This is a genomic window from Campylobacter concisus (assembly GCF_003048775.2).
Taxonomy (GTDB): Bacteria; Campylobacterota; Campylobacteria; order Campylobacterales; family Campylobacteraceae; genus Campylobacter_A; species Campylobacter_A concisus_I.
Window position 1 is genome coordinate 864,000 of the sequence record NZ_CP049272.1, and the last position, 56,849, is coordinate 920,848.

General features: G+C 37.7%; 61 protein-coding genes, 1 tRNA gene and 1 pseudogene (2 of these 63 cut by a window edge). 35 read left to right on the forward strand and 28 right to left on the reverse strand.

Going from position 1 to position 56,849, the window contains the following annotated elements:
• The 3 genes in view from CVT17_RS04345 to CVT17_RS04355 are tightly spaced (each overlapping or abutting the next) and all read right to left on the reverse strand, a layout consistent with a single transcriptional unit that may run on beyond the window.
• A protein-coding gene (locus CVT17_RS04345; RefSeq protein WP_107770415.1) for a lysophospholipid acyltransferase family protein crosses the window boundary here: on the reverse strand, positions 1–670 show its 5' portion. The gene continues 110 nt to the left of window position 1, outside the view; only the first 670 of its 780 coding nucleotides appear in the window; it begins with the start codon at positions 668–670; its stop codon lies off the left edge, out of view.
• The gene (miaB, locus tag CVT17_RS04350) at positions 651–1,952 is read right to left on the reverse strand and encodes a tRNA (N6-isopentenyl adenosine(37)-C2)-methylthiotransferase MiaB (RefSeq protein ID WP_107770414.1); all 1,302 of its coding nucleotides are present in this window, start codon (positions 1,950–1,952) and stop codon (positions 651–653) included. Before miaB ends, CVT17_RS04345 begins: the two co-directional genes overlap by 20 nt.
• Complete coding sequence (locus tag CVT17_RS04355; RefSeq protein WP_002941786.1) at positions 1,952–2,194, reverse strand: HP0268 family nuclease; 243 nt, start codon at positions 2,192–2,194, stop codon at positions 1,952–1,954. Before CVT17_RS04355 ends, miaB begins: the two co-directional genes overlap by 1 nt.
• A gap of 172 nt (positions 2,195–2,366) precedes the next feature.
• Here CVT17_RS04355 and nusA point away from each other — a divergent pair, with 172 nt between their 5' ends.
• On the forward strand, positions 2,367–3,470 hold the full coding sequence (gene nusA, locus CVT17_RS04360; RefSeq protein ID WP_084041401.1) for a transcription termination factor NusA: 1,104 nt from the start codon (positions 2,367–2,369) through the stop codon (positions 3,468–3,470).
• Positions 3,470–3,949, forward strand: a complete 480-nt coding sequence (locus tag CVT17_RS04365) for a GNAT family N-acetyltransferase (RefSeq protein ID WP_107776206.1) — start codon at positions 3,470–3,472, stop codon at positions 3,947–3,949. The genes nusA and CVT17_RS04365 overlap by 1 nt, the downstream gene beginning before the upstream one ends.
• Before the next feature lie 48 nt (positions 3,950–3,997).
• Here CVT17_RS04365 and CVT17_RS04370 read toward each other — a convergent pair whose 3' ends face one another.
• The 3 genes from CVT17_RS04370 to rho all read right to left on the reverse strand — a co-directional run bounded on the left by CVT17_RS04370 (position 3,998) and on the right by rho (position 6,502).
• Complete coding sequence (locus tag CVT17_RS04370; protein WP_223154473.1) at positions 3,998–4,450, reverse strand: outer membrane beta-barrel protein; 453 nt, start codon at positions 4,448–4,450, stop codon at positions 3,998–4,000.
• Between the two features lie 89 nt (positions 4,451–4,539).
• Positions 4,540–4,722 carry a hypothetical protein gene (locus CVT17_RS04375; protein ID WP_141089842.1) on the reverse strand — a complete coding sequence of 61 codons (183 nt, stop codon included), beginning with the start codon at positions 4,720–4,722 and terminating at the stop codon, positions 4,540–4,542.
• A 439-nt stretch (positions 4,723–5,161) separates the two neighbouring features.
• Complete coding sequence (rho, locus tag CVT17_RS04380) at positions 5,162–6,502, reverse strand: transcription termination factor Rho (RefSeq protein WP_021090510.1); 1,341 nt, start codon at positions 6,500–6,502, stop codon at positions 5,162–5,164.
• 288 nt (positions 6,503–6,790) lie between these two features.
• Here rho and CVT17_RS04385 point away from each other — a divergent pair, with 288 nt between their 5' ends.
• Positions 6,791–9,178, forward strand: coding sequence for a heavy metal translocating P-type ATPase (locus CVT17_RS04385; protein ID WP_107858663.1), 2,388 nt, complete (start codon positions 6,791–6,793; stop codon positions 9,176–9,178).
• Entirely contained in the window at positions 9,171–9,401 is a 231-nt protein-coding gene (gene ccoS, locus CVT17_RS04390) for a cbb3-type cytochrome oxidase assembly protein CcoS (RefSeq protein ID WP_087578757.1), read from the forward strand. The genes CVT17_RS04385 and ccoS overlap by 8 nt, the downstream gene beginning before the upstream one ends.
• Here the strand turns inward: ccoS and CVT17_RS04395 are convergent.
• The 3 genes from CVT17_RS04395 to CVT17_RS04405 form a co-directional block, all read right to left on the reverse strand.
• Entirely contained in the window at positions 9,398–11,035 is a 1,638-nt protein-coding gene (locus tag CVT17_RS04395; protein WP_107770411.1) for a DNA polymerase III subunit gamma/tau, read from the reverse strand. The two genes, ccoS and CVT17_RS04395, sit on opposite strands and share 4 nt — an antisense overlap.
• A 314-nt stretch (positions 11,036–11,349) precedes the next feature.
• The gene (gene glnA / locus CVT17_RS04400; RefSeq protein WP_107858662.1) at positions 11,350–12,780 is read right to left on the reverse strand and encodes a type I glutamate--ammonia ligase; all 1,431 of its coding nucleotides are present in this window, start codon (positions 12,778–12,780) and stop codon (positions 11,350–11,352) included.
• An 86-nt stretch (positions 12,781–12,866) separates the two neighbouring features.
• Positions 12,867–13,646, reverse strand: a complete 780-nt coding sequence (locus CVT17_RS04405) for a histidinol-phosphatase (RefSeq protein ID WP_107770409.1) — start codon at positions 13,644–13,646, stop codon at positions 12,867–12,869.
• Between the two features lie 135 nt (positions 13,647–13,781).
• Between CVT17_RS04405 and CVT17_RS04410 the strand changes: the two genes are divergently transcribed.
• The 17 genes and pseudogenes from CVT17_RS04410 to rplS all read left to right on the forward strand — a co-directional run bounded on the left by CVT17_RS04410 (position 13,782) and on the right by rplS (position 26,503).
• Positions 13,782–14,540, forward strand: a complete 759-nt coding sequence (locus CVT17_RS04410) for a chemotaxis protein (RefSeq protein ID WP_103599972.1) — start codon at positions 13,782–13,784, stop codon at positions 14,538–14,540.
• The gene (locus CVT17_RS04415; protein WP_107858661.1) at positions 14,540–15,799 is read left to right on the forward strand and encodes a peptidase U32 family protein; all 1,260 of its coding nucleotides are present in this window, start codon (positions 14,540–14,542) and stop codon (positions 15,797–15,799) included. Before CVT17_RS04410 ends, CVT17_RS04415 begins: the two co-directional genes overlap by 1 nt.
• Entirely contained in the window at positions 15,796–16,290 is a 495-nt protein-coding gene (gene purE, locus CVT17_RS04420; protein ID WP_103582742.1) for a 5-(carboxyamino)imidazole ribonucleotide mutase, read from the forward strand. Before CVT17_RS04415 ends, purE begins: the two co-directional genes overlap by 4 nt.
• 12 nt (positions 16,291–16,302) lie before the next feature.
• Complete coding sequence (locus CVT17_RS04425; RefSeq protein WP_107858660.1) at positions 16,303–16,776, forward strand: DUF3972 domain-containing protein; 474 nt, start codon at positions 16,303–16,305, stop codon at positions 16,774–16,776.
• A 3-nt stretch (positions 16,777–16,779) separates the two neighbouring features.
• Positions 16,780–17,199, forward strand: coding sequence for a GyrI-like domain-containing protein (locus CVT17_RS04430; RefSeq protein WP_107858659.1), 420 nt, complete (start codon positions 16,780–16,782; stop codon positions 17,197–17,199).
• Between the two features lie 5 nt (positions 17,200–17,204).
• Entirely contained in the window at positions 17,205–18,743 is a 1,539-nt protein-coding gene (locus CVT17_RS04435; protein ID WP_107770405.1) for an AbgT family transporter, read from the forward strand.
• An 18-nt stretch (positions 18,744–18,761) separates the two neighbouring features.
• Positions 18,762–19,622 carry a glycine--tRNA ligase subunit alpha gene (gene glyQ / locus CVT17_RS04440; protein WP_107770404.1) on the forward strand — a complete coding sequence of 287 codons (861 nt, stop codon included), beginning with the start codon at positions 18,762–18,764 and terminating at the stop codon, positions 19,620–19,622.
• A gap of 6 nt (positions 19,623–19,628) precedes the next feature.
• Positions 19,629–20,351, forward strand: coding sequence for a Nif3-like dinuclear metal center hexameric protein (locus CVT17_RS04445; protein WP_107770403.1), 723 nt, complete (start codon positions 19,629–19,631; stop codon positions 20,349–20,351).
• Positions 20,352–20,368: 17 nt separating this feature from the next.
• Positions 20,369–21,076, forward strand: a complete 708-nt coding sequence (locus CVT17_RS04450) for a zinc ribbon domain-containing protein (RefSeq protein WP_107770402.1) — start codon at positions 20,369–20,371, stop codon at positions 21,074–21,076.
• 8 nt (positions 21,077–21,084) lie between these two features.
• Positions 21,085–22,221: a lipid IV(A) 3-deoxy-D-manno-octulosonic acid transferase gene (gene waaA, locus CVT17_RS04455; protein WP_107858658.1), complete on the forward strand. Its 1,137-nt coding sequence runs from the start codon at positions 21,085–21,087 to the stop codon at positions 22,219–22,221.
• On the forward strand, positions 22,218–22,976 hold the full coding sequence (locus tag CVT17_RS04460; protein ID WP_107776215.1) for an RluA family pseudouridine synthase: 759 nt from the start codon (positions 22,218–22,220) through the stop codon (positions 22,974–22,976). Before waaA ends, CVT17_RS04460 begins: the two co-directional genes overlap by 4 nt.
• Before the next feature lie 62 nt (positions 22,977–23,038).
• Entirely contained in the window at positions 23,039–24,379 is a 1,341-nt protein-coding gene (gene ffh, locus CVT17_RS04465; protein WP_107858657.1) for a signal recognition particle protein, read from the forward strand.
• 71 nt (positions 24,380–24,450) lie between these two features.
• Positions 24,451–24,678: a 30S ribosomal protein S16 gene (rpsP, locus tag CVT17_RS04470; protein ID WP_009293992.1), complete on the forward strand. Its 228-nt coding sequence runs from the start codon at positions 24,451–24,453 to the stop codon at positions 24,676–24,678.
• Entirely contained in the window at positions 24,678–24,920 is a 243-nt protein-coding gene (locus tag CVT17_RS04475) for a KH domain-containing protein (protein WP_107858656.1), read from the forward strand. Before rpsP ends, CVT17_RS04475 begins: the two co-directional genes overlap by 1 nt.
• Positions 24,913–25,439, forward strand: a pseudogene (gene rimM / locus CVT17_RS04480) (ribosome maturation factor RimM); the annotation flags it as partial. The gene CVT17_RS04475 and the pseudogene rimM, both read left to right, overlap by 8 nt.
• 6 nt (positions 25,440–25,445) lie before the next feature.
• Positions 25,446–26,138 (forward strand): tRNA (guanosine(37)-N1)-methyltransferase TrmD, encoded by a 693-nt coding sequence (gene trmD, locus CVT17_RS04485; RefSeq protein ID WP_085657399.1) that lies wholly within the window; start codon positions 25,446–25,448, stop codon positions 26,136–26,138.
• A gap of 8 nt (positions 26,139–26,146) precedes the next feature.
• A complete protein-coding gene (gene rplS, locus CVT17_RS04490; protein ID WP_107770396.1) occupies positions 26,147–26,503 on the forward strand; it encodes a 50S ribosomal protein L19 in 357 nt (118 codons plus the stop codon).
• A 202-nt stretch (positions 26,504–26,705) separates the two neighbouring features.
• Here rplS and CVT17_RS04495 read toward each other — a convergent pair whose 3' ends face one another.
• Together CVT17_RS04495 and tgt are read right to left on the reverse strand one after the other, a co-directional pair.
• Positions 26,706–27,404: a CorA family divalent cation transporter gene (locus CVT17_RS04495; protein WP_103651231.1), complete on the reverse strand. Its 699-nt coding sequence runs from the start codon at positions 27,402–27,404 to the stop codon at positions 26,706–26,708.
• Complete coding sequence (gene tgt, locus CVT17_RS04500; protein WP_107858779.1) at positions 27,394–28,524, reverse strand: tRNA guanosine(34) transglycosylase Tgt; 1,131 nt, start codon at positions 28,522–28,524, stop codon at positions 27,394–27,396. Before tgt ends, CVT17_RS04495 begins: the two co-directional genes overlap by 11 nt.
• Positions 28,525–28,603: 79 nt before the next feature.
• Between tgt and CVT17_RS04505 the strand changes: the two genes are divergently transcribed.
• The 11 genes from CVT17_RS04505 (at position 28,604) to CVT17_RS04555 (ending at position 40,072) form a co-directional block, all read left to right on the forward strand.
• Positions 28,604–29,710 (forward strand): MlaE family ABC transporter permease, encoded by a 1,107-nt coding sequence (locus CVT17_RS04505; RefSeq protein WP_107858778.1) that lies wholly within the window; start codon positions 28,604–28,606, stop codon positions 29,708–29,710.
• Positions 29,707–30,447, forward strand: a complete 741-nt coding sequence (locus CVT17_RS04510; protein ID WP_107770392.1) for an ABC transporter ATP-binding protein — start codon at positions 29,707–29,709, stop codon at positions 30,445–30,447. The genes CVT17_RS04505 and CVT17_RS04510 overlap by 4 nt, the downstream gene beginning before the upstream one ends.
• The gene (locus tag CVT17_RS04515) at positions 30,448–31,380 is read left to right on the forward strand and encodes an MlaD family protein (RefSeq protein ID WP_107770391.1); all 933 of its coding nucleotides are present in this window, start codon (positions 30,448–30,450) and stop codon (positions 31,378–31,380) included. It abuts the gene before it with no gap.
• The gene (locus tag CVT17_RS04520) at positions 31,377–31,937 is read left to right on the forward strand and encodes an ABC-type transport auxiliary lipoprotein family protein (RefSeq protein ID WP_107770390.1); all 561 of its coding nucleotides are present in this window, start codon (positions 31,377–31,379) and stop codon (positions 31,935–31,937) included. Before CVT17_RS04515 ends, CVT17_RS04520 begins: the two co-directional genes overlap by 4 nt.
• 93 nt (positions 31,938–32,030) lie before the next feature.
• Positions 32,031–33,449, forward strand: coding sequence for a COG3400 family protein (locus tag CVT17_RS04525; RefSeq protein WP_107858777.1), 1,419 nt, complete (start codon positions 32,031–32,033; stop codon positions 33,447–33,449).
• A gap of 2 nt (positions 33,450–33,451) precedes the next feature.
• A complete protein-coding gene (gene aroB / locus CVT17_RS04530) occupies positions 33,452–34,489 on the forward strand; it encodes a 3-dehydroquinate synthase (RefSeq protein ID WP_107770388.1) in 1,038 nt (345 codons plus the stop codon).
• Positions 34,486–36,075 (forward strand): mechanosensitive ion channel domain-containing protein, encoded by a 1,590-nt coding sequence (locus CVT17_RS04535; protein ID WP_107770387.1) that lies wholly within the window; start codon positions 34,486–34,488, stop codon positions 36,073–36,075. Before aroB ends, CVT17_RS04535 begins: the two co-directional genes overlap by 4 nt.
• Positions 36,075–37,313 carry a tRNA (N(6)-L-threonylcarbamoyladenosine(37)-C(2))-methylthiotransferase MtaB gene (gene mtaB, locus CVT17_RS04540; RefSeq protein ID WP_107770386.1) on the forward strand — a complete coding sequence of 413 codons (1,239 nt, stop codon included), beginning with the start codon at positions 36,075–36,077 and terminating at the stop codon, positions 37,311–37,313. The genes CVT17_RS04535 and mtaB overlap by 1 nt, the downstream gene beginning before the upstream one ends.
• A complete protein-coding gene (locus CVT17_RS04545) occupies positions 37,276–38,952 on the forward strand; it encodes an ATP-dependent metallopeptidase FtsH/Yme1/Tma family protein (RefSeq protein ID WP_431188775.1) in 1,677 nt (558 codons plus the stop codon). Before mtaB ends, CVT17_RS04545 begins: the two co-directional genes overlap by 38 nt.
• Positions 38,953–38,962: 10 nt before the next feature.
• The gene (mog, locus tag CVT17_RS04550) at positions 38,963–39,502 is read left to right on the forward strand and encodes a molybdopterin adenylyltransferase (protein WP_107858776.1); all 540 of its coding nucleotides are present in this window, start codon (positions 38,963–38,965) and stop codon (positions 39,500–39,502) included.
• Positions 39,503–40,072 (forward strand): nitrogen fixation protein NifR, encoded by a 570-nt coding sequence (locus tag CVT17_RS04555; RefSeq protein WP_107770385.1) that lies wholly within the window; start codon positions 39,503–39,505, stop codon positions 40,070–40,072. It begins immediately after the preceding gene.
• Between the two features lie 25 nt (positions 40,073–40,097).
• Here the strand turns inward: CVT17_RS04555 and CVT17_RS04560 are convergent, their stop codons facing one another.
• The 15 genes from CVT17_RS04560 to murA form a co-directional block, all read right to left on the reverse strand.
• Positions 40,098–40,712, reverse strand: a complete 615-nt coding sequence (locus tag CVT17_RS04560) for a thiamine phosphate synthase (protein ID WP_230853317.1) — start codon at positions 40,710–40,712, stop codon at positions 40,098–40,100.
• Positions 40,699–41,853, reverse strand: coding sequence for a 2-iminoacetate synthase ThiH (gene thiH, locus CVT17_RS04565; RefSeq protein WP_107776224.1), 1,155 nt, complete (start codon positions 41,851–41,853; stop codon positions 40,699–40,701). Before thiH ends, CVT17_RS04560 begins: the two co-directional genes overlap by 14 nt.
• A complete protein-coding gene (locus CVT17_RS04570; RefSeq protein ID WP_107770383.1) occupies positions 41,853–42,617 on the reverse strand; it encodes a thiazole synthase in 765 nt (254 codons plus the stop codon). The genes thiH and CVT17_RS04570 overlap by 1 nt, the downstream gene beginning before the upstream one ends.
• Complete coding sequence (gene thiF / locus CVT17_RS04575; protein ID WP_107686379.1) at positions 42,618–43,469, reverse strand: sulfur carrier protein ThiS adenylyltransferase ThiF; 852 nt, start codon at positions 43,467–43,469, stop codon at positions 42,618–42,620.
• 7 nt (positions 43,470–43,476) lie between these two features.
• Complete coding sequence (gene thiS / locus CVT17_RS04580; protein WP_107770382.1) at positions 43,477–43,680, reverse strand: sulfur carrier protein ThiS; 204 nt, start codon at positions 43,678–43,680, stop codon at positions 43,477–43,479.
• Positions 43,680–44,858, reverse strand: coding sequence for a pyridoxal phosphate-dependent aminotransferase (locus CVT17_RS04585; RefSeq protein WP_107858775.1), 1,179 nt, complete (start codon positions 44,856–44,858; stop codon positions 43,680–43,682). The genes thiS and CVT17_RS04585 overlap by 1 nt, the downstream gene beginning before the upstream one ends.
• An 11-nt stretch (positions 44,859–44,869) precedes the next feature.
• A complete protein-coding gene (gene speA, locus CVT17_RS04590) occupies positions 44,870–46,705 on the reverse strand; it encodes a biosynthetic arginine decarboxylase (RefSeq protein ID WP_084041350.1) in 1,836 nt (611 codons plus the stop codon).
• Positions 46,702–47,928: a histidine--tRNA ligase gene (gene hisS, locus CVT17_RS04595; protein ID WP_107770380.1), complete on the reverse strand. Its 1,227-nt coding sequence runs from the start codon at positions 47,926–47,928 to the stop codon at positions 46,702–46,704. The genes speA and hisS overlap by 4 nt, the downstream gene beginning before the upstream one ends.
• Positions 47,929–47,956: 28 nt before the next feature.
• On the reverse strand, positions 47,957–48,544 hold the full coding sequence (gene tmk / locus CVT17_RS04600; protein WP_107770379.1) for a dTMP kinase: 588 nt from the start codon (positions 48,542–48,544) through the stop codon (positions 47,957–47,959).
• A gap of 1 nt (position 48,545) precedes the next feature.
• A complete protein-coding gene (gene coaD / locus CVT17_RS04605; protein WP_012001782.1) occupies positions 48,546–49,016 on the reverse strand; it encodes a pantetheine-phosphate adenylyltransferase in 471 nt (156 codons plus the stop codon).
• Positions 49,013–49,564 carry a UbiX family flavin prenyltransferase gene (locus tag CVT17_RS04610; protein ID WP_107770378.1) on the reverse strand — a complete coding sequence of 184 codons (552 nt, stop codon included), beginning with the start codon at positions 49,562–49,564 and terminating at the stop codon, positions 49,013–49,015. The genes coaD and CVT17_RS04610 overlap by 4 nt, the downstream gene beginning before the upstream one ends.
• On the reverse strand, positions 49,561–50,367 hold the full coding sequence (gene flgA, locus CVT17_RS04615; RefSeq protein ID WP_107770377.1) for a flagellar basal body P-ring formation chaperone FlgA: 807 nt from the start codon (positions 50,365–50,367) through the stop codon (positions 49,561–49,563). The genes CVT17_RS04610 and flgA overlap by 4 nt, the downstream gene beginning before the upstream one ends.
• A 65-nt stretch (positions 50,368–50,432) precedes the next feature.
• Positions 50,433–50,507 (reverse strand) — tRNA-Gly (locus CVT17_RS04620).
• A gap of 51 nt (positions 50,508–50,558) precedes the next feature.
• Entirely contained in the window at positions 50,559–51,719 is a 1,161-nt protein-coding gene (locus tag CVT17_RS04625) for a molybdopterin molybdotransferase MoeA (RefSeq protein WP_107858774.1), read from the reverse strand.
• A gap of 2 nt (positions 51,720–51,721) precedes the next feature.
• Positions 51,722–52,990, reverse strand: coding sequence for a UDP-N-acetylglucosamine 1-carboxyvinyltransferase (murA, locus tag CVT17_RS04630; RefSeq protein WP_107770375.1), 1,269 nt, complete (start codon positions 52,988–52,990; stop codon positions 51,722–51,724).
• Positions 52,991–53,129: 139 nt separating this feature from the next.
• On the opposite strand from murA, the gene CVT17_RS04635 reads away from it, so the two are divergent.
• The 3 genes from CVT17_RS04635 to CVT17_RS04645 all read left to right on the forward strand — a co-directional run bounded on the left by CVT17_RS04635 (position 53,130) and on the right by CVT17_RS04645 (position 55,222).
• Positions 53,130–53,810 carry an NlpC/P60 family protein gene (locus tag CVT17_RS04635; protein ID WP_107770374.1) on the forward strand — a complete coding sequence of 227 codons (681 nt, stop codon included), beginning with the start codon at positions 53,130–53,132 and terminating at the stop codon, positions 53,808–53,810.
• A gap of 108 nt (positions 53,811–53,918) precedes the next feature.
• A complete protein-coding gene (locus CVT17_RS04640; RefSeq protein ID WP_107858773.1) occupies positions 53,919–54,728 on the forward strand; it encodes a ferritin-like domain-containing protein in 810 nt (269 codons plus the stop codon).
• Entirely contained in the window at positions 54,728–55,222 is a 495-nt protein-coding gene (locus CVT17_RS04645; protein WP_107858772.1) for a SixA phosphatase family protein, read from the forward strand. Before CVT17_RS04640 ends, CVT17_RS04645 begins: the two co-directional genes overlap by 1 nt.
• Before the next feature lie 9 nt (positions 55,223–55,231).
• On the opposite strand, the gene CVT17_RS04650 is transcribed toward CVT17_RS04645, so the two are convergent.
• On the reverse strand, positions 55,232–56,491 hold the full coding sequence (locus CVT17_RS04650) for a methyl-accepting chemotaxis protein (protein ID WP_103641093.1): 1,260 nt from the start codon (positions 56,489–56,491) through the stop codon (positions 55,232–55,234).
• Positions 56,492–56,493: 2 nt separating this feature from the next.
• Positions 56,494–56,849: the 3' portion of a PAS domain-containing protein gene (locus CVT17_RS04655; RefSeq protein ID WP_072594212.1), read on the reverse strand. 145 nt of this gene lie beyond the right edge of the window; only the last 356 of its 501 coding nucleotides appear in the window; its start codon lies beyond the right edge, outside the window — the gene reads right to left on this strand; it ends in the stop codon at positions 56,494–56,496.

Sequence of the window (56,849 nt, forward strand, 5' to 3'; positions counted from 1 at the left end):
GGTTTTGCTCCACGCTCTTACCACCGTCGTTTTGCGAGGCCTGCCAAAGCTCGTTTTGTATCTTCTCTTTTGCCTCTTTTTGATCTAAATTTGCCACGCTAAAAGGGGCTGAGAGGCTAAAATTTATAGTTGAAAATGGCTTTGGAAGTATCATCTTATCCCAGCTTTTAAACTCCCAAAACGAGCTTGTTTCAAAATTTAGAGCATAAATTTCACAAGATGACTTTTGTGCGATCACAGCAGCTCCGTCTGCCACGCTGTGCCTTGGTCCTCTTGGACCATCTGGCGTGATGATGACGTCGTGGCCTTGCTTTATCTCTCTTAGAGCTTCTATCAGTGCTCTTGCGCCACCTTTTGAGCTGCTGCCTCTAATGGTGCCGATGCCAAAAAATTTGATTATTCTAGTGATTAGCTCGCCATCCTTGTGGTCGCTGATTATCACCTTACCTTGTTTTCTATTTTGTCTGCTCCACCAGCGTCTATAGGCAAAGCTCATAAAGCTAAGTCTGCCATGCCAAAAGACTACGACGCAGCCATTTTGTGGTAAGAAATTTGGAGTGTAGCTCTTTTTGCAGGTTAGAAAAATGAGCCACATCAAAATGTAGATGAAAAAGACGCCAATGCTTAGGGCGACCTTTTCAAAGACGTTTTTAAATTTGCAGCTCGCCATACAAAACCATTCGTTTTGGGTTTGTGATCTTGATTTTTTGTGTAGTGCCAAGAAGCTCTTCGCTTCCATCAACTTGAATTAAAAAGTTATTAAAGCTTCGCCCAGCAACGCCGCCGTTTGCTCTTAGCTCTTCAAAATATACATCAAAAATTTTATCTTTTTGTGCCGCCACGATCTCGTCTAAAATTTTATTGTGGCGATTTTGTAGGCGAGTAAGCCTTTCTGAAGCGGTTTTATCATCTATTTGATTTGTGAAAGTAGCTGCCTTTGTGAGCGGACGTGGCGAATACTTAAAACTAAAAATTTGCTCAAATCTAACTTGCTCAAGCACGTCCATCGTATCTTCAAACTCGCTATCACTCTCGCCTGGAAATGCAACAATGATATCAGTTGAGATGCTTACATCTGGGCACATCTTTCTAAGTCTTAATGCGCGGTCTAAAAACCACTCTTTTGTATATCCGCGCTTCATTTCGCGTAAGACTTTGGTGTTTCCGCTTTGAAGTGGCATGTGCATTGACTTGCAAATTTTTGGGTTATTAGTGAAAATTTCAAGAAATTTATCATCCATATGAAGTGGGTGTGGGCTTGTAAATCTTATCCTTTCAACGCCCTCTATCTCGCTTATCTTTACTAGCAGGTCGCTAAAATCAATATTTTCTTGCATGCCAGAAAATCTTTTGCCGTAGTTATTGACATTTTGCCCTAGTAAAAATATCTCTTTTGCACCGCTTTTTGCGGCCTTTTCTACCTCTTTTAAGATAAGGCTTGAAGGAATAGAAATTTCATCTCCTCTGGTGTGCGGGACGATGCAGTAGGTGCACTTTTTATCACAGCCGATCGAGATGTTTATGTGGCTTTTGTATGGCGAGCCTCTAAATTCGCCAAATGCGTATTCACTCTCGTCGTGGTTGATATCGGTTGAGATAAATTTAGGTGTATTTACAGCTTTTGTGATCTTGCTAACATTTCTTGCGCCAAGGACAAAGTCAACGTAAGGTGCGCGCTTAAAAATTTCGCTACCCAAATGGCTTGCAGTGCAACCGCAAACGCCTATTTTAGCTCCTCTTTTTTTGGCTTTTTCAAATGCGCCGACTTCACTAAAGAGCTTATGAACCGGTTTTTCACGAACCGAGCAAGTATTTATAAGGATTAAATCAGCTTCTTCGATATTTTGTGTTAAGGAGTAGTCTTCTTTTTGTGATAGCTCGGCTATGATATGCTCGCTGTCACGAACATTCATAGCACAGCCTAAAGTTTGGATAAAGAGTTTTTTACTCATTAAAGTATATGCACTTCATACATGTAGTCGCTATCATCAAGTCCGTATTTTACGGTTCTGTGATAGACGCTTAGCCCTTTTTCTTCAAAATGCTCTACTAGGGCGATTAGTTGTTTGTGTGTGTTTTCTTTATCAAAATAGAAAATTTTCTGACCCTCTTTTTCGACAGCTGCCTCTATTTTTTCTAGTGAAATCGTTTTTGGCTTTGCGTCTAATTCGGCTCTTGCAAGTTTTAGCTCCATTTTTAATCCTTTCAAAATCTTAAATTTTAATCGGTCAATATATCCAAAACATCATAAAAAAAGGATTAAATAAAAGTTGATAATAAGCTTAAAGTTATTAAAAGTATGGCTTATGTATAATTTCAAAACCTCACGAAAAATCCCCGAAATTTATCGTTACAATGGAGAAAAAATGGAAAGAATTTCAGATATCATCGAGTCAATTGCAAATGAGAAAAATTTAGAGATAGAAGATGTAAAAGAGCGTGTCATAAGAGCTTTGATAAACACTGCAAAAAGAGTTTATGGCGAAAATTATGAGTATGACGTGAGTATCGATGCAAATAAAAATTTAAAGCTTTATCAAAAAATTTCAATCGTAGCAAACGACGATGAGAGACTTGCTGAAGACAATGAACACTTTTTAAGCTTAAAAGAGGCTAAAAAGATAGATAGCGGCGTAGAGATCGGCGATGAGCTCACTTACGAACTAAGCCTTGATAACCTTGGCAGAACCGCCGCCCAAACGCTTCACAAGGAGCTTGAGTATCACATCCAGCGTCTAGTCGAAGAGAAAATTTTACAAAAATATAATGAGATGAGTGGTCACATGGTCTTTGGTCCGGTTGTTAGAGTCGATAACGATGAAAACACTTTTATCGAGATAGATGAGCTTCGTGCCATCTTACCACGCAAAAACCGCATAAAAGGCGAGAAATTTAAAGTGGGCGACGTGGTAAAAGCAGTCATTAGAAAAGTTTTTACAGATAAAAATTTAGGTATAAAGGTCGAGCTTTCAAGGACTTCACCTAAATTTCTTGAAGCGCTGCTAAATTCAGAAGTGCCAGAGATAAAAGACGGTGGTATCATCATACAAGGAAGCGCTAGGATCCCTGGTGAAAGGGCTAAAGTAGCGCTCATCTCAACTACTCCAAACATCGATCCAGTTGGCGCAACGGTCGGTACAAAGGGTGTTAGGATAAATGCCGTAAGCAAAGAGCTTCATGGTGAGAGTATCGACGCAATCGAATACACCACAGAGCCAGCGATCTTGGTGGCTCGCGCTATGGCGCCTGCGATCATCACATCTGTAAAGATCGAAGAAAATAAGGCAATCGTAACGCTTGCAAGCGAGCAAAAGAGCAAAGCTATCGGCAAAAACGGCATAAATATCCGCCTGGCAAGCATGCTAACTGGCTATGAGATCGAGCTAAATGAACTTGGCTCAAAAACTAGTAGCAATGCAGAAAATAATGAGCCAATCAAAGACTTAAAAGCACTTTTTGGCGATAACTAATGAAATTTCAAATAAGAAAAGCGACTAGAGCCGATATAGATGTAATTTGCGAGCTTGTAAGAGAGCTTGCTAGTTATGAGAATTTGAGCGATCAAGTCACTTTTACAAATGAAATTTTTGCAGACTCCATCTTTAATAAAAAACACGCAAAAGCCCTTATCTGCGAGAGTGAGGGCAGGGTGATAGGATATGCTATCTATTTTTATACATTTTCTACATTTTTGGGGCTTGGTGGGATCTATCTTGAGGACATTTATGTCAAAAAAGAGTTTAGAAATCAAGGTATCGGCAAGGCATTTTTTAAATTTTTAGCTCAAATTTGCAAGGATGAAAATTTAAAAAGGCTTGAGTGGTGCTGCCTAAACTGGAATGAGCCAAGTATTAAATTTTATGAAAGCTTGGGTGCTAAAAATCAATCTCTTGAGTGGAGAAACTACCGCTTGGACGGTGAAAATTTAGAAAAACTTTTAAATTTATAGTTTTTAATAAAAGCTCAAATTTGCTTTGAAATTTGAGCTTGTGGGTGATTAAAATTTATATGTATATCCCATGTAAATACCAACGTTTGTCTCTTTTATTTTTGCATTATCATATTTTGCTATAGAGCAACATTTTGTTCTATCGGCTTTTAAACCAAATTCAACTGCATTGTTTTCGTTGATAGAGTATTCAGCACCAATTCTTGCACCTAGCATCCAGCCATTTGTATTAGCTTTTTCCGAGCCATCATGAGTGTCAAATACATCCATTTTAAGCTTTGAGTAGCCAGTGTAGCCACCAAGAATTAATTTAAGATCTTTTGCTACGCTTGGAGTGTAGTCTGCTCCAACTATAAATTTGTGTGTTTTCCATTTTACTACTGTGCCGCCTTCATCGCCAAGTGACTTTTTGGCTTGAAAGTCGTAAATGTAAGCTCCATAAACTCTAAAACTATCAAAATCATAGCCAGCTTTTAGTCCAAAATTTGATGAGCTTATCAAACAGAGCGAGATGCTTGTAGGCGGGATATGTTATATAAAATTTAAAGCGAGATGATATAAGTTTTTAAAAGGTGGTTAACCACCTTTTGTTATTTTATTGCAATTATTTTTGTATCTTTTTGTTTAAGTTCTAGACTACCATCTACATTACATCTTGGATTTAAAGTTTCTAGAGTTGCCAAAACTTCTGTTTTATTACCTTCGCTTATGTCATCATATTTTTTTAAGATATACATATGTAGTATATTTTTAGGTATACTACCTTTTGGCATACTAAAAGCCACGGCTTTTACGTTAAATTTTCTAGATCAACCTTCGTATCTTTATCGACTATCAGATAACCTTTAATACCATCTTCTTTTAATTCATTTTTCTTGGTCTCTATATTATATTCCTAGTCAAAATTTACCCTTTTATAAACCCTTACTTCGCCTTTAAAATGTTTGATACTACCCATATCAGCTTTACAAATTTTAGCCAAAGTAGTTGGCTCACCACATCCAGTTAGAGCAAAAGTAAGTGTTGCTGTAATGACTGAAAAAAACGACTTTTGTTTTCATATTTTTCCTTTTTGTAAAAGTTAGAAATTCGGATTTTACAAAAAAATAAAACTGAAAAAATTAAACTAATAAATTTATGAAATATTTTTTGATAAATTTGGTGTAAAAAAGAAATTTGAGCTCAAAGCAAGTGCTTCAAGCTCAGTTAATTTTACTCGTTTAGGATAGAGAGAAGCTCTTTGTTATCTTTTGTTTTTAGCATTTTTGCGTATAAGAATTTAAGCGCTTCGACATCGTCCATTGTCGCGATCGCAGAGCGAATAGCCCAAATTTTTTGAAGCTCATCAGGTTTTTGAAGTAGCTCTTCTTTTCTGGTGCCTGATTTTAGCACGTTGATAGCTGGGTAAATTCTGCGGTCTGAGATGTTACGGTCAAGCACGATCTCGCTGTTTCCAGTGCCTTTAAACTCTTCAAATATAACTTCGTCCATACGTGAGCCAGTGTCGATAAGAGCGGTTGCGATGATGGTTAGAGAGCCGCCGTGCTCTATGTTTCTAGCTGCACCAAAGAAGCGTTTTGGTTTGTGAAGCGCGTTTGCATCCACGCCGCCTGTTAGCACCTTGCCACTTGGCGGGGTTACTGTGTTGTAGGCGCGTGCTAGACGGGTTATACTATCAAGCAAGATGATGACATCTTTACCCATCTCAACTAGACGTTTTGCCTTTTCGATGACTAGCTCTGCTACGCGGACGTGGTTAAGCGCTGGCAGGTCAAATGTCGAGCTAAATACCTCGCCTTTTACGCAGCGCTGCATGTCTGTAACTTCTTCTGGTCTCTCATCTACCAAAAGCACCATTAGTTGGGCTTCTGGGTGATTTTTAGCGATGCCGTGAGCTAGCTCTTTCATAAGCTCAGTTTTACCACTTCTTGGAGGTGCGACGATGAGGCCACGCTGACCCTTGCCAATAGGCGTGAAAAGATCAAGCACACGGCCAGTTAGCTTCATCGGATCATACTCTAAATTTAGCTTTTCAGTTGGAAAAAGCGGGGTTAGGTTGTCAAATAGTGGCCTCTCTTTTGCGTCTGCTAGAGGCATATAATTTACCGCTTCGATCTTTAAAAGAGCGTAGTATTTTTCTTGATCTTTTGGCTCTCTCACTTGGCCGGTGATGATGTCGCCCACGCGAAGTGCAAATTTACGGATCTGTGAGTTTGAGACGTATGCATCGTTTGAACTGTCGCTTAAATTCGCATCAACAGCTCTTAAAAAGCCGTAGCCCTCGTTTGTGATCTCTAAAATTCCAGTAAATAGTATAAAGCCGCCTTGTTTTGTCTGGGTTTTTAGTATCTCAAATATCAAATCCTGCCTACGAAATTCTCGTGGATTTTCGACACCAACGCTATTTGCGATCTGCACTAGCTCATCTAAACTAAGCGTTCTTAGCTCTTCGATCTTATGTCCGTCTACTGGTATGTGTGTTCTTGATGCTTGATGTTTTTTTGTAGTTTTTGTGTTTTGAGCAGCACTTTGCTCGGTTTGGTTATTTTCCATTTTTCCTCTTTAAATGCGGGGATAATTTTGCAGAATTTCTAGGTTTCAAAAAGAAGTTTTTGAAAGTTTTGGCATTTTATAAAAATAAAACTTTGTTGTCAAGAAATGGTATAAAATAAAATTTTTGCTCAAAAATGGTTGATTTGCTATAATCTCGCCATTTTATAACGATAACAAAAGAAGAATTTGTGCCTATTTTTGCAGTTTGCCTACCATAAATTTATATGGTGTGTAATAGGCATGTGATGCAATAATATTGGTAAAAATTTTAGATAAAAGAAAGTAAAAATGCCACAAAGTAGATGTGCTCATTGCAGATTAAAATTTGATGAAAGCGTGATGATCTCAAATGAAGGCGGACTTAAATTTTGCTGTGTTGGTTGCAAAGGCGTTTATGAAATTTTAAATGAAAATGGGCTTAGCGAGTTTTATGAACGTCTTGGTAAAAATACACTTACACCGGCAAGCAACGGTGCAAATATCAAAAATTTAGCAGCAAATTTTAGCGAGCTTGTGACAAAAGAGGGCGACTTTAGTCAAATTTCATTTTTAATCGATGGCATCACTTGCTCAGCTTGCATCTGGCTACTTGAAAAGGCACTTTTTAGCTTGCCTGGCGTCTTGGAGGTAAATATCAACTCGCTTAATCAAAAAGCGGTTATTGTCTTTGATGAGCAAGAGCTTTTGGTAGAGCAAATAATTGAAAAAATTTATGCCGTTGGCTACGTCCCAAAGCCCTATGCTACGAGTTCGAAAGAGGACGAGCTAGCTAAGAAAAGAAGAAAATTTTACACAAAAGCGCTAGTTGGTATCTTTGCTACGATGAACATTATGTGGCTAGCCATTGCTCAGTATAGTGGGTATTTTAGTGGCATAAGAGGCGATATAAAAGACATTTTAAGCTTTGCGCAGTTTGTATTAGCAACGCCTGTACTTTTTTATACTGGTAGCGAGTTTTTTAAAGGAGCAAAGATAGCCATAAAAAACGCTTCGCCAAATATGGATTTGCTCGTTATCACCGGAGCTAGCATAACCTATATCTACTCTATTTTTGCGATGTTTACGAGGAGTGGCGAGAGCTATTTCGACTCGGTTGCGATGATCATCACCTTTGTTTTTATCGGTAAATTTTTAGAAATTTTGGGCAAGAAAAAGGCACTTGAGACTTCAAATTTCTTAAATGATATGCTGCTTGCAAAGGTGTGCGTTTTAGAAGATGGTAAGGATATTTTAAAAGAGCCAAGAGATGTAAATTTGGGCGAAAAGATCGTGCTTAGATCAGGCGAGAGGGCGCTGCTTGATGGAGTAGTGCTTAGTGGCGAGGCAAGCGTGGATAGCTCAAGCCTAACTGGAGAGAGCCTGCCTGTGATCTTGGGAGTGGGACAAGAGGTAAAAAGTGGCGTCATTTGCCAAAATGGACAAATCATCTATGAAGCAAAGGAAATTTTTAAAAATTCTTATCTAAATCAGCTTATAAATTTGCTCCAAAATGCAGAGCTAAAAAAGCCAAATATCGAGCTAGTAGTCAATAAAATCGCTTCTAAATTTTCTCTTAGTGTGCTGACTTTAGCATTTTTTACATTTTGGTTTTGGTACTTTAAATTTGGCTTTTCAGAAGCTATTGTCACGGCTGTTAGCGTCATTGTGATCGCTTGCCCTTGTGCGCTTGCCCTTGCCACGCCAGTTAGCAGTGTTTGCGCTCTTGGTGTGGCTTTTAAAAATAGAGTGCTTTTTAAAGAGGCTAAATTTTTTGAAAGCCTTGCAAAGTGCGATGTAGCGGTCTTTGATAAGACTGGTACGCTCACAAAGGCAGAATTTGAAGTTAGTGATTTTTTCATAAAAGAGAGCATAAGCTTAGATGAAATTTATTCGCTGGCTCTTATATCAAATCATCAAATAAGCGTGGCAGTGGCTAAATTTTTAAAGCAAAAAGACGCAAGGAAAATAGAGCTTAAAAATACAAATTTAAGTGTGGCAAAGGGTGTTGAGGCTGAAATTTCAGGTAAGAAATTTTATGCAGGAAGCAAGCGATTTTTAGTTGAAAATGGTATTGGCTTTGATGAAGCTGAAGAAAATGTGAGCTTTTTTGTGGGGCTTAATGGTGAGTTAGTGGCGAAATTTTACCTAAAAGATAGTGTAAAGCCCGAGGCAAAGACCTTGATAGACGAGCTAAAGAGCGCTGGCATGAAAGTGTGTATCTTAAGTGGCGACGTGCAAAAAGTGGTAAAAAATGTGGCAGATGAGCTTGGCGTGAGTGAGTTTAGAGCAGAGATGTTGCCTGAAACGAAAGCTAAATTTATAAGCGAACTAAAAGAGCAGGGCAAAAAGGTTCTAATGGTAGGAGATGGCATAAATGACGCAGCAGCGCTTAGCCTTGCTCATGTTGCCATTTGTATGGGAAGCGGGGCGGCAATAAGCTTAGAAAGAAGCGATGTAGTGCTACTTGATGATAGTTTAAAAAGTCTAGCAAAGGCCATAAAAATCTCAAAATTTACTTACAAAACGATAAAGCAAAATTTGCTCTTTTGCCTTCTTTATAATGTTCTTGCTCTGCCATTTGCTGTGTTTGGCTATGTCATTCCGCTATTTGCTGCGCTTTTTATGTCGCTTAGCTCGCTAAGTGTTATCTTAAACTCGCTTTATATTGTTAGAAAATTTAAGGAAAAAAATGGATAGCGCGACACTTGCGATGCTAGTTTTTATCTCGGTTTTGATGGGAGCATTTTTGCTTTTTGGCGTGCTTTGGGGGATAAAAAATAAGCAATTTGAGGACTACCGAAAATTTTTAGACGGAGCAAATTTAGACGATGAAGATGCACTAAATGAAGCTTATGAACTAGAGCTTCGCAAAAAAGAAGCTCTCAAAAAAAGAGCAAAATCTAATAAAGATAAAATTTAGCTCTCAATCGTTGGCTCGCCAAAAAGTCTATTGGCCTCTTTTAAGACCCCTTGTTCTCTTTGTCTTTGAAGCTCTTCTGGCGTTTTTGGCTCTTTATTTAGCATCAAAGCAAAGTTATTTTTCTCATTTTGCAGCTCGCTTTTTATCTCGGTTTTTGACTCATTTTTAGTTTCAATGTTATTTGCATTTAGTCTTAAAATTTCCTCATCAAGCTCGTCTAGTTCGCTTTTTTCATTATTTTCTAAAGAGGCTTTAGGCGTCTTAGTTTGTGCTTTTTGCTCATCACTCTTTGCATTTACTATCTTCGCATTTTGTCCAAAAAGCGTACGCAATATCTCGTTTAAGATTTTCCAATTTTTCTTAAAGTATTCAAGATTTTCATCTTTTGCATTTACTATCAGTCCAAGCTCATTGTTATTAAAGAAGCTAAATTCTACAAATTCTTTAAAAAACTCGCCAAGATCGTAATTTCTATCATAAATTTTTGTTAAAAAGAGTTCATATGGACCTTGCATTTTAGCAGGAGCTGCTTGGCTTTTTTGAGTGATGACTTCTGTGATTTGAGTGGAATTTTCGCTATTTTTTGAGATCACTTCATTTATAGCGTCATCGATATCTTGTAAATTTAGTGCTTCTATCATCATAAAAAGCATTAGCATTAGTACAAAGCCATTGTCGCTACTTACATTTAGCATACCTTTAGCTTGTGCCAAAATCCTAAAAAATCTTTCATAAACAAGTAGAGAAATTTTTGAGTCGTTTTCTATAAATTTTTGCTTTAAATTTGCCAAAATTTCATCTATTATCATCTCAGGATCATAGCTTTCAAGTTCGCTTACGAGCACTCTAATGGCATTCTTATCGTGATTTAAAACATGAGTTATTATCTCTTCGATCTTTTCTGGATCAAGAAGCCCTAGCATCGATGCTACGCCATTTGCCGTTACATTATTTGCACCGTAAATGATAGCTTGATCAAGAAGTGTTAAAGTATCTCTTAGCGATCCTCCGCCACTTCTTGCTAAAATTTCAAGTGCCTCTTTTTCGTAGCTAATGCCTTCTTTGCTTAAAATAAACTCAAGATGTTTAATGATGCTGTATCTGCTTATTTGCTTAAACCTAAAATGCTGCGTTCTTGAAAGTACCGTTGTTGGGAGTTTTAATGGATCGGTCGTCGCTAGGATAAATTTTACATAGCTTGGTGGCTCTTCAAGCGTTTTTAAAAGGGCGTTAAATGCCTCTTTGGTTAGCATATGCACTTCGTCAATTATAAAAATTTTATATCTTGCCATTGCTGGAGCATATTTTGTTTGCTCTATTAGCTCTCTTATGTCATCTATCTTTCTGTGGCTAGCAGCGTCCATTTCGATGATGTCCATATGCCTTGACTCATTTGCCATGATGCATTGCGGACATACTTCACATGGTTTTGAGGTAGGTCCTTTTTCGCACACTAAAGCTTTTGAAAATATCCTGGCACTTGAAGTTTTACCACTGCCTCTAAGCCCAGAAAATAGATATGCGTGGCTTATACGACCCTCGTCAAGTGCGTGTATTAGGCTTTTGCTAACTGCTTCTTGACCGATAAGTTCATCAAAATTTTTAGGGCGATATTTTAAAGCTAGTGCTTGCAATGCGGTATCCTTTTTATAAAGTTCAAGGATTTTATAAAAAAAGGCATAAATTTATGATTATTTATATATTTAATTGGCTTTAAATTTTTTTATTTTAGTTTAATGAAGGCGGATAAATTTTTATATGTTTGCATAAAATTCATAGTGTATTTGCAAAAAATAAAAAATATCCCTTTTTATAATGATCCATAGTTGTATAGATTTAAAATTTATAATAAAAATACATAAAATTTTATGTTAAATATTTTGTATTTTTATATGTATTGTGTTTGGTATAAAAAGCCTTGGCGTGTGTGCCAAGGCAAAATTTTAGATTAGCAAGAGAAGCAGGTTTTAAACTCATAAGCGGTTGGGCGCGCTTCGTAAGGCCAAACTTGAGTTTCAAATTTGAAGTGTTGATAGGTATCTATGAAAAGATCGGTCATTATTGGTTTTAAGTATTCATTATCGCGAATTAGTGCTTCTAAGCTGCCACGAAGTGTGTGTGGAAGCTGCTCTATGCCACGCTCTCTAATCTCATCAAGGTGAAGTTTAAATAAATTTTCATCCATCGGACCAACTGGCTCGTATTTATTTTTAACGCCGTCAAGTCCCGCCATTAGCATCGCTGAAAAGGCTAGATAAGGGTTTGCTGTGCTATCTGGAAATCTCATCTCGGCTCTAACTGACTTTTCGCCTGAACCATAAGGTATGCGGATACTTGCTGAGCGGTTTTGGCTAGAGTATGTTAGGATAGATGGTGCTTCAAAGCCTGGGATTAGGCGTTTGTAGCTATTTGTGCTTGGGTTAGTAAAGGCGGCAACGCTTCTTGCATGTTTTAAAACGCCACCGATATAGTATCTTGCGAAATCACTTAAATTTGCGTAGTTGCCCTCTTTGTAGAATAAATTTTTACCATCTTTCCAAACTGATTGATGCACGTGCATGCCGCTTCCGTTATCGCCATAAAGTGGTTTTGGCATAAATGTAACTGTCTTGCCGTTTAGGTGAGCCACCATGCGAACGACATATTTATAAATTTGAACATTATCGGCAGCTTCGACTAAGTTGCCAAATTTCACGCCGATCTCACCTTGTCCTTGAGCGACTTCGTGATGGCCCAAAAATACTTCAAGGCCAACTTGCTCTAAAACTTGCATCATCTCGGCTCTTAGATCGACCATGCTGTCGATTGGCTGAGTCATCAAGTAGCCGCCTTTTCTGCGTGGGCGATGACCTGTATTGTAGCTGTCTTTGAAGTCAGTAGCATCGTTCCATTCGCCTTCTTCGCTATCTACTTGATACATCGCACAGTTTGGGCTATCGATGATTTTGACGTTATCAAAGACAAAAAATTCATTCTCAGGGCCAAAGTAAGCCTCATCACCAAGACCACTATCTTTTACATATTGCATTGCTCTTTTAGCAATTGAGCGAGGGCATTTTTCATAAATTTGACCCTTGTAAATGTCGTAAATATCGCAAAAAACAACAACTGTAATATCAGAAGTAAATGGGTCTAAAAATGCAGTTGTAGCTTCTGGCTTCATTATCATGTCGCTCTTATCGATTGGTTGCCAGCCATGCATAGAGCTAGCGTCCATAGGGATACCATTTATAAAATTTTCTTTTGTAACAGCTTTTATGTTGTAGCTAATGCTATGCCAAGCACCACCTAAATCAGTAAATCTAAAATCTACAAATTTGACTTCATTTTCTTTACAAAAATCAAAAAAATGATCTACGTTTTGGACAAATTTTCCCATTCTTTTCTCCTTCTGGTTTTTAATTTTCGTATTCTATCATAAAACCTAATATTTAAGATTAAATTTATATTTTATTTTAACCCGATCTAAAATTTTACTAATTCTCTATCTCTGTTTTTGAAAATAGCACATTTTGAATAGCCTAAATCTCTAGCTATTTGTTCGCAAATTTCGCCATTTTTACCAATATCTTCTTTTGCGTGAGCGTCTGAGCCAAAGGTGATGGTTATATCTTTTTCGGCTATTAGTTCAAGTAAATTCAGGCTTGGATATTGCTCGCCGATAGGTTTTCTAAAGCCAGCAGCATTTATCTCAACAACTAAATCTGCTTCTTTTATCGCATTTACTGCATTTTTAGCCAAAATTCTAACATCCTTTTTTGGCAAAAATTTAAAAAGTTTTAAAAGATCAATATGCCCCATAATGTCAAATTTACCAAGCTTAGCAGATCTTTCTACATGATCAAAATACTCTTGCCAAATTTGATCCAAGTCTTTGCCCTCGTAGCCACCGATAAATTCTGGATTGTCAAATGCCCAGCCGTTAAAAAAATGCACAGAGCCTATTAGATAATCGACCTTTCTAGCAAAAACTCGCTCATCCATAAATCCATCTAAAAAATCCATCTCATAGCCAAGTAAAATTTCTATCTCGCCACTAAATTCCTCTTTTAAGCGCCTAACCTCGTCTTCGTAGCTTTGCATCTCCTCAAATTTCATCCTATAAGCTTCATCGTAGTTCATCGGTGCGTGATCACTAAAACCAAAGTATTTTGTGCCAGCTTTTATTGCGTTTTGTACATACTCTCTTGGCTCGCCAACTGCGTGTTTGCAAAGTGGCGTGTGGTTGTGAAGATCGACGGTCATTTTTAGCCTTTTAAGGTCGTTTATTTTTAAAAATGCTATCTAAAAATTTATAAATTTAAAGATAAAAGCATTGCCTTTAAACTTACTTTTTATTTAAATCCTATATAATCAAGCCAAATTTTATTAGGAGCTTTTATGACCCAAGAGGAACTTGACGCACTTATGGCAGGTGGGCTAGATGATGAGTTAGATAATGCTAAAGAAGATACTGGCCAAGAGGTTGCGGACGTCAAAGAGGATACGGACGAGGTAACAGAAGTTGCAGAAGCAATCGATACTAAAGATGAGCCACAGTCAAAATCAGAAAGTAATTCAAAGAATGCAGAAAATTATAGAGTGAGTGCAGATGGCGTTTGGCCACCACCACCACCAACGGAAGATCACAAAATGGTTCATCAGCTTGATGACGTAACAAGAGATAGCGAAGAAAAAGCTACTCAGATGTTTGATAAGCTTGAAACGATAAATAACTTTTTTATGGACGCTGAGAGCGACTCAAATAGCCTAAAAGACACAATAAACTCAAATATCGAGCTATTTACGACACTAAGTGAGAAATTTCCAAATATCGCTGCATTTAGTGAGGCTTTAGAGAAAAACAACTCGCTTCTTGGCACGATCGATAATATCATCGGAAATTTACAAATGGGACAAGATGAGATCATGATGGCTATGGATATGATGCAGTATCAAGACATCCACAGACAAAAGATAGAGCGTGTTATCAACGTTATGAGAGCGCTAAGTAAATATATGAATACCTTATTTGAAGGTAAAATCGACGATGATAAGCGTGTTAGCTCTGCTGTTCACATCGCTGGTGATACAACGACTGAAAATCTTGTCAGCAACGATGATATCGAAGCCTTGATAGAAAGTTTGGGTAAAAAATAGTGCTAAAAAGGCCTGAGCTTTTATCTCCAGCTGGAAATTTAACAAAACTTAAAATCGCCCTTGAGTATGGAGCTGACGCTGTTTATGGCTCGGTGGCTAGCTTTTCACTAAGGACTAGATCAGCAAGGGAATTTAACCTTGAAACATTCAAAGAGGCGATAGACTACACACATGCAAAAGGAAAGAAATTTTATGCGACCATAAATGCCTTTCCTTTTAATTCGCAGATCGAGCCACTAAAAAGGCACTTGCAGACTATCTCGGCTATGAAGCCAGATGCCTTTATTATTGCAACTCCAGGAGTCATGAGTCTAGCAAAAGCTATTGCCCCTGATATCGAGATACATCTCTCAACTCAGGCAAATGTTATGAATGTGCTTGATGCAAAAATTTATCACGATATGGGTGCAAAACGTATCGTCGTAGCACGCGAGATGAACTTAAAAGATGTCATAAAGATAAAAGAAGAAATTCCAACTCTTGATATCGAAATTTTCGTCCATGGCTCGATGTGCTTTGCCTACTCTGGCAGGTGCTTAGTGAGCTCAGTGCAAAGCGGACGTATGTCAAATCGCGGAAGCTGTGCGAACGACTGCAGGTTTAAGTATGAACTCTATGCCAAAAACGAAGAGAGTGGTGTGCTTTTCCGTTTAGAAGAGGATGAAAAAGGCACTCACATCATGAACTCAAAAGATCTTTGCCTCATCTCGCACATCAAAGAGATCGTTGATAGTGGCGTAATAGATAGCCTAAAAATAGAAGGTCGCACAAAGAGTGAGTACTACGCAGCTTGCACAGCAAGAGCTTATAAAATGGCGATAGATGATGCCATGAATAATAAATTTGACGCACAAATTTATGAGAATGAGATAAATACACTAAAAAATCGTGGCTTTACGGATGGATATTTGGTGCATAGACCTTATGAGCGAACCGATACACAAAATCATGTTAGCAGCCTAGAAGAGGGTACTCATCAGGTAAATGCAATAAGCGAAGATGGCGAGTTTTTTAAGTGCAAATATAAAATTTTTCCAGGCAATAGCTACGAGATCGTGGCTCCTACTGGATCGGTTATAGAAGACAGTGAAAATGAAATTTCAAAGGTCTATTCACAAGATGGCAAGAAATTTATCAAATTTAAGCAGCTCATCACCAAAAAAGGCAAGGTTATGAGCGAAATTCATAGCGGCAATGAAAATGGAATAAGTCTTGGTGTTAAGCTACCAAAATTTAGCTTTTTAAGGGAGAAAATATGAAATTTGTTTCTATTATAATGGGAAGTAAAAGTGACTATGAGATCGTTAGCGAGGTGGCAAAAACTCTTGAAAAATTTGGCGTAAAATATGAACTGATAATCAGCTCAGCTCACAGAAGCCCAAAAAGAACGAGCGAGTACGTCGCAAATGCTGAGAAAAAGGGTGCAAAAGTCTTTATTGCAGCTGCTGGTATGGCGGCTCACCTAGCTGGTGCGATCGCTGCAAATACTACAAAACCAGTGATTGGCATACCAATGGCAGGTTCGGCTCTAAGTGGCGTTGATGCACTTTACTCAACTGTGCAAATGCCAAGCGGCATGCCAGTAGCAACCTTGGCTATTGGCAAGGCTGGCGCGATAAATGCAGCCTATTTGGCGGTGCAAATTTTAGCTCTTGAAGATGATAGTCTGGCAAGTGCTCTAAAAGCCGATAGAGAGGCGAAGATAAAGGCTTTAGAGGAAGACTCTTCAAAGGTTGAAGTGATACTGTAAAAAGGAGAAGCGGTGCAGACCTATCTTGGAGTTGATGAATTTTGCAAACTTGTGCACTTGGAGCGTGAAGTTATCGAAGATATGATAAATCGTGGCGTTTTGAAAACCAAAGAGGAAAATGGAGAAATTTTGATAGAAGCGAGCGAGGGAACGATGAGCGTGGTGCCTAGTGTTTCGCAAAATTTATCCTTGCAGCCGCAAAGCCAAGATGGTATCAGCTTTGTTGAAAAGACGATTGGAACGATATTAAATTTACACGAAAAGGTACTTGACGCAAAGGATGAGACGCTTGAAACCCTAAGAAATGAGAATAAATTTTTAAAAGAGGCGCTTATTTCTATGCAAGAGCTCTATGACGAAGATAGAAAAATGGTCGAGACGCTTACAAAACAGCTTAAAATTTCACAAGATGAAGTTGAATTTTTAAAACGAAAATACAAGCTAATGTGGAACCAAGCGGTTGAAAATTTTAACGGACAAAAGTAGTTTATGAAGATTATAAATTTAGAGGATAGCTTTGAAATTTACGGAGTAAAAACTCGCACTAAAAATGAAGATGAGATGGGCGGCAAGGGTAAAATTCCAGCTTTATGGTCTAAATTTATGAGTGAGCACTACGATGGCAAGAGTGAAATTTATAGCGTTTACTGCAACTATGAAAGCGATTTTGATGGACATTACGATAACTTCATCGGCACAAGATCACGCCAAAAGGGTGATGGAAATTTAAAGATACAAAGCGGAAAGTACGCTCTTTTTAGTTTTGCAAATGAGCCACAAAATGTTTCAAAATTTTGGGATGAAATTTGGAGATATTTTGAAAGTAGCGAGCTAAAAAGAGCCTATGAAACAGATTTTGAGCTTTACAGCAGCGACGAGATAAAAATTTTTATATCTATTTTAGGTTAGGAAAAATGAATAAAAAAAATAATAGTTCAATCTTAAGTTTTATCGAAAATTTTGGTAACAAATTGCCAAATCCAACTATGCTTTTTATATATCTTTCGATTATTACGATAATAATATCGTTTGTATTAGAAAAGATGGGCGTTGGCGTAAGCTATCAGGCTATCAAAGATGGACAAATATCACAGCTTAATGCAAATGTTATAAATCTGCTTTCTGCTGATAGTCTTAGATCTTTTGTTTCATCTGTGCTTAAAAATTTTACTAATTTTTATCCTTTGGGAGTAGTTTTTGCGATTATTCTAGGTATTGGTATTGCAGACAAGTCTGGACTTTTATCAGCACTTATGACAAAGATTGCCTTAAAATCTTCCAAAATATGGGTAACCCCAATCGTTATTTTTCTTGGTGTAATGTCAAATGTTGCTTCCTCGGTTGGCTATGTCGTGCTAATCCCGCTTGGAGCTATTTTATTTGCTGGATTTGGTCGCCATCCAATTGCTGGATTAGCTGCTGCTTTTGCTGGTGTTAGCGGTGGCTGGTCGGCAAATTTATTAATCGGCACAAATGACCCGATGTTTGCGGCATTTTCTATGCAAGCAGCTAGCGTGTTAAATCCAGATTATGTAGTATTAGCAACTGCAAATTGGTACTTTATGATCGCTTCGACATTTTTGATCGTATTTGTTGGCTGGTTTGTAACGGATAAAATCGTAGAGCCTAGGCTTGGCAAATTTGATTTTTTAGGTGATTTTAGCCTAAAAGAGCATAGCGAGATAAGTGCAGAGCAAAAACGTGGCTTAAAATTTTCACTAATAGCGTTGATCGTTTTTGTGATTTTACTGCTTGTGGCTATTTTGCCTTCTGGTTCTTTATTTGGAGCAAAAGGCAATGAAAGCTTTATGAAATCTACTTTTATGCATTCTATTGTTGTTTTTATGATGTTACTTTTTATAGTGGTAGGTGTCGCTTACGGCGTAGGTGCTAGGAGTATAAAAAGTAGTAATGACGCCATAAAATTTATGGAACAATCTATTTCTGAGCTATCAGGATTTTTGGTTTTGATATTTTTTGCAGCTCAGTTTACATATCTTTTTAATACCTCAAATATTGGGCTAGTACTTTCTATTAAAGGTTCTATTTTTCTAAAAGAAGTCGGATTAACTGGACTTAGCCTTATTATAGTTTTTATTTTCTTGATCGCTTTTATAAATTTATTTATAGCTGTTGATTCTGCAAAGTGGGCGATGATGGCTCCGATTTTTATACCAATGTTTATGAATCTTGGACTTTCACCAGAGCTTACACAGGCTGCTTTTAGAATAGGCGACTCTACTACAAATATCATAACGCCTTTGATGCCGTTTTTTGTTTTGATAGTAGCTTTTATGCAAAAATACAATAAAGAGTTAAAAATCGGATCAGTGGTTTCTATTATGCTTCCTTATACGGTTGCATTTTTAATTTCTTGGACAGCGCTAATGTCGTTTTGGTACATTTTTGATCTACCGCTAGGACCTGGTGCAGTTATACACTATGTAAAGTAAAATTTTAAAAGGAAAGCAATGACATTTTCACAAATAATACTAACGCTTCAAAACTATTGGCAAGAGCAAGGTTGCGTTATACTTCAGCCATACGACATGCCTGCTGGTGCTGGTACTTATCATCAAGCGACTTTTTTAAGAAGCCTCGGACCAAAGCCGTGGGCGACTGCATATGTAGCTCCAAGCCGCCGTCCGACTGATGGCAGATACGGCGAAAATCCAAACCGCCTAGGCGCTTATTATCAGTTTCAAGTACTCATAAAACCAAGCCCAGAAAATATCCAAGAGCTTTATCTAAAAAGCCTTGAAAAGCTTGGGTTAAATTTGAAAAATCACGACATCCGCTTCGTCGAGGATAACTGGGAGAGCCCGACGCTAGGTGCTTGGGGACTAGGCTGGGAGGTCTGGCTAGATGGCATGGAAGTGACGCAGTTTACTTATTTTCAACAAGTGGGCGGCATCGCATGCGAGCTGATCTCTGGTGAGATAACATACGGCCTTGAGCGTTTGGCCATGTATCTACAAGATGTAAATAGTGTCTACGACATCGTTTGGGATGACAGGGATGGAAACATCGTAACCTATGCCGACGTTCACAAACAAGGTGAGTACGAGTGGAGTAAATATAACTTTGAAGTAGCAAACGTAGATATGCTTTTTAACCAGTTTGAAAACGCATTTAACGAGTGCAAACGCTGCTTAGAGGCTAAAATTTCACTGCCAGCATATGATTATTGCATGCTTGCGGCTCACACATTTAACGTCCTTGATGCGCGTGGGGCGATAAGTGTGACGCAAAGGCAAGACTACATCTTAAAAATTCGCGAGCTGGCCAAAGAGTGCGCGCTAACTTACAAAGAGAGTCTAGAGCAAAAGTAAAATTTTATGAAAATAGCTGAAATTTATAAAATTTTAGATGAAATTTGCCCATTTGCGAGCCAAGAGTCCTGGGACAATAGTGGCCTACAAGTTGGCTCATTTGATAGCGAATTTGAGCGAATTTATATGAGTCTTGATTTAGATAGCGAACTTTTGCAAAATGTCTTGCCAAATTCGCTTATTATCACTCACCATCCGCTCATTTTTAAGGGGCTAAAAAGCCTAGACTACAGCTTTTATCCAAGCTCACTCATAAGAGAGATGATGATAAAAAATATCTCGCTTATTTCGCTTCATACAAACGCTGACCTTGCATTTTTAAATGAAAAATTTGTGATGCAGGTTTTGGGGCTTGAAATTTCAAGCAAAGAGGGCTTTTTGATCTATGCTGATGTGAAGATAAAATTTATTGAGCTTTGCAAATTTGTAAAAGAAAAACTTAGGATAGAAAATTTAAGAGTGGTTCATGCAAAAGATGAAATTTCTAAAATTTGTATCTGCACTGGAAGTGGCGGAGATCTCATCCAAGATGTAAAAGCAGACGTCTTTTTAACGGGTGATCTAAAATATCACCAAGCCCTTTATGCAAAGGAAAATGGGCTAAATTTAATCGATATAAATCACTATGAAAGTGAACGTTATTTTGGTGATTTTTTAGCAAAATATTTGCAAAATCTGAAAATTGAAGTTATAATACGCAATTCTAAAAATCCATTTACATATTGCTAACAAAAAAAGGAAACATTATGAATAAATACTTACAACAATTAGTTGAATTATCTGATCTTGATAAACAAATAGATGGCTTTATACCACGCATTCAAGACATAGAAAAGGCTTATAAAAATATAGAAGAAGAGTGCGAAACCATAACGGTTAATATAGAAAGACTAGATGAAGAGGTAAATGACCTAAAATCTCAAAAATCAGGCACAAATGCTCATATTGCCGAGTTTAGCGCAAAGATAAAAGATGTAGCCAAAAAAAGCTCAAGTGCAAAAAGCGAAAAGGAGATAAAAGCTCTAAGTCTTGAAGAGGATATTGCAAAAGAGCAACTTGAGGCTGCAAATGAGGAGATCGCTAGACTTGAGAAGCTAATAGATAGTAAAAATAGTCAAAAAGATGAGCTTGGTGCAAAAAAAGCTGAACTTAAAGAGAATTTAAAAAATATAAAAAGTAAAACTTCATCTGAGCTTGAAAATATTGGGAAAGAACGTGAAGAAGTTTATGCCAAAAAAGACAAGCTTATCGCCACTATGAATCAAAAAATTCTCGCATTTTATGAAAAAATTAGAAAATGGGCTCATAACACAGCTGTTGTTCCTGTAAAAAAACAAGCTTGTTATGGTTGTTTTATGCAGATAAACGACAAAACTTTCTCTGCTGTTATCAAGGGCGAAGATATCGTTACATGTCCTCATTGTGGCAGAATTTTATATAAACAAGAGCAATAACACATTTCGTGATAATAATATATTACTTTCTAGCCTCAATACTCTATCTCTTTGGGGCTATCTTTTTATTTTTTTTAAGTTTTAAAAAAAAGTATCATAAGTCGATTCCAGCACGTTTTTTCCTCTTTAATAATCCTAAATTTCAAGATGCAGATGTGCATTTTCACGCTTGTTCGTTTGGCGAGGTGCAAGCGCTTAAACCTTTGATACAAAAATTTGACAGTAAAGCCATAAGCGTGGTGACAAATACGGGCTTTGAAGCGGCAAGTAAAATTTGCTCTAACGCGAGATTTTTACCGTTTGAAATTTTCTTGCCATTTTGGCTAAAAAAGAGCAAAATTTTAGTAATTTTTGAGGCTGAGCTTTGGCTTATGCTAGTTTTCATGGCAAAGCTAAAAGGCAGCCGCGTGATACTGATAAACGCTAGAATTTCAGATAGAAGCTACAAAAGCTACTTAAAATTTGGCTTTTTTTACAGATATCTTTTTAAATTCATAGATAAAATTTACGCTCAAAGTGAGCTTGATAAAGAGAGGCTAAAGTCGCTTGGTGCAGGTGAAATAGAGGTCGTTGGCAACATAAAGGCTGCGTTTTTGCCAAGCGTGAGTAAAATTTATGAAAAGCCAAAAGCTAGAGTGATCGTGCTGGCAAGTACGCATTTGGGCGAAGAAGAGATGATTTTGCAAAATTTAAATTTAAAAGAAAATGATCTTTTAATCATCGCACCACGCCATCCTGAGAGGTTCGCAGAGGTTGAGAAGATAGCAGGCGACTACGCTAAAAAGCATGACTTTAGCTTTGCGAAATTTAGTCAAACGTATAAATTTGAAGCTAAAGTAAATTTGCTTGACACTTTAGGTGAGCTTGTAAATGTCTATGCTATTAGCGATATAGTCGTGCTTGGAGGCAGTTTTGCGCCAAATATCGGTGGGCATAATCCAATCGAGTGCGCACAATTTAACCCAGTGATAATAAGTGGCGAGTTTATATTTAACCAAAAGGCGTTATTTAGCCTAGTTGAAAACATCTATATCGCAAAAGCAAGCGAGATCAGTGGCATAATAGATAGTGATGCTAAAAAGAGCAAGATCGCCGTGCAAGCAAGTGCTGATGCGATCATAGAAGATATAAGGAGCACTTTATGAGCGAAGAAAAAGCGTATAAAATTTTAGCCAAACAAAAAAATATCTCAAACAACGAGGCAAAGGAGCTAATCGACAGCGGACTAGTCTATGCCAAGGGGCAAAAGGTGATGATCGCTCGTGCGCTAATGAGTGAAAATACTAAATTTAGCATCGAAGAGATGCCAAAGCCAAGCGTTATCTTTGAAGATGAAAATTTAATAGCAATCAGTAAGCCAGCTGCCATAACTAGTGAAAAAATTAGTCAAATTTATAAATTTCCACTCCTTCACAGGCTCGATAAGGACACAAGCGGCGTGTTGCTTCTTGTAAAAAATGATGAATTCGCAGCACTTGCCATAAATGAATTTAAAAAGATGAAGGTTGAGAAAATTTATGTGGCCGTAGTTAGGGGCATCATGAGCGAAGAAGTGGTCGTAAATGAGCCAATCTTAACGATAAAAAATAAAAATGGCGCCATTTCAAAGATCTCAAAAGATGGCAAAGAGGCGATCAGTGAAATTTTACCTCTCATGGTTGTTGGCAAAAAAACGCTGGTAAAAGTTGCCATAAAAACAGGCAGGACACACCAGATAAGAGTGCATTTGGCTAGCTTAAATTTACCTATCGTTGGCGATGAGAAATACGGCAAAAATAGGGCAAATAGAATGTTTTTGCATGCCTATTCTATTGCTCTTTTAAACTATAAATTTAAAGCGCCGATCCCAAAAGAATTTAATTCTCTTGGGTTTGAGCTATTTAATAAATTTGAAATTTAAAGAGCAATAAAGAAATTATTTAGTAATATACGCCCTTTAATAACAACTTGGAAAGGTGATTAGTGTTTGAACAAATTAGCGAGTCTTTTAGATTAGCCGTTAGCAAGATACGTTTTGTAGATGACGAAAAAGCTCTAAAAAACGCACTTGATGTGCTTAAAAAAGCTCTTTTAAAAGCTGATGTTCACCACAAAGTCACTAAAGATCTACTTACATCTATCGAAAGCGAGCTAAAGCAAACTGGCGTTGGTCAAAAGAATTTCCTAGATTCGATCAAATCAAATTTAACGACTATATTAACAGCTCCTGGCAACCAAGGCTTTGTCTATGCGCCAGTTGCACCAACTATTGTTTTGATGGCTGGCTTACAAGGTAGCGGTAAAACAACGACAACTATTAAGCTTGCAAACTATCTAAAGCTAAGAAAGAAAAAAGTTTTAGTTGCGGCTTGTGACTTGCAAAGATTGGCGGCGGTTGAGCAACTAAGACAGCTCTGCGTTGCAAATGAGATCGATCTTTTTTATATAGAAAATGAAAATAACCCTATAAAAGTAGCAAAAGAAGCGCTAGAAAAAGCAAAAAGCGGTCTTTATGATGTGCTTTTAGTGGATACCGCAGGTCGTCTTGCGATCGATGAGAAGTTGATGCAAGAGATAAAAGATGTAAAAAATGCGATAAATCCACATGAAATTTTCTACGTAGCTGATGCTATGAGTGGACAAGATGCCGTAAAAACAGCTACAAGTTTTAATGAAATTTTGGGAATTTCTGGAGTTATCCTTTCTAAATTTGACTCTGACTCAAAGGGTGGTGTAGCTATTAGTATTGCAAAACAGCTAAATATTCCACTTAGATTTGTCGGTACTGGCGAGAAAGTAGCTGATATCGAGAGTTTTATACCAGACCGCATTGTAAGCCGTATAATGGGTGAGGGTGACTTGGCCACTTTGGTAGAGAAAACATCGACTATTATAGATGAAAAAGAGGCAAAACGCCTAAATCAAAAGATAAAAAAAGGCCAGTTTAATTTTAATGACTTTTTAGAACAAATGGAAAGTGTTAAAAAGCTTGGTAGTATGAAGTCTTTGATGGGGATGATACCTGGACTTTCAAATATTGCAAATCAGATAAAAGATATAGACCTTGATAATTCAAAAGAAATTTTGCATATTAAGGCTATGATAAACTCTATGACGCAAAAAGAGCGTGAGAATCCAGACCTTTTAAACAATAGTAGAAAAAGGCGTTTAGCAGCTGGTTCTGGACTATCTCAAGTAGAGGTAAATCGTTTTTTAAAGCAGTTTGAAAATGCTTCAAAGCTTGCTAAGAAATTTTCAGGAAAAGGTGGAGCAAAGGGACTTGCAAATATGCTTTCTCAAGCAAATTTAAAAAGACCTGTTTGATAAAAGGGTTTAAATTTGGATATTTGTTATCTAAATTTAAGCTTTATTTAAAAACAAGAGGAGAATATAATATGGCAACAGTAGTAAGACTAACAAGAATGGGACGTAAAAAAAGACCTTTTTATCGTATAGTTGTTACAGATAGTAGAAAAAGACGCGATAGTGGCTGGATAGAAAGTATTGGCTATTACAACCCTATGGTTGAACCAAATGTTATAAATTTTAATAAAGAGAGATTAGATTACTGGAAAAGCGTTGGTGCTAAACTTAGCGACAGAGTTGCACAAATTACAAAATAATGGTTAAAAATTTTTTATACGAATACGCCAAGTTAATAGCTGACTTTCCTGAAAAGGTAACTATAGAGCGTCAAGAGCTTGGTGAAAATTTTGTTGAAATTATCATAAATGCTGACAAGATTGATACTGGAAAACTTATCGGTAAAGACGGCAAAATGATAAACGCTATAAAGACTGTTATTATTGGTTGTAAAGCCAAAGATAATACAAGCTATAGAGTAACGGTAAAAGCTATTGAATAGTGATATTGTTGAAGTCGCTACCATCGGAAGATGTGTTGGTTTAAAGGGCTACTTAAAGCTTCACAATAAGAGCGACTTCCCAGAACAGTTTAAAAAAGGTGCAACCTTTTTTGACAAAAACAATGATCAGCTGACTATAAAAGACTACAATAGACAAAAAGAACTGGTTTTGTTTGAAAATTTTGATGACTTAGATCTTGCTAAAGCGCTTGTAAATAGAACTATATACACCACAAAAGAGCTCACTAGAAAAAACTGCAAATTAAAAAAAAATGAATTTTTTCAGTTTGATATTATTGGCTTAAAAGTTATAGAAAATGGTGAAATTTTGGGTATTGTAGAAGATATCCAAGATAATTTTTCAAATTCACTTTTTATACATAAAAAAACAGATGAAAAGCTTATTATGGACGGCAATCCAAAGAATTTTTTTACATTCCATATTTAGAGCATTTTATTATAAGTGTAAATTTAGACAATGAAGAGATTTTGGTAAAAGGTGCTAGAGCCATTTTAGAAAAATTCATGAAATTTACGTTTATTACACTTTTTGAAAATTTAGTTAAACCTTATTTTTGTGATTCTATTTTAAAACGTGCAATTGGTAATAAATTTATTGAAATTGATTTTATAAATCCAAGAAATTTTACTAAAGATAAGCATAATAAAGTTGATGATTATATGATCGGAGGCGGAGCAGGGCTTTTGATGTTTCCACAGCCTTTGGATAAATCGATCAAATTTTTAAAAGAAAAAGATAAAAACGCCCATGTGATTTTTTTGACACCAGCTGGTAAAAAATTTAGTCAAAATGATGCAAAAAGGCTTTCAAAGAAAGATCATATTTGCTTTGTTTGTAGTAGATATGAAGGGCTGGATGAGAGAGTTGTTGAGCTTTGGGCGGACGAAGTTTTTTGTATAGGTGATTTTATTTTAACTGGTGGAGAACTGCCTGCACTTTGTATGAGTGATGCAATATCAAGAAATATACCTGGAGTTTTAGGAAACGATATGAGCCTTGAAGTTGAGAGTTTTGAGGATAATTTGCTTGAAGCCCCATCTTTTACAAAGCCTGATAATTTTAGATCAATCTTTGTGGTTTCAGAGTTTTTAAAGGGTAACCATGCTAAAATCCACACTTTAAAAAATAAGATGGCTCACTGCAAAACAAGGTTCTTTCGCCCTGATTTATATCAAAAGCTTAAGCCACATAAATAAGGAAAAACATGAGAAATAAATACATTGAAGCATTTGAAAATGCTCAAATTGTTAGTAAAAATATTCCTGACTTCCGTGCAGGAGATACATTGCGTGTTGCTACTCGTATTCACGAAGGCGATAAAACTAGAATTCAAAATTTTGAAGGTATTTGTATAGCTAGACGTGGTAGCGGTACTGGCGAAACATTTATCATTAGAAAAATTGGCGCTAATAGTGTTGGCGTTGAGAGAATTTTCCCAATTTTTAGTGACTCAATTGAAGAGATAAAAGTTCTTAGAAAAGGTCGTGTTAGAAGAGCTAAATTATTCTATCTACGTGACCTTCGTGGTAAAGCTGCTAAGATTCGCGAACTTAGAAAATAATTCTACTATCTGTCCTGAAGTCTATTCAGGACTTTTAATATTCTTTATTAAATTTAATTTTTTTAAATATTTTTATCGTTTTAATATTAATAAAGATCTATTTATTTTTATTGTTTTTACCGCTAGGCTATAAAAATTTAAAATATATAAAAAATTTCTATATAAAGTTTCAGATACCTTATATACTAAATTTATTTATTTTCTACTTCTTCTTATTTGTATACCAAAATAAAAAAATAACACAACAAAGAATTACTCCAAACATTATTGATACAACTATCATGGTGGCATTTTTAGTTTCATTAAATGGCAAGCCTTGTGTATTCATGCCAAAAAAACCAGTTATCAGATTTAGTGGTAGCATTACAGCTGATATCATTGTCAAAATGTAAATGTTTTGATTGATTTTGTCATTTTTTATACTTTGTATAAATGTATAAATATCATCGATTCTGCAGGCATACTCATTGGCCATTGTTCTAAAAACATTTGCCTCATGAGTACTATTTTTAAGCTCTTTTTTTAAATTTTGTTGCTCGCTTTGACAAATCGAAAGGGTTTCATAAAAATGAGATATCTTGTTTTGAAATTTTCTAATCTCATATTTTAAAAAGTGGTGTCTTTTGATAAATTGATTAAAGTTTTTTCGACTAGCATAAATTTTTTCATACTCATTTAGCTCATCTTGATGCTCTAAAATTTTATTTGCATATTCATTACATAGTTTTTTAAGAGCCGCTTCAAACTCGTTTTTATCGCATTCGTGATTAAAGTCTTCTTTATAAATTTTGCCATTTTTAAATAAAAATTTATAGCTTTGCTTTTGCGTGAAAGAAACAAGCAAAATGTAGTCGTATTCATCGCCATAAAAATACCCACAGACTGAACTTTTATAGCTCATTTTTTACCCTTTTAGCATAAAAATTTTTCTTAAATTTAGTAAATTCGCCTCTTTCTATTGCCTCTCTCATCTCTTTCATCAAATTTAGATAGTAGTGCAGGTTGTGAAGGCTTGCTAGCCTAAAAAATGTGAGCTCTCTTGCCTTAAAAAGGTGGTTTAGATAGCCTCTGGAGTAGCGTTTGCAGGTATAGCACTGACACTGCGGGTCGATTGGCGTGTGGTCGTTTATAAATTTGGCTGATTTTATATTGATCTTGCCAAAGCTAGTAAAGAGCGTGCCGTTTCTTGCATTTCTTGTTGGCATGACGCAGTCAAACATATCAATGCCTCGCTCCACGTTTTCCACGAGATCTTCAGGCGTACCAACGCCCATTAGGTAACGCGGCCTTAGCTCATCCATAAATGGCATAACTGCCTCAACAGTGTCATACATCGCCTCGTTGCTCTCGCCAACGCTTAGCCCTCCTATCGCAAGGCCATCAAATGGCAGCTCATTTAAAGCTTCGGCGCAAAATTTACGTGCCTCATAATCAGTACCTCCTTGAACAATGCCAAAGATATTTTGCTCTAAGCCAACGCCTTTACTTTGCATAAATTTATGATAGTCAATCGCCTCTTTTGCCCATTTTATCGTTCGCTTTATGCTTAGATCGATCCTTTTTGGCTCGGCAGGTAAGGCGACTAGATCATCAAGTATCATCATAATGTCGCTACCTAGATCGTACTGTGTGTCAAGGACGGATCTTGGCGTGAAGTAGTGCATACTGCCGTCGATATGGCTTTTAAATTTTATCCCTCCATCGTCGTTTTTGGTATTTGATCTAAGCGAGAATGCCTGAAAACCACCGCTATCTGTTAAAAAAGAGCGCTCAAACTTAGAAAATCCATGAAGCCCGCCAAAATCGCGCACGACCTTGCTTCCGGGGCGTAGATACATGTGGTAGGTGTTTGCTAAGATTATCTTTGCGTCTAAAATTTCACTCATATCAAAGGCATCAAGGCTCTTTACCGCGCCAACCGTACCAACTGGCATGAAAACTGGCGTTTGTATCACGCTGTGGGCAGTTGTTAGGATACCACGCCTTGCATTTCCATCTTTTTTTATAACTTCAAATTTCATCTAAATCCTTAAAATTTTTGATTTTTTATTTTAACAAAATTTATAATATAATCCAGAAATTTTAAGGCAAAGGAACTTTTTGCAAAAGAAAAATGATGTCATTTTTGTAGTGGCAAATGGTGCTCAGACTATAAAATTTATAGGTGAGTTTAGCTATAAAGACGCAAAAAATTTACAAAGCATTTTTAAAAAAATCCAAAAACTTAGCGGTAATGTTAAATTTGACTTTAGCGAGCTAAAGAGCATTGATTATGCTGTTTTGATCCTTTTAAAAAACACGCTAAATGGCAAGAAATTTGAGATCATCACAAATGACGAGAAGATAAAGGCAATGGGCGATCTTTTAAATGATGAAAAGATTGACTTTAACTACATGCCGCCGCACAATAGTCTAAATTTCTTTTCACGTCTTGGTGAAAAAATTTGTGAAGGTTTTGTGAATTTAGCTGAGTTTGGCACATTCTTGGGCGAATTTTTAATAAAAAGCGTAAAAATTTTATTTAATCCAGCCAGTCTTAGATTTAGGGAATTTAGTAACTACATAAAAGATGGCGGCGTAAATGCCGTTTTTATCGTATCCCTCACCGCTTTTTTGATAGGTGTCGTGCTTGCGTATCTTGGTAGTGCGATGCTTGCAAGCTTTGGGGCAAGTATATTTATAGTAGAGATCATGGGTATGCTAACGCTTAGAGAGGTGGCCCCACTCATCGCTGCTATCGTCATCGCGGGTAGATCAGCCTCTAGTTTTACTGCTCAAATTGGCGCTATGAAGCTAACTGAGGAAATAGATGCGATGAAGACAATGGGCTTTGAGCCATTTAACTTCTTGGTCTTGCCGCGCATCATCGCGATGGTGCTTTGCGTGCCTGTCATTATCTTTATAGCTGACGCGATAAGCATCTTAGGACAGATGATCATTTGCCAAACGATACTTGATATCAGCTTTAGCGACTATCTAAATAGATTTCGCGAGATGGTCGAGCTTAGGCATTTTGCTGTTGGTATGATAAAAGCTCCATTTTTTGGCGCAGTAATAGCAATAATTGGCTGCATGAGAGGATTTGGCGTGAGCCAAAACGCCCAAAGCCTTGGAGCAATGACAACAGTTAGCGTCGTAAATGCGATATTTTGGGTCATCGCGCTTGATGCATTTTTTGCGATAATTTTTATGTGGCTAAAGATATGAACGAGATAATAGTTGGAAAAAACATAACGACAAGTTATGGCGATAAGATAATGCACGATAATGTGAGCTGGAGCGTCAAAGAGGCTGAAATTTACGGCTTTTTAGGCGGCAGTGGTGCTGGAAAAACGACGCTTATGAAGACGATGATATATCTAAAAAAGCCAAGCGAGGGCGATATATTTTTTGATGGCGTCAATATGTGGAAAAGTAGTCAAGAGGAGCAGCAAGAGATAAAGCTAAAAAGCGGGACGATGTTTCAGTTTGGCGCACTTTATAGCTCGATGACGATCCTTGACAATGTGGGTGTTTTGCTCTATGAGTACTCTAAATTTAACAAACGTCAGATCGATGAGATAGCGATGTTTTGGATACAAAAAGTGGGGCTTAAAAAAGAGGTATCTATGCTTTATCCAAGTGAGCTAAGTGGCGGTATGAAAAAGCGTGCTGCGCTAGCAAGAGCCTTGGTGCTAAGCCCTAGAGTGCTATTTTTAGATGAGCCAAATAGTGGCCTCGATCCAGTTAGCTCACGCCAAATGGACGCGCTCATAAAAGAGCTTCGTGATAGCATCGGTGTGACTGTTGTCATGGTGACTCATGATGCTGATAGTATTTTTGATATTTTGGATAGATTTTTGATAATAGATAACAAAAAAATAGTCTTTGAGGGAAATATAAAAGAGCTTGAATATCTTAAAAACAACCCACTTGAAGAGCTATTTAAAATGAGGAAAAAGTAGATGGAAAATAGAAATTCTTATACCATTGTTGGCATGTTTTTTATGGCTTGCCTTACAGCATTTGCGATATTTATTTGGTGGATGACTAGTAAAAATAATACAAAGGTTGATTTTAAAGAGTACTACATCCACACGACTGAGCTGCCAAGTGGATTAAAGGTCGATTCTACGGTTAAATTTATCGGTGTGCCAGCCGGAAGTGTTAGTGATATAAATTTTGTCGATGATAAAAACGCTCTTATAAACATCACAATGAAAATTAGAGAAGATCTGCCGATAAAGGCCGATAGCGTGGCAAGTATAGAAGTTCAGGCTATTAGCGGCGTTGCTAGTATAAACATAAGCCGTGGTACAAAAGACTTTGCATCAGGTCAAAAGCCTATCTTACAGCTTGAAGAGAGCCTCTTTTCAAAGCTTGGAAATAACGCTGAAAACATCACCTTAAAGATAAATCAAACACTTGATAAAGTCGATAACTTTTTTTCGCCTGAAAATATCGCTCACGTAGAGTCAGTCCTTAAAAATATCGATAAATTTACACAAGTTTTAACAGACGAAGAGGGATTAAGCGAGGTTGATAGTATCGTTAAAAATGTAAAAAATTTTACAGATACTTTAAACAAAACCGATACAAAAGAATTGGCTAAAAATTTAAACAGACTAATTTCAAATGCAAACCAAGTTTTTGTATCGGCAAATTCGGCTATTACCGGATATAATTTGCTGCAAGAGCTCATCACAAAAAAAGCTAAAGATGGTGAATACGACCTTAGAAATACGGTTGGACCGTTATTAAGAGAAGCGAGTGATTTCTTAAATGGATTTGACAAGACGCTTCGCGAATTTAGAGGCGCACTTCAAAGGCTTGAAGATAATCCTTACGAGTTTTTCTTCACAAATCCAGTGCCAAATGACAAAGGAGATAAAAAATGAGAAATTTAATCTTTCTAACGGCTATGCTTTTATTTCTTGGCTGCTCGCTAAAGACAGATGTGCCAGTTGCAACGATGTATGAAATTCACTATTCAAATAAGGCTTGCTCAGCTGAAAATAAACAAAAAGAGCTAAAAAATGTCTTCATCGAAAATGTAAGCGCTCTTGATATGGTCGATACTAGAAAAATTTTGATCGTAGCTGAGAATAATAAAATCAGATACCTAAGCGATGCTAAATTTGTATCTGAGCCAAGCGAAATGGTCTATAAATCTCTTGTAAAAGGGCTTTATTTAAACTGCGCTGCAAAGCCGATATTTTCGCCAAATGCAAAAGATCTTAGGCTAAAAGTGAGCATTATATCTCTTCAGATAAGAGGTGACAAAGCCGAAGTCTCGCTAGCTTATGAGCTATTTAATGCAAACACTTCGCTAAAATCTGGCATGATCACGAAAGAAATTTTTTGTCCAGATCGAAGCTCAAGTACTATTTTTGATACGATAAATAAGGCTACAAATTTAGCAATCGATACGCTAATCTCTGAAATAATCTCTTAAATTTTCTTGGCTGTAAATTTTTAAATTTATAGCCAAAATAGCTTATTTTAAAGACCTTTTGTTATAATGTGAGCTTTAAAATACGGAGAATTGATGAAGAAAATTTTAATAATCGCAGATGGAACTTTCGCAAGAAATTTTTTAAACAGACTGCTTGAAACAAAATCAAATTTGCATCACTATATCGTTGTTTCAAGTGAGGATTACAGTCAAAAATCAAATTATGAAAATTTTACATTTTACCAGTTTGACCCAACTAGCCTCTCAAAGCTAAAAAGCGTGAGCGATGGCTATTTTAGTCAGTTTTGTATAGTTTGTGATGATAAAAATGAGGCGATTGCTGTTTATGAAAATTTAAGACAGATCAGCACAAAGACCGAGACTGTTTTTATGAGCTCATGGGAGCTTGATGAAAAATGTAAAGAAATATTTGCTAGTGATAAACACTTAAGTGTGGTTGATATCAGAGATATTGCAGCATCAAGGCTTATGGACTATTTACCAGATTTGCCGGTTTTAGCTGATAATATCGGACTTAGTGAGGGTGAGATCATGGAAGTTAAGGTGCCAATAGGTAGCTCTTATATGTATCGTCATATCAGCTCGGTAGCTCAGAAAAAATGGCGAATAGCTCTCATATATCGAGGCAGCGAGATCATCTTGCCAAAGCCAAATGTAATGATACAGCCAAGCGATATATTACTAATCGTTGGTGATCCAAATGTGCTTCAAAATGTTTACCGCTCGATTAAGCGTGAAAGTGGGCAGTTTCCAAGTCCATTTGGTAGCAATATCTATGTGCTGATCGATATGATCTCAATGGATAAAGAACGTGTTAACAAGCTCATAAAGGATAGCTTGTATTTGCATTCAAAGCTAAATAATAAACGCCTTTTTTTTAGAGTGATAAATCCAACTTTAGGTGAAAATTTAGATACTTTAAAAGCGATAAAAGAGAAAAACATCATCGTTTTGATGGATTATTTTAATAGTAATAACAAATCTATAAAATATGATGTTTTAAAGCACGACATCGGCCTAATCTTAAGCGATGATAAGTACTTTTTTAAATTTAAAAAGCTATTTTATGAGCTAAAACTTCCAGTGCTAAAAACAGGCAAAATTTTGCTCTCAAATATAAAAGAGGGCGTGATACTAGGCGATCAAAGTCAAGAAGTGGAGAATCAATCAGCCGTGATAACAGACTGCTGTGCACAGCTTGATTTGGAGATGAAATTTTACTATTTTGATAATAAGCATAGCGATGATGAGGCGTTAAGAGAGCATTTTGAGAGCATTAGCGCGCTATTTTCTAAGCGTATAAAGATAGAAAATCACAATCTTAAAAATCCGCTTGTAAAACTAAAAAATACAAAAGATTTGCTTCATTTTGTAATGTTTACTAAAAGCGTGGCAAATGGTGGGGCATTTGCCTTTTTATCGACAAATTTAAATAGGCTTTATAAAAAACTGAGCCAAAACGCACAGCTTTTTGTGCCAGTAAGTGAGTAAAAATGCAGATAAATTTAAATCTTAAAGAAAAAGCATCAAGCTATAAAATTTATATAAACGAGCTTGAGAGATTAGAAATAAAAGGCAAGGTTGGCATCGTTACAAACGCTAAAGTAGCGGGGCTTCATCTTGAAAAGCTACTTAGTGTTTTGAAGTGTGATGAGAAATTTATCATAAGTGTGCCTGACGGTGAAGAGTATAAAAATTTAAAGACGTTAGAGCAAATTTTAGAGCAGCTTTTTGTGAGCAAATTTGATCGCTCATCTACGCTAATCGCCTTTGGTGGTGGTGTCATAAGCGATATGACCGGCTTTGCGGCAAGCATCTATGAAAGAGGGATAAATTTCATAAATATCCCAACTACGCTTCTAGCGCAAGTCGATGCGAGTGTGGGCGGAAAGACCGGTGTAAATAATAAATTTGGTAAAAATTTAATAGGCTCTTTTTATCAGCCAAAGGCGGTTTTTTGTGAGATAAATTTCTTAAGGACATTGCCAAAGAGAGAATTTGCAGCTGGCGTGGCTGAGGCTTTAAAAATGGCGATAACTTTTGATAAAGAGATGTTTGATTGGCTAAAAAGCGTAAATTTAGATGATGAAAACTTAGCTAAGCTGGTTGAAAAGTCGGTAATTTTAAAAGCAAAAGTGGTTGAACAAGATGAGAAAGAAAAAGGGCTAAGAGCCATCCTAAACTACGGCCATACCTTTGCTCACGTTATAGAAAATGAGACAAATTATAAAGAATTTTTACACGGCGAAGCAGTAGCAATAGGTATGAATATGGCAAATCGCTTAAGTGTAAAACTAGGGCTCATGAGCGAGGTAGATGCCGAAGAGATCAGACAGGTTTTGGTAAAATTTGGCCTTCCAGTAAACTACAAAATAGAAAATGAATATGCATTTTACGAGGCATTTTTTATGGATAAAAAGACAAAAGATGATAAGATAAATTTCATCATTGCAGATAAAATCGGCAGTGCGATCATAAAAAATGACGTCAAAAAAGAAGATGTTTTAAAAATTTTAAGAGAATTTAAATGAAAAAGATCATAGCTTTACTACTTTTTTGCTTTTCCCTTTATGCTGAAGAAAACGTTACTCTTGAGCAAAATGGCTCACAAAATTTACAAAATAACGAGCTTATTAAAGATATTTCAAATCTAGATAACTCCTTAAAAAACAATATCTGGATCACAAGGTATGCTAACTATAACACTTATCAAAGGCTTATTGATGAGCTTGAAAAAAATGAAAATGAACTAAAGAAACTGGACAAAAGCTCAAGAAGAGGCAGCGATATCATAAAGAGAATCCAAACTCTAAAAGAGCAGATAAATTTACTAAAAGAGTATGAAAAAACGCCATTTTCAAATATGCTAGCAGCCCCTGAAATGGATACTCCACCAAGGATAACAAGTCCTGTTGCACTTATATCTGGCTTTTCGTATATCAAAAAGATAAAGAGTGATAAGATCGAGTATCAAAGGCATATAAAAGAGCTTGATACGCTTTTGGAAAAGCTTGAAACAAAAGAAAATTTACTAAATAGACTAAATTTGATCGAAGAAAATGAGCAAAATAGGGAAAGCCTAAACTTGGTAAAACAAGAAATAGGCGACTTTAAAGCGGCAAAACAGATCGCTGATACAACTTATAATGTCTATGAAAAAAGGGCTGATGAGGCTATAAATTTAACAACCTCTGACATAAAAGCTCAGTTTTTAAGCATGGGCTATACAGCCATCATCATCCTTTTAACGATCGGACTAACATTTATCGCTAAATTTATCGTTAAAAGAACAATTACCGATAATGAGAGATTTTACACGGTCAATAAATTTTTAAACGTTTTAAATATCACCGTTATCATCATAATCTTACTCTTTTCGTATATCGAAAACGTCACATATCTAGTAACCGTGCTAGGTTTTGCTTCAGCTGGTATCGCCATTGCGATGAAAGATATGTTTATGAGCATGCTTGGCTGGATGGTGATCATGTTTGGCGGCTCTATACATGTGGGTGATAGGATCAGAGTGCTTCATGATGGTAGTGAATTTGTAGGTGATGTGATCGACATCTCTTTACTTAGGCTGACTGTTTTTGAGGATGTTAGCTACTCGACTTATAAGACAAACCGCCGTGCAGGTAGAATTATCTTTGTGCCAAATAACTATATTTTTACAGACCTAATCGCAAACTATGCTCACTATGGCATGAAGACTGTTTGGGACGGTATAGATATCATGATAAGTTTTGATAGTAACCATAAAAAAGCCGTCTATCTAGCAAGAAATGTCGTTAAAAAATACTCAAAAGGCTACACTGATATCGCTAAACGCCAGATGAATAAACTAAGAAGCCAATACAGCATCAAAAATCCAAACGTCGAGCCAAGAATTTATACATTTTTTGAGCCTTATGGTATAAATGTCTCATGCTGGTATATGGCAAATTCTTATGCGACTTTGGCTCTTAGAAGCACTATTAGCGCTGAGATTATAGAAGCATTTTTAGCTCAAGATGATATAAAGATCGCTTATCCAACACAAACCATGTTTATAGGCAAAAAAGAAAATCCAAGCGATCACACCGCTCACAGCGAGCAAGAGAGTGAAAATTCTTAATGCAAAAGATATTTTTTAAAACATTTGGATGTCGCACAAATATCTATGATACTGAGCTTTTAAAGAGCTATATCAAGGACTACGAGATCACAAACGATGAAGAGAGCGCTGATATCGTGGTCATAAACTCATGCACAGTTACAAATTCTGCTGATAGCGGTGTCAGAAACTACATAAACGGCGTAAAAAGGCGCGGGGCAAAGGTGGTGCTGACTGGGTGTGGCGCGGTTAGTAAGGGCAAAGAGCTATTTAATAGCGGTATATTTGGTGTGCTTGGAGCTAGCAAAAAGAGTGATCTAAATGAGCTTTTAAAGCAGGAGAAACCATTTTTTGAGCTTGGAAATTTAAACTCAGTCGATAAAAATATAGTTACAAATTACGAAAATCACACAAAGGCTTTTATAAAAATTCAGGAAGGTTGCAACTTTAACTGCAGCTACTGCATCATCCCTTCGGTTCGTGGTAAGGCTAGAAGCATGGATGAGGCTATGATATTAAAAGAGGCAAGAATTTTAGCCCAAAACGGCTATAATGAGCTTGTCTTAACGGGTACAAATATAGGCAGTTACGGCAAAGACACAAATAGCTCTCTTGGTAAGCTTTTGGCAAACTTAGGTAAAATTTCTGGCATTAGACGCATTAGGCTTGGAAGCATTGAGCCAAGCCAGATAGATGAGAGCTTTAGAGAAATTTTAAAAGAAGAGTGGCTGGAGCGTCATCTTCACATCGCACTTCAGCACACAAGCCAAGCGATGCTAAAGATCATGCGAAGACGAAATAACGCATTTAGTGATCTGGAGCTTTTTAATGAGCTAAGTTCTCTTGGCTTTGCGCTTGGTACGGACTACATCGTGGGTCATCCAGGCGAGAGTGAGGAAATTTGGGCAGAGGCGGTGGAAAATTTTAAAAAATTTCCTATCACACATCTGCATGCTTTTGTCTATTCGCCAAGGCGTGATACGCACTCAGCTACGCTAAAAAGCGATGTTGGCGGTGATGTGGCAAAAAGTAGGCTAAAAATTTTACAAGGCATAGCTTTGCAAAATAATGAAAATTTTAGAAAAAAGCATAACGGAGCTTTGAAAATTTTAGTCGAGCAAAAAAATGGTGAGTTTTACGAAGGTTTTGATCAGTTTTACAACAAAGCTAAAATTTTAAGCCAAAAAGATATAACAAAAGAGTGGGTGGAGGTAAGCGAATATGAAGTTAAGCCAGATGCCAATTATGCAAAAATTTAAATTTAATAAGAAAAATATCCTAATAATCGCAGCTATCGCATTAATCAGCGTGTTGCTATTTGCCGTTAGCAAAGAGCCACGAAATATCACATATTCGCAATATATGCAGCTAATGGATGGAAATTTTATAGACCGCGCTGTAATCGATGACGATGAAGTCGTGCTTTATGCACAAAACAATCGTTTTTCAATTATAAAAGAGGGCATCGATCTAAAAGAGCTTATAAAAAAGGTGCCTGTTGAAAAGACTAAGCAATATATCACTCCAGGCATGATCTGGGGATTTATCATCTTTGTCTGCTTTGTGCTTTGGTATGCTTATATCTTTAGAAGTATCAGGAAAAAAGAGGAGAGCTTGCTTAGCAAAAAAGATGGCGCATTTGAGATAGAAAGCGTGCTAAATCAAAACACTATGCCAGTCATTTCAAACGTGAGATTTAGCGATGTAGCTGGTATTAGTGAGGTCAAAAGCGAGCTTAGCGAGATAGTTGATTTTCTAAAAAATCCACAAAAATATAGAAATTTTGGTATCAAAATGCCAAAAGGTGTACTAATGATCGGCCCTCCAGGCGTTGGTAAGACGCTTGTGGCAAAGGCAGTTGCTGGTGAGGCAAATGTGCCATTTTTTTATCAAAATGGTGCAAGCTTTGTTCAAATTTATGTCGGCATGGGCGCAAAGAGAGTACGAGAGCTTTTTAGTAGAGCCAAGTCCTATGCGCCCTCAATCATCTTTATCGATGAGATAGATGCTGTTGGTAAGAGCAGGGGTGGGACTAGAAACGACGAGCGAGAAGCTACGCTAAATCAGCTACTAACTGAGATGGATGGCTTTGAAGATAACTCAGGTGTCATCGTCATAGCTGCTACAAATAGGATCGAAATGATCGATGAGGCGCTGCTTAGATCAGGGCGTTTTGATAGGAGAATTTTTCTTTCGATGCCTGATTTCAACGACAGAGTGGCTATTTTAAATACCTATTTAAAAGATAAAAAGTGCGATGTTTCAGCCGAAGATATCGCTAGGATGAGCGTTGGCTTTTCAGGTGCTGCACTTAGCACACTTGTAAATGAAGCTGCGATAAATGCTCTAAGAAATAATGAGAGCGTACTAAAAATAAGAGACTTTGAAGCTGTTTTAAATAAGGTCTTGCTCGGCAAAAAAAAGGTTTTAAGCTACAGCGAGAGTGAGAAAAAAATCCAAGCCGTCTATCAAGGCGCGAAGGCACTTAGTGCTTACTGGTTTGATGTGAAATTTGAAAAAATTTCACTCATTGAAGACCGCTTTATGGCAACTGAGCAAGAGATCGAGTCAAAGTCGCAGATGATATCTCGAATTAAAGTATTAATCTCTGGCATGTGTAAGCTTGAAATAGACGAAAATGATATTTTTTCAAACTCGAGCAGTGATCTAAATTTAGCAAAAGAGATCGCATCAAAGATGGTTTATGAATACGGCATGGGAAGTTCATTTGTCCCTAATCCAAATGATGTAGAAGAAATTTTAAAACAAGCAAAAGAAGAGATAATGTCCTTTTTAAAGGGTACAAACGAGCAGATCGCAAAGATCAGCTCATATCTGCTAGCGTACGAGAGTGTAGACAAAGAGACGCTGGCAAAAATTTTAAACGAAAACTATTAAAGGAGAAAAAGTGAAAGCAAAAATAGGCATATTAACCCTTTCTGACCGTGCAAGCGAAGGCACATACGAGGACAAATCAGGCCCAGCGATCAAAGAGGTGCTTGACAGCTGGATAGTGAGCGAGCGTGAGTACTTTTACGAGGTTATACCAGATGAGTTTGAGCTGATAAAAGAGAGGCTTATGCACATGGTGGACGTGCTTGGCTGCGATCTTGTGCTAACTACCGGTGGTACAGGACCGGCAGTGAGAGACGTTACGCCAGAGGCTACTGAGGCGGTTTGCGAGAAGATGATGCCAGGCTTTGGCGAGCTAATGAGAGCTGCAAGCCTGCAATACGTCCCAACAGCGATCCTGTCACGCCAAACAGCAGGCATCAGAGGCCATGCGCTCATCATAAATTTACCAGGTCAGCCAAAGGCTATAAAAGAGTGCTTGGAGCCGGTATTTCCATCAGTTCCGTACTGCATTGACTTGATAGAGGGAGCATTTATTGAAACTGACGAAAATGTCATGAAAGTATTTCGTCCAAAACAAAAGAAAATCTCGTAAATGGGTTTGACAGATAGCCTAAATTTAAAAGCCACTGCCTTTGCAAATAGGTGGCGACTTGTTATTAAAATTTGGCTTGTTTTTTCTTTTTTATCCTATGCGCTGGCCTACTATCTTGGGTTAGAGGTTTTTGGCTTTATCTCTGCCATTTCTATCTTTGGCTGTGTTTGCCTGCTAGCCTTTAGCTCACTTCTTTGGTTTATCGCTAGCCTTGTATTTTTGCAACCTTTGGTATTTTTACTACTTGAAAAATTTGATGAAAGCATTACTGTTTATGCTTTAGCCTGCTCAATTTGGCTGCTTGGCTGGATCACTTTGTCGCTTGTGGTCGATGATAAATTTGCAAGACTGGGAAATGACATCTTGCTAAAGATCTCTCGCATAGTTCTTGTTGGCGAGTTTGCCTTGCTATATTTTTTTAACTACAACAGCAGCCTTGACATAGAGACTTTAATAAAGTCAAATTTGACAAAGTCGCTGCTTTTAGTGCTAAACTCCTATATGTTGCCATCGCTTGTGACGCTACTTATATTTGATATAAAAACATATATCGCTAGCAAAAATGAGTAAAATTTTACGTATTATTATACTAAATTTAGCCGTTTTTGCTCTCTACTATCTTTTTTATAAGCTCCATATCGCCGTTCATTGCTAAACTCATGAAGCAAATGCCGTTTGCGCCAGCTTTTATAGCCTCTTTGTAGTTCCCGCTATCTAGTCCGCCAAGTGCGTAAATTTCTTTATCAAAGCTTTTTAGCTCGCTTATAAAATTTAGCCCTTTTGGCTCCAAACCCGCCTTGCAAGAGGTGGCAAATATATGAGAAGCAACGAGCACGTCAGCGATAGAGGCTGAAATTTTAGCCTGCTCTAGGTCGTGAGCTGGGGCGTAAATTTTGGCTATTTTTCTAAATTCATCTAAAAAAACGCCGTGATTTTTAAAAAATTCAAGCTGCGCCGAAGTGAGCCAAAAGTCGCTCTTTAGCTTGCAAGCTACGTCAAAAAATTGATTAATGATAAATTTCTTGCGGTAGTTTTCACAAATTTGAGCCACAACCCTAGCAAGATCATAAAAATCAGCCTCGTTTAGCCCCTTTGCACGAAGTAAAATTTCATCCACGCCAGCCTTGCAAAGTAGCTGGATTCTCTTTAAAAAGTCATCACCATTATAGCTTTCAAAGTCGGCAATGCAGAGAATTTTAAACATAGACATACTCGCTCATTAATGGCTCTAGGCCGTTTGCTTTTAGCATAGCCTTGATCTCGTTCACGCTTCTGTCGTCGCTTATCTCAAACTGCTCGTCGCCCTTTTTCTCTTCGCCGTGAGCGCCGATGCTTACTTTTACGCCAGCACTTATCTTGTTTGCAGCGATCTTTACGGCGTTGTCGCGAAATTTTGCCTTTTCTCTGGTTGAAATGGTTATGCTGGCTGTTGGCATGAAAATCCTATAAGCGCAGATCACTTGTAAAAGCTCGCGCTCACCCACGTCACGTGGATTGATGCGGTCATTATTTATGATAGGACGAAGCCTTGGGCATGAAAATGCGATCTCGGCGTGCGGATACTTCTTTTGAACTAAGCTTGCGTGAAGTGCGGTCGCAAAGGCATCAAGCCTAAAGTCATCTATGCCAAGAAGTGCCGCAAAGCCAACCCCTCTCATGCCTCCAAGAAGTGCTCGCTCTTGCGCATTTATGCGGTATGGGAAGATCCTTTTATTGCCGCCAAGGTGGATTTTTTCGTATTTTGTAGGATTGTAGGTCTCTTGAAAGACGGTCACGTAGTCTGCGCCGCTTTTGTGAAGCAGAGCGTAGCCGTCAGAATTTAGTGGATAAATTTCAACCCCAACGACTTTAAAAAATTTCTTTGCCAAAGCGCAGGCATTTGCGATATAGGCTACACTTGAGTTGGTCTCGCTCTCGCCAGTTAGGATCAAAATTTCTTCTAAGCCGCTCTTTGAAATTTCTCTTAGCTCCCTTGTGATCTCCTCGTCGCTTAGCTTTGCCCTTTTTATGTTATTTTTAGCATTAAAACCGCAATAAACGCAGAGATTATCGCAGTAGTTTGCTATGTAAAGAGGAGTAAAAAGCGTGATGTTTGAGCCAAAATTTGCCCTTGTCTTTGCTTGAGCTAGCTGGGCGATTGGCTCTAAAAATGGCGCCGCTGCAGGCGAGAGTAGGGCTTTTAGATTTTCAAGCGAGCAGTGCTTTGCATTAAGAGCTGCCTTTACGTCTGCTTCGCTGTAAATTTCTGGCTTGTAGCTAGCACGCTCTTTTAAAATCTCATCCATAATGTCGCTGCCAACATCCTGCATGTGAGGTAGCAGCTGCATGTGATCAGTTCTTGTAAATTTCATCAGTCTAAAAATCCAGTGAGCGGAGATGAGGCATTTGCGCTTTTGCTCTTTGCGCCAAGGCCTGCTAGATAGGCGTTGCGACCAGCGATGATAGCCTCTTTGAAGGCTCTTGCCATGAGTGGGATATTTTTAGATGAGGCGATGGCTGTGTTTGTCATGATAGCAGCTGCTCCCATCTCCATCGCTTCGCACGCTTGTGATGGCCTACCGATGCCAGCATCTACGATGATTTGCGTATCAAGCTCGTTTATCAAAATCTCGATGATGTCTTTAAAAACTAGCCCCTGGTTTGAGCCAATGGGCGCAGCTAGAGGCATTATGCAGCTTGCCCCTGCGCTTAGCATCGCTCTTGCGGCATTTAGATCAGGGAACATATAAGGCATCGGCACAAAGCCGTCATTTGCCAAGGCTTCGCACGCTTTTATCGTCTCAGCGTTGTCTGGAAAGAGAAATTTAGAGTCAGTTATGATCTCTATCTTAACAAGCTCGCCGCACCCAAGCTCACGTGCGAGCTGAGCGATACGAACGGCCTCTTTGGCATTTCTAGCGCCACTTGTGTTTGGCAAAAGTGTCACACCTTTTGGGATAAAGTCGAGTATATTTCGCTCTTTGCTCTCGTTTATGCGCCTAAGAGCAAGGGTTAAAATTTGTGCGCCAGCTTCGTTTATGGCTGAGTCGATGAGCTCGTGCGAGTACTTGCCAGAGCCAAGGATGAAGCGGCTTTGAAACTCCTTGCTGCCAAGGATCAAATTATCACTTTGCACTTACGCCTCCAAGCCCATAAGTAGTCTAATGGCTAAATTTGCCTCGTGGTTTGCGCAGACTGCGACGCGCGGTGCCATGAGCCCTTGACCGATCTTCGCCTCATTTGTGAGGTCGCCGCAAAGATAGACATTTTTGGCAAATTTTATGGTTTTTATAAGATTTGAGCTAAAGTATCCTGCCATGCCAGAGGCGCCGATGATCTTTTTATCTTTTAGGCTTGCCCCAGCTTCGTTTAGTATCATCGCCTTGCCAGCGACGTTGTCAAAGGCTTCGCATAAAATTTCGCACTCGCCAAAGACGCTAGCCACGTTTTTTTCGTCTAAAAATATATCGTGAGTTTCGACCTCGACAAAGGGATTGACGTCATTTATCAGCTCTTTAAGCGCCTGCGTCTTTTTTAAGCCGATGTGGCGGACGAAATACTGCTGGCGGTTTAGATTGCTTGGCTCAACGACGTCAAAGTCGGCAAGCACTAGCTTTTTTACGCCAACTCTTGCAAGGCTTAGCGCGATATTTGAGCCAAGTCCGCCAAGTCCAGCCACGCCGATTACCGCTTTACTTAGGGCTAAATTTAGCTCAGGGCTGTTTCGTGAGGCGATCATCGCGCGTAAAACTTCACGCTCAGGCATCACGCCACGCCTTATAAATACGACGTTTGAGCCATCTTTTAGCTTGCTATCTTCTTTTATAGCAAAGCCATCAACGATAAAAATGTCAGGCTTTGTCGCGTTAAATTTCTCTAAAAATTTATAAATTTCACTCTCTTTATCGCCAAGAGCAAGCTCTTTTAGCTCGCTAAGGCTTTTTACTGGCACCTTAAATTTTGCGCCATTTAATACTATCTCTATCATTTTCTCCTCATCCACCGCCAACTAAAGTGACGATCTCATAAGCTTTGCCCTCGCTCATGAAGCTCTCACGCCAAAGCTTTTTTGGCAAAATTTCTCCGTCTCGCTCAAGGGCTATAAATTTAATCTCATAGCCATTTTGCGCTAAAAAATCATAAACGCTTATATCGTTTTCAAGCTCGAAAATTTTGCCATTTACACTAAATTTGATCATTAAATTTTATAGCTTTTTACAAAATTTGCGATCCTCTCGATCGCTTTTTTTATGCTCTCGATGTCAGTTGCAAAAGAAATTCTAAAGTATCCCTCCATACCAAAGCCCACACCTGGCACGGTTGCTACATTTACCTCTTCAAGCATCTTTTTGCAAAATCTAAGTGAGTCGCTATCTACGTCTTTACATTTTACAAATAGATAAAACGCGCCATCAGGTGTTACAACGCTTAGTCCCGGGATAGCATTTATCATCTCAACTGCCACGTCGCGTCTTCTTTCATACTCTTTTCTCATGTTTTCGATATCTTCATCTGTTTCGCCAAGAAGCGACGGGATAGCGCCTATTTGTACGATCGAGCTGATGTTGCTTGTGCTTTGGCTTTGAAGCTTTTTGATGCCAGCAATTAGCCAGTCCATCGAGCTTGCTATGTAGCCAAATCTCCAGCCAGGCATCGCACCACACTTGCTTAGGCCATTTATCGTGACTGTTCTTTTAAAAAGATCTTCGCTCACTGAGGCTACTGCGTAAAATTTCTTGCCGTAGATCACTTTTTCATAAATTTCATCGCTTGTGATGATGATGTCAGTGCCCTTTAAAACCTCGCCAAATGCCGCGATCTCCTCTTTTGTATATACAGCTCCAGTTGGATTTGTCGGGTGATTTAGCGAAAAGACTTTTGTTTTTGGCGTGATCGCTTTTTTTAGCTGCTCGGCTGTGACTTTGAAATTTGTACTCTCGTCTGCTTCGATAAAGACAGGCACGCCGCCACAAAATTTAACGATCTCAGGGTAGCTCACCCAGTATGGAGAAGGGATGATAACTTCGTCGCCTGGGTTGATAAGCGCTTGAAATACATTAAAAAGTGAGTGCTTTGCACCGATATTTGTGACGATTTGATTTGCTTTATAATCAAGTCCGTTATCTCTTTTTAACTTTGCTCTAATGGCCTCTATGACCTCAGGCAGGCCTGGCACTGGCGTGTATTTGCCGCTTTTGCTATCGTTATCAAGTGCGTTTTTTACAGTTTCTCTTATCTTTTTTGGAGTCATAAAGTCAGGCTCACCAGCTGAAAGCGAGATCACATCTATACCAGCAACCTTCATCTCTTTGGCTTTTGTGCTGATAGCGATCGTTATTGATTCGCTTAATGTTTGCATTCTGTTTGCTAGTTGCATTATTTTCCTTTTTAGTTGATTGTCTTTAAGTAGCTATTATCATTTAAAAATAGATAAAGCTCGCCTAAAATTTGCTTCTTTTGTGTTTCGTTTATCAAAGTTGATTTTACTAAGCGCTCATTTAGAGTGTCTTGGATCTCGTAGATATCATAGTCCATGTCCTCCATGATATCAAGGATCGACTGGCTCTCTAGTAAATTTGTGATCTTGTAGCCATCATTTGAAAGCTCTATCGTGGCCTCTGTTGGGTGGGTAAAGAGGTTGTGTTTCATGCCGATCACCTCTTGATATGCGCCAACTAGGAAAAATCCCAAGAAATAATCCTCCTTCTCCACGTCCACGTCGTGCAAAAGTAGTGGGTTTTTCTCGTCATCATAGCTGATCTCGCCGTCGCTATCGCAGGTGATATCCCAGATCGAAGCCGGCAGGGTAGGGCGCTCATCAAGCCTATCAAGCGGCATGATAGGAAAATTTTGCTTTAGCCCCCAAAAGTCAGGCAAGCTTTGAAAAATAGAGAAATTTAGCAAGTACCTCTCTTGCACTTCTTTTTGAATTTTGGCCAGATCGCTTGAGTTGCTCTTATTGCCAAGCATCACGACAGCTTTTTTGCTAATGAGCCTTAAAAGCACCTCAGCGTTTGATCTATCTTGAAGATCAACATATCCAAGGTCAAAAAGTGTTAAAACGCTCTCTGTGTGATGGATAGCGTCGTGTAGGTACTCTAGGGCGTTTGAAGGCTTGATTGATTTATAAAGATCGACTAGCTCGGTTATTAAATTTGGATTATTTTTCTTTAAATTTAGCTTTTCTTCGGTGTATTCTTGAGAAAATAGCTCAAGTACAGGGGCGACTAAAAGTGCGTGAGAAGCGGCGATGTAGCGACCTGACTCTATGAAAATATCTGGCTCGATCTCTTTTTTTTGCTCGCTTATGGTTTTAAGCATATAAACAACGTCGTTTGCATATTCGTTTAGTGTGTAGTTTCTGCTGCTTTCTTCTTTAAACTGCGAGTATTCTATCGCAAGTCCTCCACCTAAATTTATAGCTTTTAAATTTGAGGCGCCCATTTTTCTAAGCTCAGCGTAGATGTTGCCAGCCTCGATGAGTGCTTTTTTGAGCGGGTGGATCTCGCTTATTTGAGAGCCAATGTGAAAGTGTATCATCGTGAAATTTTCAAGTAAATTTGCCTTTTTTAGCATCTTTACAGCTTCTATTAGCTCTGTTGATGTTAGGCCAAATTTAGAGTGTATGCCACCACTCTTTGCCCAGAGCCCCGATCCTGTCGAGTGCAGTCTTACTCTAAGTCCGATCTTTGGTTTTGGTTTAAAGCGCTCTTTTGCGATGGCGATTATCGCTTCAAGCTCGTTTAAGCCCTCGATCGTTAGCGTAATGTTGTGTCCCATTTCAGCGGCGATGAAGCCTATATTTATCATCTCTTTATCTTTAAAACCATTTACGGTTATGGGAGCTTTTTCATTATTGTAAGCCATTGTTAAAAGTAGCTCAGCTTTACTGCCAGCTTCAAGACCGTAATTATAGGGCTTGCCAAGGCGGACTAAATTTTTTACAAAGCCAGGATATTGATTTACTTTAAGTGGAAAAACAGCGTTAAAGCTGCCTTTATAGGCAAACTCTTTCTTTGCCTTTGCAAAGCTTGCGTGGATCTGCTCGATCTGTTTTTGGATAAGGTGCGGAAAACGAAGCAGCAGTGGCCCTCTATATCCGTCGTCTCTTATCTCTTTTACGATGTCTATGATCGCTGGTTTGCTGGCTGCATTTATACAGACTTTGCCATCTTCTATCACAAAATTTGAATTGCCCCAAATGCTAAGTCCAAAATCATTCATCCCAGCTCCTTTTCAAGATCATCTAAATGTATCGTTTTTTCATCTTTGGTTTCTAAATTTTTATACCAAATTTTATTCTCTTTCATCTCATTTTCGCCTACACAAAGGAAAATTTTTACATTTTTATTGTCAGCATTTTGCAGATGTTTTTGAAGTTTTTTAGCTTCATATGAAATTTCAACCTGATATTTTTTGCGAAGCTTTGTGCCAAGATTATAGATAAAATCAATATTCGCCGCATCAAGCGCGCAAAGATAAATTCCAGCTCGCTCATTCTCAGCTTCACCTAAAATTTCCATTATTCTCTCAACGCCCATCGCAAAGCCAACGCCATAACTTGCTCTACCGCCAAGATATTCAACAAGCCTGTCGTATCTGCCTCCGCCTGCGACTGCACTTTGTGAGCCAATCTCGTCGCTGATAAACTCAAACGCCGTCTTGCAGTAGTAGTCTAGCCCACGAACTAGCTTAGTATCTATCTCAAATTTAACGCCATTTGCCGTTAAAATTTCTTGTAGTTTTTCAAAATCAGCCTGTGCTTCGTCGCTTAGACTATCAGTGATAACTGGGGCGTTTTTATAAATTTCTTGGCAACTCTCAACCTTGCAGTCAAGCACGCGGATAGGGTTTAAAAGCTTGCGCCTTTTGCAGTCTTCGCAAATTCTGTCGTCATTTTCATCTAGAAATTTAACAAGTTTTTCTTTGTAAGACTTCATCGAGCTCTCGTCGCCAAGTGAGTTGATTTTTAGGGTTGTTTTGATATTTAGTCTATTAAAAATTTCACTCACCATCAAGATAATGCTCGCATCCTCATAGACGCTGCCTTCGCCAAAGCACTCGCAGCCAAACTGATGAAACTCCCTTAAGCGGCCTTTTTGTGGACGCTCGTAGCGAAACATCGAGCCGTGATAAAAGCAGCGCTTTGTCACATTTGCCCTGTCAAGTTTTGCCTCGATAAACGCTCTAACCACGCCAGCTGTGCCCTCAGGTCGCAAACAAACGTCGTTTCCGCCTTTGTCTTCAAACTGATACATCTCTTTGCCCACGATGTCACTGCTCTCACCGACACTTCTTTTAAAAAGTGCTGTCTCCTCGAGGTGCGGGGTTAAAATTTGCTCATATCCGTAGTTTTTTGCGACTTCCTCGCAGGTTTTGATTATCCGTGCGTAAAGTTTTGCACGAGCTGGAAGCATATCTTTCATGCCACGAAGTGCCGTTATCATCGCATTATCCTTTTTATTTTTTGTGATTTTACTTAAAATTTATAAAATTTTCTATCTCTTTTGAAATTAGCTCTATGCTTTTAGATGCGTCTATAAAAAGCGTTACAAAGCCATTTTTGATGAGAATTTGCTTCATCAGACTTTGCACTTTTAAAAGATACTCTAGCCCGCGAGCCTCGATCTTATCGCTGGTGCCTCTATTTTTTAGGCGCGTGCTTATAAGCTCATGGCTTGCTTCAAAAAAGATGATCTTGTCTGCAAATTTATCATTTAGTGCAAATTTATTAAGCTCTAAAAGCATGTTTTCATCTAAGTTTTCATCATTTGCCAAAGCGTAGGCGATGCCCGAGATAAAGCCTCTGTCACTTAAAATCAATTTGCCTAAATTTGGAGCGACCAGCTTTTCAAAATGCTCAGCCCTGTCAGCTAAAAAGAGTAAAATTTCAGCCCTTTTGCCTATTTTTATGCTTGAGCTTAGTAAAATTTCACGTAAATTTTCACCAAGCTTTGTGCCACCTGGCTCTTTTGTGATGATGGCATCACTAAATTTAGAAGCTAAAATTTCTATCTGCGTGCTCTTGCCAACGCCGTCAATGCCTTCAAACAAAACATACATTTTACGCCTTTAAATTTTTAAGAATTTTTGCTGGCACTAGGTTGCTCACATCGCCGTCGTGGCGCAAGACTGAGCGGACGATAGAGCTTGAGATGAAGGCGTTATTTAAGCTTGGCATAAGATAAACCGTCTCAAATTCGTCCCAAAGTGCAGCGTTTGCGTAGCCTATTTGTAGCTCATACTCGAAGTCGCTAACCGCACGAAGACCCCTGATGACGGTGTTTATGCCGTGCGATTTAGCAAAATCAACAAGCAAGTTATCAAAGCCAAGAACGCTTACGTTTTTTAGCTCACAAACTGCCTCTTTTGCCATCTCTATGCGCTTTTCATGTGCAAACATCGGCTGTTTGCTGTCACTTTTGGCAACTGCGACGATTACCTTGTCAAAAATTTTCGTAGCTCTTATGATAACGTCTAAATGGCCGTTTGTTATGGGGTCAAAGGTCCCTGGATAGATGCAAGATTTTTTCAAATTTGCCACCTTTTGTAAAGATTATTTTCGATTTTTAAGGCATCAAGCCACTTGCCGATGATGAAATTCTCCATATCAGAAAGGCTCTTTATGTCTGCGTAGTAGCCTAAAACTGGGGGTGCGATGATAGCTCCAAGAGATGAGAGCAGCTGCATCTGAGAGAGTGCGATCGCAGAAAATGGCATCTCTCTAACGCCCAAAACTAGGGCTTGTCTCTCTTTTAGCGCGACACTTGCAGCTCTTGTGATGAGTGTGTCGCTTATGCCATTTGCAACTTTTGCTAGAGTGTTGGTAGAGCAGGGCGCTATGATCATAGCATCCGTGCCAAATGAGCCAGAAGCTGGACCTGCGCTAAGGTCTTCATCATCATAAATTTTTACGCCAAGTTCATCTAAATTTAGCCTCAAATTTTCTTCAGCTTCTAAGACCTTCATAGCATTTTTACTAACTATGACGTGCGCCTCGCAACTATCTTTGGCAGCCTTGACAAGCTTTAAAAAGAGTCTAGCTCCGCTTGCTCCAGTGGCTGCAAATACTATCTTTTTCATCTTATCACTGCCTCGTCTTTACCTGAAACTGTGGCCTGTAAAATTTTATTATCTTTTGTTCTTATCTTTATCATATCACCTAAATTTCCATCCTCAAGTGCCTTTACTTCAGCTATTATCTTAACGCCATCCTCGCTCAAAACTGCATTTAGCATTTGACCTTTTTTGACTAAATTTATGGCGTTAAACTGACGCTTGGTTAAAATTTCACCGCTTTTTATATGCACTTTTGTTATAAGAGCTAAGCTATTTGAGTTAGAAAGTGCATCTTTTGGCCATTTGCCAAACTCAATCATCGTTGGCTGATAGTCAAGTAGGCTTAAAATATGGTTTGTATTTATTGAATTTATTGCTATGAAGGCTGGCATTTTAGCATTAAAGCTAAATTTAAAATAGATACTTTTTAGACTCAGATCAACATCCTCAAATGATGCTCTAAATGTACCTTTTTGACTATTTTGATCACCTAAAAAGATATTTTTTAGGACGAGTTCTTTGAAATTTACTGGAATCTTATTTTGTGGGCTGATGCTAAGATCGCTTATGCTGATACCAGGATATTCATCGCTAATTGATCTTAAAAATTGCATTTGAATCTCATCCATAATAGAGCAGTTTTTCACAAAAGCAACGCTTCCACCGCTTTTGTCATTATATGTTTTAAAATTTGCTGTTAGAATTTCATAGAGTCTTTTGCTATCTATCTTGGCAGCTCTTTTGCCCTCTAAGTTTAAAATTTCATTGTCTTCGCCTTCAAAGCCAAAAGTACTAAGTGAAATTTGATCATTTAGAACGCAATACATCGGATAGATGCTGACTTCATTTGCAAAAAGTTTTGTGGAAAATAAAAAAAAGAGTATAAAAAAGATGGAGCGGGAAACGAGATTCGAACTCGCGACCCCAACCTTGGCAAGGTTGTGCTCTACCCCTGAGCTATTCCCGCAGTTAAAATGAAGTCCGCATTCTATCAGATTGTTTTTCATTTGTCAAGATTTTATGGAAGTTTTATAAGAGAAATTTCACTATTTTGTAAAATTTCGCTTTGATCTGGGCTAGTTAAAAACATAAAAGTGCTTTTTAAAATATGATCTATCATGCCAGAGCCGTATTTTCCACTATTTGTTGCTATAAATTTATCATTTTCAATATTTCCAAAAATAGCATTGATCCTACCTGATTTTACCTTTAAACTTTGTGCATTTATAGCATTTTGCATCACAAAGCAATCCTCTTTTAAAAGAGGCAAAACAAGCATCATCATGCAAACATAAGCTGCCATTGGATTTCCAGGAAGGACAAAAATAAGTTTGCCATCTTTTTCATAAGCCTTGCAAGGTTTGCCAGGTCTTATATCAATATGTGAAAAAATTTCATTGTATCCAAGCTCGATTAGAGCTATTTTCATAAAGTCAGCCTCCCCAGCACTTGCTCCGCCAGAGCAGACAATGATGTCATAGTTTGTAGTATTTAAAAACGCCTGTTTTACGGCGTCTAAATTATCTTTTATGATGCCAAGATATGAGCTATCTTGCCCTATGGAGCTTAAAAGTGCAGCGATGCCAAAGGCATTTGCATTGTAAATTTCATCCTCGCTCGCTCTTTGCCAAGGCTCGATGATCTCGTTTCCACTTGAATAAATTCCAACACTAGGCTGTTTTTTAACATTTATAAAACTTATGCCCTGTGCTGCTAGCATCATTATGCCTCTAGTGTTTAAAACCTCGCCACTTTTTAGCAAAATTTCACCAATCTTTACCTCTTCGCCTTTAAAGCGATACCCATCACCTTTTTTAAGATTATTTGGTGCTTTTATAAAATTTCCTTCAACAACACAATCCTCAATCTTTATGATTGTATCAGTACCCTTTGGCATCTTCGCGCCAGTCATTATCTTAACGCACTCATTTTTGCCGATGCTTAGCTGCTCTTTATCGCCTGCAAAGGCACTTGCAACTATTTTATATGGCTTATTTTTATCTTCAAATTTCACAGCAAAGCCATCAAGCGCAGAGTTATCAAAACATGGTAAGTCTTTTACCGCCACTACATCATTTGCCAATGTTTTACCAAGAGCCATACTGATAGGCAAAATTTCACTATCTATTTTTAATTTAAATTTAGATTTAAGCGCATCTAATGCATCATTTAGTAGCATTTTTACTCCTCAAGCCTAATAATATTTGCACCAAGGCCTTGAAATTTCTCTTCTAAATTTTCATATCCTCTATCAAGGTGATAAATTCTATGTACCAAACTTTCACCATTTGCTATAAGAGCAGCTAGTATCAGCGCTGAGCTTGCTCTAAGATCTGTCGCCATCACATCGGCTGCATTTAGCTTAGCTGGTGCATAAACACTTGCAATATGTCCATTTAATTTAATATCCGCTCCCATTCTAGCAAGCTCACTAACGTGCATAAAGCGGTTTTCAAAAAGCCTCTCATCTATCGTGCTAACGCCATTTGCTGCAAGGCAAAGCGCCATAAATTGAGCTTGCATATCTGTTGGAAAGCCCGGATACTCGGTGGTTCTTATCTCCACTGGTTTTATCTCTTTTGCTGGCAATATCGTGATCTTATCGCCGTCTACTTCGATACCAAAGCCCATCTCTTCAAATTTATTTAAAATGGCTGTCATGTGTGCAGCATTTGCCTTTGTGACTGAAATTTTGCTATTTGTTATAGCTCCAGCACAAAGATATGTGCCAGCTTCGATCCTATCAGGAATTACTTCAATATCGCAAATTTCAAGCAATTTTTGGCCACTTCCAGTTATCTTTAGCTCGCTTGTGCCGATGCCTTCTATTTTAACACCACTCTTAGCCAAAATTTCACAAATTTGCACCACTTCAGGCTCAAGCGCCACGTTAAAAAGTTCTGTCGTGCCGTGGGCTAGGGCTGCAGCCATGATGATATTTTCACTACCAGTTACGGTGATCTTATCAAAAACGATCTTTGCACCTTTTAGTCCATTTGGTGCTGTTGCGACGACATAGCCTTGCTTTATTTCGATATTTGCTCCCATTTTTTCAAGCGCATTTAGATGCAGATCAATAGGTCTTTGTCCGATCGCACATCCTCCAGGTAGGCTCACTTCGCAGTGGCCAAAGCGTGCAAGAAGCGGTCCAAGTGTCAAGATGGAAGCGCGCATTTTTCTAACGATATCATAGTTTGCAGTTGTTGAGCTTACACTGCTTGTGTCTATGCTTAGTGAGTTTTTATCTTTAAATTCGCACTTTGCTCCTAGGTTAGTTAGCAGTTGGCAAAGCGTTTTTATATCAGCGACATTTGGGATATTTGTTAAATTTACACTTTTTTTTGCAAGTAAGGTTAGGGCGATGATCGGTAGAGCAGCATTTTTGGCACCGCTTATTTTTACTTCGCCACTTAATTTGGCATTTCCTTTTATCTTTAAATAGTGCATCATTGTTTTTTGCCTTAAGAAAATATGTTTTTTGCCGATATTATATTGCTTTTTAACTTAGAATAAAGAAAGCAAAGCACTATTTCCGGTTCATTTACGTTTAAAAGTTAAAATTGCAAACACTAAAATTTTGGATATAAATATGTCAAATTCAATAAATAAAAAAATCTTTTTTATACTTAGCATTATATTTTTTACAGGTTGTTCTTTTACCTCTAACCAACCGACAACTCCGCAAAATGAAACAAATCAAACCGTAACTTCAAGTGTTGATTTTAGTGAGCAAATGATTGGTGAAATCATAGATGAAGATAATGATAGAGAAGATAAAAAATTTGGTTCTTTTTTTAAAAAATACCTAAATACAAGAGCGGGCGGCGATTGCTCAGGATTTGTTTCTATCGTAAATGCAAAGTATCAAAATATGTATTTTGATGAAAAGACAATAAATCGCTACTACGATAATGGCGGTAGAAAGTCAAAAGCGATCTATAATTTTTATGAAAGTAAGAATTTAATTACTCATAAAAATCCAAAAATAGGTGATCTTGTATTTTTTTCAAATACTCTTGGCAAGGGCATTCAGAAAAATAAAGATAAGAAAAATATCACTCATGTTGGCATAGTTACAGCTGTTCTTGGCGATGAGACGGTAAAATTTATACATAATTCTGGCGGAAAGATAATTCATAGCTATATGAATCTAAAACAAAAAAACGTGCATCTAAAAGGAAATCAAGAGATAAATAGCTACCTTGTAAGGTGTTCAAACTCAAGTTGCTTGGCAGCAAATAGATTTGCTGGATATGGCAAAGCAAAATAAATCAGAAATTTTTACTAAAAACCTTTTAAAACAAATACTAGGCTCAAATTTTAAGCATTATTTATATAAATTTACACTCGTAAATACAGATTTATATAAAGAGAAAATATGAATTTTTTTGATGAAATTTGGGAAATTTTAAATGAAGGCGAGATTGGGCTTAAATTTTTAAAATTTGAGCTATTTTATGAGAAATTTAAACGAGATTTTAATATAAATTTTTACGAAAGCTCTAAGCCAAACGAGCTAATAACGCCAAGCTACGCAAAATTTTGTGAAGTGGTTAGTATGAAAGAGCTAAACAAAAAAGTAAAGCCAAAGGATAAAAATTTAAATTTTATCCATTCGGTAGCTCATATTGAATTTAGTGCTATTGACATCGCGCTTGATGCTTGTTATAGATTTAGAAATTTGCCAAGAGAATTTTATGAAGACTGGCTAGAAGTGGCTGAAGATGAGATCAGACACTTTTGTATGATAGAAAATTTGCTCTTAAAGCGTGGTGGTAGATACGGCGAGCTAAGTGTGCATGATGGGCTTTTTATCGCACTTCAAAAGACTTCAGATAGTCTAACTAGCCGTATGGCACTACTGCCAAGATATATGGAGGCAAATAGGCTTGATGCAAACGCTCATATTATAAAAAGGCTCGAAGGTGAGGGCGGAAATGAAGAGCTGATAGAGTGCCTAAAAGTTATCTTAAAAGAGGAAGTCTCTCATGTTTATAAAGGCGATAAGTGGTTTAAATTTGCTTGCAAAAAAGAGGGTATTGACGAAAATAGCTACTTTGGCATTATCTTAAGTTTGTATCCAAATTCATTTAAAAATGTTAGAGAGATCAATGAGCAAGATCGCTTAAAAGCTGGATTTAGCAAAGAAGAGCTTTGCTTGATAAAGAATTTCTCAAAGGAGAGATAGTGAGTAAAATTTATTTCATAAGACATTCAAAAGCGGTTGATGAGAATAAGGACGGAGCTAAAGATTCCTTAAGGGAGCTTAGCCAAAAAGGCAAAGAAGACGCTAAATTTATGGCAAATAGACTAAAAATGTATGATGTGATGCCAGGGGCTATCTTTTCAAGCAGTGCTAAAAGGTGCGAGCAAACGGCAAAGATTATTGCTAAAACTTTAAAATTTAAAGAAGAGACCAGTCTTATAGATGAGCTTTATGATATAAGCTTTGAAGATCTTTTAAAATTTGTCAAAAATATAGATGAGAGTTTGGATGAAATTTTTATAATCACGCACAACCCAAGTATAACCGAAATTTGCGAGTATTTAAGCGATTCGTCAATAGACAATATCCCAACTTCTGGAATATTTTGCGTTGAGTTTGGATGTAAATTTAGTGAGTTAAAAGAGGGCGGTGCAAAAGCGTTATTTTTTGACCACCCCAAAAAACATCAAAGATAATTTATTGCTTTATTTTTTATCTTTAAAAATTTCATTATATGAAGTAAAAATTTGCTCGCTTAGATCTTCTATTTTCTTAGACTTATCAACAAAATAATTCAAATTTTGTTCGTTGTAGCCAGAGGCTGACTTCTCGAGCAAGAGTTTGATTTCATTATTTAGCGACGATGTAAGCTCTTTTGACTTATCAAAATTTTTGTTTTGTTTGTGTTCGCTTATACTCTCGTTCTCATACCAGTCTAGCAGGCTCTGCGCTAAATTACGTATTTCCTCACTGTATCCTTGCTCGTTTATAAGGTCAGAGTACACTTTGGTTTTGTAAGCGATTTGCGAAATTTTTGCGATTATGGCAAAGGTTTTATTTTCGACATATTTTGATGTTTGAGCGGTATTTTGTGCGTTTGCATTAAACTCGCTCAATACCTTTTTGAAATTTTCTACATTTTGTGTTGTTAGTTTAGAAATTTCATCGATTTTTTTAGAATTTTCATCGATATCATTTACCTCTTGCTGAAGTGTTTTTATATTGACTTCTATGTCGCTTGCGGCTTTTTGTGTGTTTTCAGCTAGTTTTCTTACCTCATCAGCAACTACCGCAAAACCACGTCCGTGCTCTCCTGCACGAGCGGCTTCAATGGCGGCATTAAGAGCAAGCAGATTTGTCTGATCGGCAATATCTTTTATTAAATTTAAAACAGAGCTTATTTCAGAGGCCCTAGTGCTTAGCATACCAGTAGCATTTGAGCAGCTTTGTACTAGACCATCAAGCTCTCCCATGTTTTGACTAAGTTCGACGATGTTTGACATATTTTCTCTTGCTATTTGTGCAGTTTGTCTAGCATCTGTTGCCGTTTGGCTTAAATTTTTGATACTTTCGTTTAGATCATCTCTTACATAATTTATGCCATTTATGCCGTTTCCAAGTTTGTCAAGCTCGCTTGATAGAAGACCTCTAACCTTGCTTTTTTGGCCGTCTTTTATACCTGTGACACCCTTGCTCATAGATATGGCATTTCGTTTAAATAAACCCCTAAACCCTTCTACAAATATATTTCTATATGTTTTTGAGTTTTGTGCAGCTTGGACTGAGGTTGAAATTTCACGTTGAAGCGCCTCAACTTGATCTAATAGATCATTTATGCCAAGGGCGACTTCATACATCTCGTCCTTTTCTCCAACATTTACAATGCGAGGCTCTAGTATACCATTGCTTGCCGATTTGACAACACTTAAAATCTCATTTATTGCATTTGATTTTTTCTTAAACATATCTAGAACCTTTGCAAGTTGTTTATAAATTCATCATAGCTTGTTGATTTTTCTTCCAAAAATTTTAATAAATATTTTTTAGATGCTTCAATACCGCCATCTCGTTCTAGCTCAAGTAATTTTGCATAAAGTGGTTTTATGATCTCTATTGCTTTTGCATTTGGCTTACGTCTAACAGAATAGTATCCAACGATATTATCTTGCTGATCAAGCGAGGCTGTGATATTGCCAAATACCCAGTAAAATCCACCATTGAGAGTTTTATTTTTAATAAAGGCAAAAATTTCCTCTTTATTTTGTATGCGTTCCCAAAGTAGCTTGAAAATAACTCTTGGCATATCAGTGTGCCTTATTATAT

Bases quoted from the DNA above. Each gene is read 5' to 3' on its own strand.
- miaB (WP_107770414.1), bottom strand. From the start codon at position 1,952: ATGAGTAAAAAACTCTTTATCCAAACTTTAGGCTGTGCTATGAATGTT.
- CVT17_RS04355 (WP_002941786.1), bottom strand. From the start codon at position 2,194: ATGGAGCTAAAACTTGCAAGAGCCGAATTAGACGCAAAGCCAAAAACG.
- nusA (WP_084041401.1), top strand. From the start codon at position 2,367: ATGGAAAGAATTTCAGATATCATCGAGTCAATTGCAAATGAGAAAAAT.
- CVT17_RS04365 (WP_107776206.1), top strand. From the start codon at position 3,470: ATGAAATTTCAAATAAGAAAAGCGACTAGAGCCGATATAGATGTAATT.
- CVT17_RS04375 (WP_141089842.1), bottom strand. From the start codon at position 4,722: ATGCCAAAAGGTAGTATACCTAAAAATATACTACATATGTATATCTTA.
- rho (WP_021090510.1), bottom strand. From the start codon at position 6,502: ATGGAAAATAACCAAACCGAGCAAAGTGCTGCTCAAAACACAAAAACT.
- CVT17_RS04385 (WP_107858663.1), top strand. From the start codon at position 6,791: ATGCCACAAAGTAGATGTGCTCATTGCAGATTAAAATTTGATGAAAGC.
- ccoS (WP_087578757.1), top strand. From the start codon at position 9,171: ATGGATAGCGCGACACTTGCGATGCTAGTTTTTATCTCGGTTTTGATG.
- glnA (WP_107858662.1), bottom strand. From the start codon at position 12,780: ATGGGAAAATTTGTCCAAAACGTAGATCATTTTTTTGATTTTTGTAAA.
- CVT17_RS04405 (WP_107770409.1), bottom strand. From the start codon at position 13,646: ATGACCGTCGATCTTCACAACCACACGCCACTTTGCAAACACGCAGTT.
- CVT17_RS04410 (WP_103599972.1), top strand. From the start codon at position 13,782: ATGACCCAAGAGGAACTTGACGCACTTATGGCAGGTGGGCTAGATGAT.
- purE (WP_103582742.1), top strand. From the start codon at position 15,796: ATGAAATTTGTTTCTATTATAATGGGAAGTAAAAGTGACTATGAGATC.
- CVT17_RS04430 (WP_107858659.1), top strand. From the start codon at position 16,780: ATGAAGATTATAAATTTAGAGGATAGCTTTGAAATTTACGGAGTAAAA.
- CVT17_RS04435 (WP_107770405.1), top strand. From the start codon at position 17,205: ATGAATAAAAAAAATAATAGTTCAATCTTAAGTTTTATCGAAAATTTT.
- glyQ (WP_107770404.1), top strand. From the start codon at position 18,762: ATGACATTTTCACAAATAATACTAACGCTTCAAAACTATTGGCAAGAG.
- CVT17_RS04445 (WP_107770403.1), top strand. From the start codon at position 19,629: ATGAAAATAGCTGAAATTTATAAAATTTTAGATGAAATTTGCCCATTT.
- CVT17_RS04450 (WP_107770402.1), top strand. From the start codon at position 20,369: ATGAATAAATACTTACAACAATTAGTTGAATTATCTGATCTTGATAAA.
- CVT17_RS04460 (WP_107776215.1), top strand. From the start codon at position 22,218: ATGAGCGAAGAAAAAGCGTATAAAATTTTAGCCAAACAAAAAAATATC.
- rpsP (WP_009293992.1), top strand. From the start codon at position 24,451: ATGGCAACAGTAGTAAGACTAACAAGAATGGGACGTAAAAAAAGACCT.
- CVT17_RS04475 (WP_107858656.1), top strand. From the start codon at position 24,678: ATGGTTAAAAATTTTTTATACGAATACGCCAAGTTAATAGCTGACTTT.
- trmD (WP_085657399.1), top strand. From the start codon at position 25,446: ATGAAATTTACGTTTATTACACTTTTTGAAAATTTAGTTAAACCTTAT.
- rplS (WP_107770396.1), top strand. From the start codon at position 26,147: ATGAGAAATAAATACATTGAAGCATTTGAAAATGCTCAAATTGTTAGT.
- CVT17_RS04495 (WP_103651231.1), bottom strand. From the start codon at position 27,404: ATGAGCTATAAAAGTTCAGTCTGTGGGTATTTTTATGGCGATGAATAC.
- tgt (WP_107858779.1), bottom strand. From the start codon at position 28,524: ATGAAATTTGAAGTTATAAAAAAAGATGGAAATGCAAGGCGTGGTATC.
- CVT17_RS04510 (WP_107770392.1), top strand. From the start codon at position 29,707: ATGAACGAGATAATAGTTGGAAAAAACATAACGACAAGTTATGGCGAT.
- CVT17_RS04515 (WP_107770391.1), top strand. From the start codon at position 30,448: ATGGAAAATAGAAATTCTTATACCATTGTTGGCATGTTTTTTATGGCT.
- CVT17_RS04520 (WP_107770390.1), top strand. From the start codon at position 31,377: ATGAGAAATTTAATCTTTCTAACGGCTATGCTTTTATTTCTTGGCTGC.
- CVT17_RS04525 (WP_107858777.1), top strand. From the start codon at position 32,031: ATGAAGAAAATTTTAATAATCGCAGATGGAACTTTCGCAAGAAATTTT.
- aroB (WP_107770388.1), top strand. From the start codon at position 33,452: ATGCAGATAAATTTAAATCTTAAAGAAAAAGCATCAAGCTATAAAATT.
- CVT17_RS04535 (WP_107770387.1), top strand. From the start codon at position 34,486: ATGAAAAAGATCATAGCTTTACTACTTTTTTGCTTTTCCCTTTATGCT.
- mtaB (WP_107770386.1), top strand. From the start codon at position 36,075: ATGCAAAAGATATTTTTTAAAACATTTGGATGTCGCACAAATATCTAT.
- CVT17_RS04545 (WP_431188775.1), top strand. From the start codon at position 37,276: ATGAAGTTAAGCCAGATGCCAATTATGCAAAAATTTAAATTTAATAAG.
- CVT17_RS04555 (WP_107770385.1), top strand. From the start codon at position 39,503: ATGGGTTTGACAGATAGCCTAAATTTAAAAGCCACTGCCTTTGCAAAT.
- CVT17_RS04560 (WP_230853317.1), bottom strand. From the start codon at position 40,712: ATGTCTATGTTTAAAATTCTCTGCATTGCCGACTTTGAAAGCTATAAT.
- thiH (WP_107776224.1), bottom strand. From the start codon at position 41,853: ATGAAATTTACAAGAACTGATCACATGCAGCTGCTACCTCACATGCAG.
- thiF (WP_107686379.1), bottom strand. From the start codon at position 43,469: ATGATAGAGATAGTATTAAATGGCGCAAAATTTAAGGTGCCAGTAAAA.
- thiS (WP_107770382.1), bottom strand. From the start codon at position 43,680: ATGATCAAATTTAGTGTAAATGGCAAAATTTTCGAGCTTGAAAACGAT.
- CVT17_RS04585 (WP_107858775.1), bottom strand. From the start codon at position 44,858: ATGCAACTAGCAAACAGAATGCAAACATTAAGCGAATCAATAACGATC.
- speA (WP_084041350.1), bottom strand. From the start codon at position 46,705: ATGAATGATTTTGGACTTAGCATTTGGGGCAATTCAAATTTTGTGATA.
- hisS (WP_107770380.1), bottom strand. From the start codon at position 47,928: ATGATAACGGCACTTCGTGGCATGAAAGATATGCTTCCAGCTCGTGCA.
- tmk (WP_107770379.1), bottom strand. From the start codon at position 48,544: ATGTATGTTTTGTTTGAAGGCATTGACGGCGTTGGCAAGAGCACGCAG.
- CVT17_RS04610 (WP_107770378.1), bottom strand. From the start codon at position 49,564: ATGAAAAAGATAGTATTTGCAGCCACTGGAGCAAGCGGAGCTAGACTC.
- flgA (WP_107770377.1), bottom strand. From the start codon at position 50,367: ATGTATTGCGTTCTAAATGATCAAATTTCACTTAGTACTTTTGGCTTT.
- CVT17_RS04625 (WP_107858774.1), bottom strand. From the start codon at position 51,719: ATGCTACTAAATGATGCATTAGATGCGCTTAAATCTAAATTTAAATTA.
- murA (WP_107770375.1), bottom strand. From the start codon at position 52,990: ATGATGCACTATTTAAAGATAAAAGGAAATGCCAAATTAAGTGGCGAA.
- CVT17_RS04635 (WP_107770374.1), top strand. From the start codon at position 53,130: ATGTCAAATTCAATAAATAAAAAAATCTTTTTTATACTTAGCATTATA.
- CVT17_RS04640 (WP_107858773.1), top strand. From the start codon at position 53,919: ATGAATTTTTTTGATGAAATTTGGGAAATTTTAAATGAAGGCGAGATT.
- CVT17_RS04650 (WP_103641093.1), bottom strand. From the start codon at position 56,491: ATGTTTAAGAAAAAATCAAATGCAATAAATGAGATTTTAAGTGTTGTC.